This is a genomic window from Planococcus glaciei (genome assembly GCF_900099655.1).
Taxonomy (GTDB): Bacteria; Bacillota; Bacilli; order Bacillales_A; family Planococcaceae; genus Planococcus; species Planococcus glaciei.
Map to the genome: position 1 here is coordinate 56,552 of NZ_FNDC01000004.1, position 57,671 is coordinate 114,222.

Consider the following 57,671-nt stretch of genomic DNA (forward strand, 5'->3'; position numbering starts at 1 on the left):
TTGGAGTCCATTGGTTCTACTTTGACTGAAAACTACGCTTTTCTAAGAAAAGGCATAGCGGAAATGGAAGAAAAGGATTTGCTTCAGGTCACCACATCCTTTTTTGGTGCTGTCCATTCCAGATACGAATGGCTTCTGGATACGCAGGCGCATTTTTATCATCATCGCGGCCAGCTGCACGCTATTCTGGTCCATGTGCTCAAGCGGGAACCGAACGTTCAATTATTCGAATAAGGCCAGGAGTTTATAGAATCGAAAAGAGCTTCCAGGGAGATGTACATCCTCCTGGAAGCTCTTTTTTACACTCTCAATGAACCACGGAATCCTCTGGCCGCATAATAGGAATCTGCGCCGTTGTGGTACAGGAAGACTTGTCCGTAGCGGGAATCGCAGAACAAGGCACCTCCGCGGTCGCGGATGTCAGGAGGCGTCTGGACCCAGCTGGAAGTTTTCAGATCGAAGTCGCCAAGTTTCTGGAAGTTCCGGTATTGCTCTTCTGTCAGCAACTCGATGCCCATGTCCGCTGCCATGCCGACCGCGCTGTTTTCCGGTTTGTTTTTCTTGCGGGATTCAAGCGCTTCCGGGTCAAAGCAAACGCTTCTCCGTCCGTCGGGGCTTTCTTTGGAACAATCACAGAACACATATTCATCGTTCGCTTTGTCATACTCGACAACATCCGGTTCGCCGCCTGTCCGTTCCATTTCATGAAGCGACCACAGTTTATCCGGGTTTGCCTCAAGTTTTTCCTGGATTTTCGGCCATTCCAAAAATTCGTGGCGGTCGATGTGCTTCTCGAAACGTTCCTTCAAGGTGTTGAGCAATTCTTCGCGTTGTTCCGATGCCAAGGTTTTATTTGTACGATCGGTCTTTGTCACTCTAATTCCTCCTCCTTCTTCTTCATGCTCTTAGTATATAAGAAAAGCCGCTTGCTTTGGTTGAAAATCCGGAAATTCTCCTGTTAATCATTCACTTTATATATAGTAGAAACTGAAATTCCTCCTTTCTGCTGTAAAAAGGATTGTGTGCCTCCGCTGCAGAATACTATAGGCAATCACCAAATGAAATATCGCGGATGAAGCTGTGGATTCCAAGTACTGCATAAAACCATTCGGATGAAGAAAGGGGAAATACGATGAAAATCTTGATTCTCGGAGGCACCCGTTTTCTCGGGCGTTTTCTGGCCGAAACAGCCCTTCAAAAAGGGCATGAAGTCACTTTGTTCAACAGAGGGAAATCGGATCCCAACTTGTTTCCGGAAGCAGAAAAATTGACCGGAGACCGGGACGGCCAATTAGAGGCGCTAAAAGGGCGGACGTGGGACGCGGTAATTGATACAAGCGGCTATTTGCCATGGCAGGTCAAAGATTCGGCGGAACTGCTTCGTGATGCAGCGGGCCATTATACCTTTATCTCCAGCGCTTCTGTCTATGCGAAACTCGAAGAACCCGGAATTGATGAAAACCACGCAGTCGGGCAATTGGCGCCGGAAAAAGTGGAAGAACTGAAAGGGATGGATGCGGCGCAGGCGATTGGCGCCCATTACGGCGAATTGAAGGTGTTATGCGAACAGGAAGTGGAACGGGCATTTTCGGAACGCAGTTTAATCATTCGGCCCGGGCTTATTGTCGGGCCCTATGATTTTACGGACCGCTTTACTTATTGGGTCAACCGCATGAAAAAAGGCGGGGAAGTGCTGGCGCCTGGGCGAAGAGACAAGGAAGTGCAGTTTATTGATGTCCGTGATTTGGCGGAATGGATCGTGAAGCTGGTGGAAGATCAAGAAACGGGCACGTTTAACGCGACAGGGCCGGAAGCGAAGCTGACGATGGAACAGTTTTTGGAAGGCTGCAAGTCAGCGGCAGTGAGCGACGCCGAACTGGTCTGGGTGGATGAACACTTTTTGTTGGGGCACGGCGTAGCGGGCTGGTCGGACATGCCGCTGTGGATTCCGGATGAGGAAAACATGGCTGGATTTCTCACCGTCGATAGTGGAAAAGCACTGCAAGCGGGATTAACATTTCGTCCGCTAAGCGACACGGTCCGTGACACACTTGCCTGGGAAGCGGCGCGCACCGTTTCGGAGCGGAAAGCGGGGCTCGATTCACAAAAAGAAAAAGCGGTGCTGGAAGATTGGAAAGAACGGGCGCTTTAAGCTACCTTGAATGATACTCAAGCAAGGGCGATACGATGAAAAGAGCTTCTATGGGATGTTTTTCCTGTGGGTGCTTTTTTCATTTCTATTAATAAATTTAAAGAACTGGAAACTATTTAGGCGGCTTGTGCGTCCTATGAAGTTAAGAAAGCTTTCATTCACCCATGAAGGAAGTCACGAATTCGCCGGAATGAGGGTTTTAAAGGCGACAAAATGGGTAAGCCCTTCTGCGCATTTTGAAGAAATTAGGGACTTTAAACTATCATTCCTGCCATTTGTTTAGTAAAATAGAATTTGTCATTCTTTGTAAGAATCTCTCGCTTGAGGTATCTGGCTTCAAGTTTTTTTAATGTCCTGTCCGAAAGATTCCTGTGAAGACCACTAATGAGAAGGTGTATTATGAAAAATATGAAATCAACTAAAAAAATAACAAACAAGTTTGTGCCTCTTTTCCTGCTGGCAGTAGTCATGATGTGGATGAAGACTTACTTGACCCAAAAAACTCAATTTAAACTGGATGTCGACGGTGTCTTGCAGGAGTTCCTGCTGTTCATCAACCCACTCGGATCCGCGCTGCTATTATTAAGCTTGTCGCTGCTCTTTAAAGGAAAACGGAAATACATATCGCTTCTATTCATTTACGTCGTGATGTCCATATTCCTGTATGCGAATGCGGTGTATTACCGATTCTTTAGTGATTTCCTGACTTTGCCGACTTTGTTCCAAACGCAGAACTTTGGCGATTTGGGCGGCAGCATCGTTACGCTGATCCAGCCGACGGACCTGTTGTTCTTTGTGGATGTCGCGCTGCTGATTTATCTTGTCTTTTCTAAGCATGTACCAAAAGAAACGAAAAACTTCAAAACGAAAGCGGTCATTCCAGCGATTACGATGGCATTGGCAATTTCGTTCTTGAACTTAGGCCTGGCAGAAAGCGACCGTCCGGAATTATTGACGCGCGGCTTTGACCGCAACTACATCGTGAAATATTTGGGAATGTATAATTACGCCCTTTATGACACGGTAGAAACATTGAAATCTTCTTCCCAGCGCGTACTCGCTGACAGCGATGACGGCACGGAAGTGGTCAACTACACGAAATCCAATTATGCGAGCCCGAACGAAGCGTATTTCGGGGCAGCTGAAGGGATGAACGTCGTTTACCTGCACCTGGAATCGTTCCAGACCTTCTTGATGGATTATGAATTGAACGGGGAAGAAGTGACGCCGTTTTTGAATTCATTGATCGGCGAAGAAAACACGATGTACTTCGATAATTTCTTCCACCAGACAGCGCAAGGCAAGACCTCGGATGCCGAGTTCATGCTTGAAAACTCGTTGTTCGGTTTGCCAAAAGGTTCCGCGTTTATCACGAAAGGCCAGAACACTTACCAAGCCGCTCCTGCTTTATTGAAAGACAAAGGCTATACGTCTGCTGTCTTTCATGGCAACAACGGCACGTTCTGGAACCGTTCTGAAATCTATAAATCATTCGGCTATGACCATTTCTTCGATATCGAGTCGTATACGAATTTGACCGACCAAGATATGGCTGAGTACGGCGTGATGGATAAGCCGTTCTTCGAACAGTCGGCGCCTCTTTTGGAGTCATTGCCGGAACCGTTCTATTCGAAATTTATCACAGTCGCTCACCATTTCCCTTACAAAATCGATCCTGCATTGACTACGATCGAAAAAGCGGCAACGGGTGATGCCAGTGTTGATAACTACTTCCAGACAGCTCGCTACGCAGACGAAGCGATTGAGCAGTTTTTCACGCAGCTGGAAGAATCCGGTTTAGCGGACAACACGATGGTCGTCATGTACGGGGACCATTACGGGATTTCCGACAACCACAACGCGGCCATGGGCCAGTTGCTTGGAAAAGAAATCACACCGGTTGAAAACACCAAGCTGCAGCGGGTTCCGTTGTTCATCCACGTACCGGGTATGGAAGGCGGCGTCAATCATACGTATGGCGGCCAAATCGACCTTCTGCCAACGGTGATGCATTTGCTTGGCGTTGACACACAAAACAACGTCCAGTTCGGTACAGACCTATTGTCTCCGGAACACGAAGAACTAGTGACATTCCGCAACGGTGACTTTGCGAGTCCGGAAATTTACGCAGTCGGCGAACAGTTCTACAACCCAGAAACGGGCTTGCCGATTGAAGATGAAAAACAACTGGAAATCGCAGAGAATCTGCAGGAGCACGGCACGTATGAATTGCAGTTGTCTGACCGCGTGGTCAACGGCGACTTGTTGAGATTCTACACACCGCCTGGCTTCGAGCCAATCGATCCAGCAGACTACAACTACCAGGTAGACCCAGCGGTTGTGGAAGGCGAATAAACGAAATAGAGGTGTCCCGGAAACCGGATTTGACGGTTTTCTGGGACACCTCTTTTTTGATATAGAGAAAGGAAGCTGCACTTGAGAATGTGCAGCTTCCTTTTTATTCATTATTTTATTTGATTACAGTTTCGCGATTTCCGGATCGGCGACTTTTACGAGCTGTTTGCCGAGGTTGCTGCCTTCGAATAAACCGAAGAATGCTTCCGGTGTTTTTTCGAAGCCTTCAATGATGGTTTCGTCGTATTTCAGTTTTCCTTCCTGCAGCCATTTGGCAAGATCCACAGAACCGGTTTTAAAGTCGTGCGCGTAATCGCCAAGTGTGAAGCCTTTCATCATGGAGCTGGTTGTGATGAACTTCCATTGGATGCGCGGTCCGATGTCTTCGCCCGGTGTGTTGTAGGACGAGATGGTGCCGCACAGCACGACGCGTGCTTTGTTGTTGAGTTCCCAGATGACGGCATCAGAGACCGGGCCGCCGACGTTGTCGAAGTAAACGTCTACGCCGTCCGGCAAGGCGTTCTTCAAGTCTTCGTTGAAGCTGTCTTTTTTGTAGTTGACCGCTGCATCGAAGCCAAGTTCGTTGATCAAGTAATCCACTTTCTCGTCAGAACCGGCGATGCCGACTGCCCGTGCGCCTTTCAGTTTGGCAATCTGCCCCACAACGGAACCGACTGCTCCAGCTGCGCCAGAAACCACAACGGTTTCGCCTTCTTTCGGTTGGCCGATATCCAGCAGTCCGAAGTAAGCGGTCAAGCCGGTCAGACCGAGGATGCCGAGGCGTGTAGTGATAGGCGCTATTGCCGGATCCACTTTTTGTACGGCATCCGCTTTGGCCGTGTTATACTCCGCCCACGCAAGGTTGGCGGTCACGATGTCGCCTTTTTGGAAGCGTTCGGATTTCGAGTCGATGACTTCAGCCAAGATACCGCCCGTGATGGCTTCGTTCAATTGATAAGGAGCAATATACGATTTAACATCTTTCATGCGGCCGCGCATATACGGGTCAACAGACAGATAAAGTGTTTTTAACAACAGTTCATCGGTTTCGAGTGAAGGGATTTCTTTGTCGACAAATGCAAAATCTTCATTTGTAGGTGTGCCTTCCGGTCGGTTGATCAAATGGATTTCTTTGTATGTGTTTGGTGTCATGAAAATTCCTCCTCTAATTTTGTTCGAAAAGAAGCGTAACATGGTTAGCGAGGCGAATCAAAAATTATAGTCCGGCAAGCTGATATTGTTGCAGATGGCTTACGGGTATGGTATTGAAAAAATTTATTGGAAAAGGCAATACCCAAATTGCCCACGGGCGATTCAGCTATTGCCTTTTCATCAATCATTTTTTTAGAAGTTATTTTTCCATCAGTTCCGGATAAACGGTTTCTGCAACCAATTGCACGGCTTCGCCAATGCGCGGCCCGGGACGTGAGGTGATGTCTGAATCCACGAAGTAGACATCGCCGTCTTCAATGGCTTCGACAGTAGACCAGCTTTCACGGGCTTTGATGTCACCGATGGCGTCTTCCACATAAGAAACGGTCGTCAAAATCACTTCCGGATCGCGTGTAATGACTTCTTCCTCGGAAATGTTCGGCCAGCCTTCCAAATCTTCAAAAACGTTTTCCACTTGAGCGTGGTTCAGGATTTCTTGCTGGAACGTCGATTTTCCGGTTGTGTAAATTTCAGGAGAAGGGCTGATTTCCATATACACGTCTTTTTTCTCTTCCACTGCCGCTAACTTGTCCTGCACATCCTGGATCTGTGTTTGGATGTCTTTGACCAATTCTTCGCCTTTTTCTTCCGCTGCAAGAACCGAAGCGATTTGTTCGATGTCGCCGTATACTTCATCAAACGAAGTGGCGGACTGAATCACGAACACGGGAATATCGGCATCTTCCAACTGGGCAAGTTCAGGTGCCACTTCACCCGTAGAATACGCGAGGACGACGTCAGGCTTCATCTCTAGGATACGTTCAGCATTGAAGGCGACCGAGTCACTGACGCGTTCGACTTTCTTCGCTTCTTCCGGGTAGTTGTCGTAATCGGTTGCGCCGATCAGTTTGTCGCCTTCGCCGAGGGCATAGACAATTTCAGTGTTGCTTGGAATGAGGGAAACGATTGTTTCAGGCGCTTGTTCAAACGTGAGTTCCTGGCCGCGGTCGTCTTTGACCGTATAGGCTTCACTTGCTTTTTCTTCAGCCGGTGCTTTGTCGGCTTCTGTCTTGTCTGCTGCTTCATCCGATTGGCAGGCGCCAAGCAGGGAAGCGAAAAGAATGGTTGGGAGTAAAAGTATCGATTTGGTTTTCACGGTGTAGTCTCCTTTTTCTTTGAAGGTCTGGTTGGATAGGATTTGCTGATGAATGGAATTTCCGCTATGCCGTGCTGTTTGTTGACGTATACGGCCATCGCAAACAATAAGTTGGCAAGCAGGCCGCAATAGTCCATCAGATGCTCCGGTACGTCGCGTTCTAAGCTCACCTTGTGCAAGGCGCGGACGGACTTCTTCGCTTCGCTGCGGCATACGTGCAGGACAGTGGCGGCGTGTGTTCCTTGCGGCAGGACGAAATGGCTGATCTCTTCTTCCACTTCAGCGACGTATTTGTCGTACATTTCGCTCAAAAACGCCAAATCATCTTCCGTCACCGCCAGTTTTCCGCGGACAGAACCGTTTAAATGGTACGCCATTGGCTGCAGGAATCGCAGGTCCTCATAGACCATCGGCACATCTTTGGTTAAAGCAATGGCTTGGCCAATCCGGGTCGTCAATGAATCGGTCCGGATTTCAAAATCCACGGTTGACGCACTTTCTCGCATGAACGGATAACAAACATAACGGATATCTTTTTTCACAATTTCACCTCCAAGACCTGGGTTGTGTAAATATCAGCAGACGTATCGCTTTCAGCAGAACACAAAAAAGCCACCCTAATGTAAGGGTGGCACAAAGACTATTATCAGACCGCAAAAAGCTGCCAATAGAAAAAGTTGCCGTAGATCCCCTTATCTTCCGAAGAGCAAAAATACGTTCAGAAAAAGGTAGGTCTCCTGGCTTGTGCATCATTTTACTCCAAGGGCCTTCCCAATCGACATTCATCGATCAGTGGCATTCCTTGTTTCATACGCACTTACAGTTGCGGAAACAGCTCCGGATTTTCACCGGATTCCCTGTTACGCTGACGAATCAGCACCTTTTTCCTGCATGACTATTTACTTAGCTTTAGTGTAGCATACTGTTTCTTGGAGAGGGAGAGGCAATTTGTTTTCTTTTAATAACGAATTAGCGTTCCTAATAAACTTGGGTTGCTTGAAGTGGACATAGTATATCCTTTATTGTCGCAAAAGTAGAATTTATTGGTTAAAGTTATACAGTAGACTGTAAGGCATATTTATTTTTAATAAAATACAAAATGCAATTCGTTAATACTGGATTGCTTAATATAAGATTAACGAAAAGGGGATTGGACATTGTTAAATGATAAGGATTTATTAAGTATTGAAGTGGCAAGGATGTATTATGAATTTGATAAGACGCAGCAGGAAATTGCTGAGACTTTTTCCATTTCCCGTCCGACCGTTTCCAAGCTTTTAAAATACGCCAAAGAGAAAAAGTACATTCAGATTACGATTGAAAGCCCGGTGGATGCCATCAATTCATTGGAAGAAAGCTTGAAAGAAAAATACGGGTTAAGAGAAGTGAAAATCGCTTATGCGAATCCCCTCCAAGGTTCCGACGCGAATGAGAGAAACATGTTGGGGAAAAAAGTGGCGGCTTATTTGGAGAACATCGTTCAAGACAAAGACCGCATCGGCATAAGCTGGGGGGAAACGCTTTACCACGTATCGCAGGAAATTCAGCCGAAAGCAGTGCAGGGAGTCGAAATTGTCCAGCTAAAAGGCGGCATGAATTTGGTGCAAGCGGATACGCATGATCAGGAAATCATGACGCAATTTGTGAAAAAGTACAATGCCAAAGGGCAATACATTCCGTTGCCTGTAGTTTTTGAAACAGAGTACGCAAAAAATACATTATTGAAGGAAAAACAAACGCAGAAAATCCTTGAGAAGATCAATGAAGTCAACATTGCTCTTTATACCATAGGGACTGTAACAAAAGATTCGCTGCTGTACCGGATGCATTACATTGCAGATGATGAATTTGCTTACTTGGAAGAACACGCGGTATGTGATATTTGTTCAAGATTCATTGATGAAAAGGGAGGTATTTGTTTAGAAGATTTGAATTCCCGGACTTTCGGCATTGATTTGGAACAATTGTCAAAAGTGGAAAACAGCATCTTGATTGCGGGAGGGGATTCGAAGATAAAAGGCATACATACGGCGCTCATTAACCGCATTCCCAATGTCTTGATTACCGACAGCATGACAGCATTAAAACTAATCGAATATTAAAGCGCTTGCACAAATGTAAAAATTCAGTTTTACATTTGTGCTTTTTTGTGTTATTTTTTTATACAATACAAAAAAGAAGGAGCTATCAGAATGTTAAAAAATAAATTGATCGATCATACGTTGTTAAAAGCTGACGCTACTCAACCAATGGTGGAGAAGCTGGCAGCCGAAGCAAAAGAACATGATTTTGCTTCAGTGTGTGTAAATCCTTATTGGGTTCCGTTGTGCGCTAATCTTTTAAAAGGCACAAATGTAAAGGTTTGCACAGTCATTGGTTTTCCGCTCGGAGCGAGCACGACGGCTGTTAAAGTTTTTGAAACACAGAATGCAATCGATAATGGTGCAACAGAAGTGGACATGGTCATCAACATCGGCGAATTGAAAAACAACAACTTGGATTTTGTTCAACAAGACATTGAAGCAGTTGTAAATGCTGCAAAAGGCAAGGCTCTCACAAAAGTGATTATCGAAACCAGCCTTTTAACAAAAGATGAAATTAAAGCGGTTTCAAAATTGGTAACAAATGCAGGTGCGGAATTCATTAAAACGTCTACTGGATTTTCAACGGGCGGTGCGACTGTTGAGGACGTCAAACTGATGGCAGAAACTACAGGCGATAACGTAGAAGTGAAAGCTTCCGGCGGCGTTCGCACAAAAGAAGATTTCGACGCTATGGTAGAGGCCGGGGCGACAAGAATCGGGACCAGTAACGGAATTGCGTTAGTTTAACTTACATTCACAATTGGGAGGAGAAATGTAATGAGCACAATTGAAACAAAATCAGAGAAGGTCTATAAAGGCAATCCCTTAAACTTAATTAAAATGAATTCGAAGCAGCTAGATGATGGGTATTTGGATAAAACACCAATATTTCAATTTATCCTGTTATCGATTTTGTTCCCGCTATGGGGAGCGGCTGCCAGTCTGAACGATATTTTAATTACGCAGTTCAAGCATATTTTCACATTAAGTGACTTTGCCAGTGCGTTTGTCCAAAGTGCTTTCTATGCCGGTTATTTCCTGGTAGCAATTCCCGCGTCTCTAATCATCAAAAAAACTTCATATAAATTAGCTATCTTGATTGGCCTTATCTGTTACATACTTGGTTGTTCATTATTTTTCCCAGCTTCACATGTAGCTACATATTCGGTGTTTTTAATGGCCCTATTTGCTATTGCAATTGGATTAAGCTTCCTTGAAACTTCAGCAAACACATATAGCTCACTCATTGGGCCAAAACGTTTCTCTACATTACGTTTGAATATCAGCCAAACTTTTTATCCCCTCGGTTCCATTTTAGGAATTGTCCTTGGGAAATACTTGGTATTTGGAAACGGACCGACATTGGAAGAGCAGATGAGCGGACTTACGCCAGCAGAACAAACTGTGTTTGCGGCAGAAATGCTGCAAAAAACATTATTGCCGTACAAATACTTGGTCATGATTTTAGTAGTTGCTTTGATCATCTTCTTAATTACAGAATTCCCGAAAAGTAAGCCGGCAAAATCAGCCATCGAAAATGCAAAAATCTCAGAAACGCTTAAGTACTTAGCGAACAACAAAGAATTCATCAAAGGGATTGTAACGCAGTTTTTCTACGTTGGGATGCAGACGGCTGTTTGGTCCTTCACGATTCGTCTGGCCATGCAGTTGAATCCGACAATCAATGAACGTGATGCTTCCACTTTTATGATTTACAGCTTTATCGCCTTTTTCGTTGGTAAATTCATTGCCAACTTATTCATGAGCAAAGTGTCGCCGACTAAAGTATTGCTTGGCTTCTCGGTGCTTGGCTCTCTGGCAGTCTTGTACGTGACTTTTGTGCCAAATATGTCAGCCGTTTATATGGCGATTGTTGTGAGCGGACTATTTGGTCCTTGCTGGGCAACCATCTATTCGAAAACATTGGACGTTGTCAAAGACAAACGCCATACCGAAACTGCAGGTGCGATTATTGTTATGAGTATAATTGGCGGCGCTATTATCCCGTTAATACAAGGCCTTGTTTCAGATATTTCCGGCTCTCTGCAATTTTCGTTCATCGTAGCATTTGTTTGCTTTGCTGTGGTAGTCGTTTATTCAATCGGGCAACTGCGCCATCAGAACGTATAGGAGGAGTTTCACAGAATGTATACTTACTTTTTAAATAAAGAGGATTTTTCATCAACCCAAAAAGCAGTACTGGAAAATGAACACTTTAAAGTAGAGACATTCAAATATCCATCCGGTATTGAAGCCTTAAAGGTTTCAAATTCCAAAGGGCATATGACGATTCTTCCGTATTACGGGCAGATTATTTGGGATGTCGTCTTTAATGGCCAATCGCTGACGATGGAGAATATGTTCAATGAACCGAAAAAAGGCACAGAGATTACGGATACGTATGGCTGCTTCGCTTTCCATTCGGGTTTGTTGGCGAACGGATGCCCTGCGCCGGAAGACAGCCATCCGCTGCATGGTGAATTCCCATGTTCGGATATGGACAGAAGCTACCTGACATTCGATGAACAGTCCATTACAATTCACAGTGAATTTGAGTATGTAAAAGGGTTCGGACACCACTATCTTGCGAAGCCGTCTGTCACTTTAGCCGCAGACGAGACAACTATTGAGATTTCATTGGAAGTCCAGAATCTCTCTAAATATCAAAAAATGCCATTGCAATACATGTGCCACATGAATTATGCATATGCTGAAAATGGCGTCATGACTGAAAATATTCCGAATGATGCTTTCTATTTAAGAACATCGATCCCGGATCATGTAAAACCGAACGAAGACTGGAAGGCATATATGGCCAAGTTGGAAGAAACAAAAGAAATCATTTCAACACTCGATCACCCAGAAATGTATGATCCCGAAATTTGTTTCTTTACAAAAAATCTTGGCGAGTACACAGAGCGGGCAGAATTTGAAATGGCGTATAATGAGGAAAGTAAGTTTTTTATTCACTTTGACACTACTGACTTTCCGTATGCAACACGTTGGCTGCTGAACAATCCGGATCAAAAAGTATCGGCGTTTGCTTTGCCGGGCACTTCTTTGCCCGAAGGCTATTCAGCAGCAGAAAAAGCCGGTTCTTTGGTTCATTTGGAACCCAATGAAAGAAGAGTCTTCACGGTTCGTACGGGCGTCAAATAATAGCAGGAATGGAGTTAAGAAAATGGATATTGCAGTCATCGGCTCAAATATGGTCGACTTAATTACCTATTTAGAACGCATGCCCGAAGAAGGCGAAACATTAGAAGCACCCGAGTTTGAAATGGGCTGCGGAGGCAAAGGAGCCAATCAGGCAGTAGCGGCTGGCCGTCTGGGCTCGGATGTTTTGATGGTCACTAAAGTCGGCAACGATTTATTCGGCCAAAACACAATTGAAAACTTTAAAAAGAACGGCATTCGGACGGATGCTGTGGAAATCGGTACGAAAACCAGTGGTGTTGCACCGATTTTCGTAGACCCGAATGCCAAAAATCGTATTCTAATTATTCAAGGAGCCAATAGCGAGCTGCTCCCGGAAACGGTTGAAAATTATCGTCACCAGATTGAGGAAGCGAAATTGATCATCCTCCAGCTGGAGATTCCATTAGAAACGGTCTACAAAGCAATTGATATGGGTGCGGAACTTGGCATTCCGGTTCTCTTGAACCCGGCACCTGCGAATCCGGCTTTGGATTTGGAATACGTTAAAAAATGTACTTATTTTGCACCGAATGAATCAGAGCTCGGTATTCTGACGGATATGCCGGTGGGAAGTCTTGGAGAAATTAAAGCGGCAGCAGCCTCTTTGATTCAAAAAGGTGTAAAGAATTTAATCGTTACAATGGGCGACAAAGGCGTTCTTTGGATGACTGAAGAAAAAGAAACCGTAATCGAAGGGAAAAAAGTGGATGCCATTGACACGACAGGAGCCGGAGATTCTTTTATCGGCTGCTTCGCGCATTACTTAACAAAAGGGTATGTAATCGAAGAATCCCTTCAAAAAGCGAATTTATACGCAGCTCAAGCAGTGCAGGGGCGCGGCACCCAATTGTCTTATCCGACAAAAGAGGAATTCTTAGCATATTAAGAACTATTCATGAGCAGAAGTAGGATGTTCCAACAAACTAAATCGAAACAAAAAAGCACAGCCTGGATTTTATTATTTCCAGGCTGTGCTTTTTATAAAGATTAATTTTTTTGAATTAAAATAAAGTTCAATCTATGGATAATCAACACATATTTAAAAATTGTACTATCCACCGAAGTGCCGAAGGGGGTACACTATTGTATAGAGAAAAAACTGCTTGATTGAACAAACAGGAGGAACACAATGAGGTATTTTACAAAAGAATGGTACGACGAGATGCAGGTGTCCGGTTATCTGGCTTACCATGAATCGTTAGAGGAATGGGAAGAAGAGCTTGTTTCCTATAGAGAAGAAGGCATTGATTACGAAGAAAACTACCGACGAAACCTGGAAAATATGCGGGAGGACTTGTTGAAATTCCTGCCGGAGTCTTTCCATCCTTATATATATAATGGCACCATCAGCCACGGCTTTCCGCCGCAGGAGTTGCGTGAAATGGCGAAGCAATGGGAACAGGAGCACGAAGCGCGGCTTGAAACAATCAACGAAGATTACAGCAAGCATTACCAATCGATTAAAGATCAATTGCCGGCAGGCGCCGTCCAGTTGATGGAGCAAAGCCTTCACGATGCCACAGTGATTTCGGTTGATAAAGAAACTGAAGAAACCTTGATCATCAAGCTCGATTGCAGCAAGGGATTCCATTACTTCACGGACATTCAGTTGACTTTCACAGGCGTCACCAAAGCGGAGATTCCGGAAAATTTCTCCGGCGCTCGGTGGCTGTATAACGAGATTTATTTGAACGAAAACCGTTTTGAACTTCATGTGCTGTTCGACAGCCCCATGGTTGAAGTGGAAATTGTCGCGCAAGATGTGAAAATCGAAGTAATAGGATAGTAGTTAGTACGGACTTTTGGAGAAAGAAGATGGGGGCATGAAAGCATTTGTTTTGTATGCGGCGGCTATTTTGGGCGGCTTTTTGCTGTATCGATTATCCGAACTATGGTACGGGGCAGAGTGGATTTTTGGTTTATTGACAGTCGGCTGGTTCGGCTTGTTTTTGTTTGTTTGGAAGCGGGTGAAGCCGGGCGGTACAGGGATCATTTTAGTTGCTGCTTTTACATTGGTGGACATCAGCTCCATCTTTTTTCTGCAAAATCTGCCAACTGCGATCTGCAATTTGTTGATCGCGTTGCTGCTTGTTCCGTTCTTCCGGCGTTATCCGGATGTGGTGCTAAGCTCAATGGGCTTGGTGCTGCTCGGCATCCTAATCTGCATTGACACAGGAAGCATCGCTACCACGTGGATGTTGTTCATCGCTACCGGTTCACTGGCGCTAATCGGCTTCCGCATGCGTTTTCGTTGGGTGAAGCACTGTTATACCGTTCTTTTTGCAATCACAGTGCCCGTATTGCTCATAAATTATTCTTTAGAAAATGCGTATTTGGTTGTTGTCGTGGTTCTGGCGGGCGTCGCTGCAGTTGCCGCCGGTTCTTACAAATTTTCAAAGCAGCCGCTCCTTTAATATAAAATCAAACAAGCCGGACTTTCCTGTGAGGGAAGTTCCGGCTTGTTTTTTATTTGATCAGGAAAAAGCTTTTTTCAGTTCCTGTGCGCCTTCAGCGACGGCGGCCCGGGCTTCCGGAACAAAGCTTGAAAAGTTCGCAAAGCCGTGAATCAGGTCTTCGTAGTTTTTGTAATACACTTCAACGCCGTGGTCCCGCAGCTTTTCGGCATAGGCCGCTCCGATGTCCCGGAGCGGATCGTATTGGGCGGTAAGGATGGTCGCCGGGGGCAAGCCTTCTAGCTCATCGGACAGGATCGGCGACAAGTACGGATGGTGCCGGTCGTCCGGGCTGTTCAAATAATGCATTTGGAACCAGCCCATCATGTCGCTCGTCAGCAAATACCCTTCGCCGTTTTCGTGCATCGACGGGGTACCAGCTGCCGAACCTGTTGACGGATACAGCAGGAGCTGATGGACCAGGCGCGGGCCGCTGCGTTCTTTGGCAATCAAACACGTGACCGTTGCCAGGTTTCCGCCCGCGCTGTCGCCGCCGACGGCAATCCGGTCCGGATCGATTTCAAGTTCGTCCGCATAAGCGACAATCCATTCGAGCGATTCGTAGGCATCTTCCACCGCAGCGGGAAATTTATGTTCAGGGGCCAGGCGGTATTCGACGGATACCACCACGCACGAGGCCAAATTGGCGAGTTCTCGGCAAATGGCGTCGTGGCTTTCGATGCTGCCGAGCACCCAGCCGCCTCCGTGGTAAAAAACAAGTGCCGGGAAAGGTGCATTGCCTGTCGGTGTATAAATGCGAATCGGGATATCGCGCCCCGTCAACGGAATTGTCCGGTCTTTCACTTTTTCGACAGGCTCTTTCTGCATGGCCATCAACGCGGAGTTTTCTGAACTGCGCATGACCTCCGGAGTAATCTTTTCAAACGATACAGGCATGGTATTCATTTGCTCTAAAAAGAATTTGATTTTCGGATTTACCGGCATGTCTATTCCTCCCGTTTCCTTTGTGGTGTAGCCCTAAAAAGATTCGCTGCTTATCCAGAATATTCCTGCAACCGAAATAAAAAAGATTTGCATTCATTTCGGTAAGAACGGGTAGAGCTGGAGAAAGGAGTGATCGACATGTTAACTGCGGAATTAATGAAAAGACTGGATGCGAAAGAACAGCGCATCATTGAGATACGCCGCCATCTCCATGAGCATCCGGAGCTTTCTTTTGAAGAGGAAGAAACTGCTGCATACATCGAAGAATTTTATGAAGAGGTGCCGGTGGATTCCGTTGAAACGAATGTTGGCGGACACCGCGGCATTGTTGTAACCATCAAAGGCAGCCAGCCTGGCAAAACAATTGCCATCCGCGCCGATTTTGATGCGCTGCCAATCCAAGAGGAAACGGATCTGCCGTTTGCGTCGAAAAACGAAGGGGTGATGCATGCCTGCGGCCACGACGGCCATACGGCTTATATGCTCGTTCTCGCAGAAACTTTGGCAGAGCTGAAAGACCAATTGGCAGGAACCGTGAAAGTCATCCATCAGCCGGCTGAGGAAATGCCGCCTGGCGGCGCGATTGGCATGATTCAAGCAGGCGTGCTTGAAGGAGTGGATGCGGTTTTTGGCATCCATGTCATGTCGACAATGGAAACCGGCTGCGTCTTTTACAGAAGCGGCAATACACAGACCGGACGAGCCCGCTTCAAACTTCTTGTCCAAGGAAAAGGCGGCCACGGCTCTTCACCGCATATGGCCAATGACGCCATCGTTGCGGCGAGTTCATTTGTCATGAACTGCCAGACCATCATCAGCCGCCGAATGAATCCATTTGATACTGCAGTTGTCACCATCGGTTCGTTTGATGGGAAAGGGCAATTTAACGTCATCAAAGACGCCGTCACTTTGGAAGGCGACGTGCGGACAATGTCGGTGGAGTCCCGGGAGCTGGTCGAAGAAGAAGTGCGCCAGTTTGCCAAAGGGCTCGATGCGTCGTTCGGCGTGGAAACCACATTGGAGTATGCGAACGACTATCCGGTGCTTTACAACGATCCGGAAGCGACGGAGCGAGTCCGGGAAGCGCTCCTGCAGGCAGCTATTCCTGAAGTGGAGGCCGTCACAGAAGCCGCGCCGCAGCCGCCGTCCGAGGATTTTGCTTATTATCTGCAGGAAAAGCCGGGCTGCTTCTTTTATGTCGGTGCAAAACCGGAGGGCAAGCAGTGGTATCCGCACCACCACCCCAAATTTGAAATTGACGAGAAGAGCTTGTTGATCAGCGCGAAAGCGATGGCTGCTGTGGTGGGGGCTTATTGTGGTAAGGGCGAATCGTGAAGATATTAGTAAACGGGATTATCATCCGCGCTTGTGGGTAAACAATAATTAATTCATTTTAAACAGGAGGCGAATTGAATTGGCTAGAAAAGGTACAGCAGGGCGCATGCCCGAAAAACAACTAGGCGCGACCGAATCCGGAATCGATAAAGCAATCAATAAAACAAAACAAGCTTTCGACAAAGACAATGACGCAACTGACTACGAAGACGTCAAAGGCGAAGACGAAATGGAAGCGGCGAAAGAGTATTCGAAGAAGGCTGCGCATAATCCACCTGAAAGAGAGACCGATGGAAACGTTTAATAGAGTTAATGCGAGGAAGCCCGGTGAACGCACCGGGCTTTTTTGATTTGTTTGCGAAAAATCGATTTTTGCGAATAAATGCTGAGAAGTGCGAACGAAACTTAGAGAACGCCACCAAGACTTTAGGAGAAATTTGTAAGAATTACGGATGAATGTTATTCAAGCTCGAGAAGCTACTATAAGAAAAGAGCGCTTCAACAAGAAGAAAAGCAGTTGGCAGTTTAGCTAACTGCTTTTCATTTTTCTTGATAAATTTATTTAACTTTTCAGACAACTTGTGTCAGTGGAATGGTTTTTTCTCGACATTCCATGTCATTGTTAGCGTTTACATTTCGTTATATAGTTTTAACAAATGTAAGGCCTACATTACGAACCCAACGAAACGGAGTGATTTCATGTTAACTGGAGAACAGTATCTTGAGAGTTTGCGGGACGGACGAGTGGTTTACTTGAATGGAGAAAAAATTGACGATGTGACGACTCATCCAGCTTACCGAAATTCAGCCCTGTCATATGCACGAATGTACGATGCATTGCATGATCCTGCTAAACAAGATGTGCTGACAGCGATCAATGAACATGGTGACCGCACACATAAGTTCTTTAAGACTCCACGTACAGCAGAAGACCTGGTCGGAGCCCGTGACGCCATCGTTGAATGGTCGAAACTGAATTTCGGTTTTATGGGAAGAACGCCGGATTACAAAGCTTCTTTCCTGGGACACCTTGAAGCCTATTCGGATTATTATGTAGGCTATGAGGAAAATGCCAAAGCCTGGTACAAGAAAGCTGCCAGGGACTTGCCGTTCGTCAATCATACGGTCATCAATCCACAAATGGACCGCTCCAAATCACTCCATGAAAACAAAGAAGTGTTCGTTCGTGCTGTGGAAGAACGCGACGACGGAATTATTGTAAGCGGTGCCAAAATGGTTGGGACGGCGGCTGCTTTAACCAACTACAACTTTGTCGCTAACTACGGACCTAAGGAATTAGGCGGCGGGGACATTAGCCACGCACTAATCTTCCTGGTACCGATGAATGCACCGGGATTGAAGATGATCAGCCGCCAATCCTATGAGCTGCAGGCTAAAACGAATGGCACGCCGTTCGATTATCCATTATCCAGCCGTTTTGATGAAAACGACGCGGTAATCGTATTGGACAATGTCTTCGTTCCATGGGAAAACATACTGGCCTATAACAATGTGGAAGTATCGAATAACTTTGTAGCAGAAACTCATTTCGTCAACCGTTTTAGTTTCCATGGCTGTGCACGATTAGGAGTGAAACTGGATTTCATGGCGGGCCTCCTGATGAAAGCAACGGAAGCTTCAGGAACACATCAGTTCCGCGGCGTACAGGCAAATATCGGAGAAGTCGTAGCGATGCGCAATATGATCTGGAGTCTATCAGATTCGATGGCGATGAATCCGGATATCGGACGCAACGGTGTCGCTATTCCAAACGGTGTCGCAGCCAATGCATACCGGGTGCTTGCTCCCGAAGTATGGACCAAGGTCAAAAAGATATTCGAGCAAGTGGTTGCAGGCGGGTTGATTCAATTGCCATCAAGTGCTGCAGATTTCCTGAATCCCGAAATCCGTCCTTATTTGGATCAATACTATAAAGGGACAAATACCACTGCGGAAGACCGTGTCAAACTTTTGAAGATGGTTTGGGATTCAATCGGCAGTGAATTCGGTGGCCGCCACGAATTATACGAAGTGAACTATGCCGGAAATCATGAAAACATCCGTGTGGAAGCGATGTATCATTCAATCGGTTCAGGCAACGCAGAATCGTTTAAGGCTTTGGTAGACGAAGCCATGAGTGACTATGACTTGAACGGTTGGACGAATGCCGTGTGGAAAGAGAAAATTCCTACAATATAAGGAGGGCTTTGAATGGATAGTCGTGAATTCCGTAACGCAATGGGTAAATTCGCCACCGGGGTAACGGTGATTTCAACAGATGTGGAAGGAACGTACCACGGAATGACAGCAAACGGGTTCATGTCGATTTCCCTGGACCCGGCACTGGTCGCCATTTCAATCGGCGAACGGGCGCAGACGCTTCAATTGATCAAAGCAAGCGGCCGTTTCGGCGTCAGTATCTTAGCAAAAAATCAAGTTCATGTCTCCAAACAATTTGCCGGACAAATTCCAAGCGATGAAGCCTTCCGATTTGATGTGACAAACGGCTTTCCGTTAGTCGGCGATTCTCTCGTCCAAATTGTCTGTGAAGTAGAGCAGGAAATCTTAGCAGGAGATCACACCATCTTCATCGGGAAAGTAGAAAAAATGATTGTGAAAGACGGAGAGCCGTTATTGTTCTCTTGCGGAAAATATGCAGAACTGGATCCGCAATACGCGGTCCTTTAAACAAAAGGGAGGAAATTAAAATGACAAGCGAATTAACAAACCAGCACGAGGAACCGATTTTTGATGTCGCGCAAATTGCCCACGTGGAAGTCCTGTCGCCGACGCCAAAAGAAACGATAGCATTTTATACCGATATGCTTGGTATGGAGATTGTGGACCAAATTGAACACCGCACTTACTTACGCGCCTATGAAGACAATTACAAATATTCTTTGATCGTGACAGAAGCGGAAGAAGCAGGGCTTGGCCATGTTGCCTGGCGAACGACGTCTCCACAGGCGCTGCAACGCCGGGTCAAAGCACTGGAAGAAAGTGGTCGCGGAGAAGGTTGGTCAAACGATGAATATGGGCACGGTCCGGCTTATCAGTTCACGACTCCGGATGGCCATAAGATGGAGATTTTGTGGGAAGTTGAGTACTATGAGTGCCATGTCGACAAACGTTCAAAATTGTTGTCAAGAAGCCAAAAACGGCCAGCACATGGTGTTCCGGTCCGCCGTTTGGACCACATCAATATAATGTCGAGCAATCCGGCTGCAGATACCGATTTCCTAGTGAAGACACTGGGGTTCAAAGTCCGTGAACAAATTGTCGACAACGATTATGTTGTCGGCACATGGAACAGCGTTTCGAACTTAGTGCACGAAATCGCAATCATGCAAGAACCAACTGGTGCCAAGGGGAAACTGCATCACGTCTGCTACTGGTACGGTGTACCTCAAAATTTATATGATGCAGCGGATTTATTGAAAGACCACGGCTATTTCATCGAAATCCCGCCTAATAAACACGGGGTCAGCCAGGCGTTCTGCATGTATGCATACGAGCCAGGCGGCAACCGCGCCGAATTGTTTGGAGATGCCGGCTATTTGATTCTCGACCCGGACTGGAAAACATTGACTTGGCAAATGGAAGATGTTCCCGGCAACGGCGATGCTTGGGTAGGGGCAGCTTTCCCGGATTCGTTCTGGACTTACGGCACACCGGCACCAGCAGCGGTTCCATTAAAAGCAGTCGCTGAATAATAGGAGGTTCCCATGGAGAAAATCAAAGTTGCCATACTAGGATCAGGAAATATTGGAACGGACTTAATGTATAAAATTCTGAAGACCGACAGATCGATGGAGCTGGCTTTAATGGCCGGTATCGATCCGGAGTCGGAAGGCTTGAAACGGGCGGCTGAACTTGAAATCCCGACAACTGCCAAGGGCATCGATGGCGTTCTGGAAAACCGGGATATCCGGATTGTGTTTGACGCGACAAGCGCCAAAGCGCATTTGGCACATGCTCCCCGTTTGAAGGAAGCAGGCATTATCGCAGTTGACTTGACGCCGGCAGCAGTCGGCCCGTATGTAGTCCCGGCCATTAACCTTGGCGACCATCTCGAACTGGATAATGTCAATATGATTTCCTGCAGCGGACAGGCAACAACGCCTCTCGTATATGCGGTAAACCGGATAGCCCCTGTAAAATACAGCGAAATCATCGCGACGATTTCCAGTAACTCAGTCGGTCCTGGAACCCGGCAAAACTTGGACGAATTCACGATGACCACGGCAAATGCCTGCCAAGGGATTGGCGGAGCGGAAACGGCCCGTGCGATTCCCGTCATCAACTCTGCAGAGCCGCCGATTATGATGAACAACACCGTTTATGCAGTTTTAAAAGAAGAAGCCGATGAAGCGGCCGTCCTGGAGTCGATCCATGAAGTCGTGGCAGAAGTGCAGCGCTACGTGCCAGGCTACCGCCTGAAAGGCGCTCCATATATCGATGTCCGCCATACTCCTTGGGGAGATTTGCCGACTGTGATCATTTTAAATGAAGTGGAAGGGGCAGGCGATTTCTTCCCGGCCTATGCTGGCAATCTAGATATTATGACAGCAGCTGCGCAGCAGGTCGGCGAACAATTCGCCAGCCATCTACTGAAGAAAGGAGGGGTGATTGCATGAAGACGCCTATTGTAACAGATACCACATTGCGGGACGGATCCCATGCAGTCAGCCATTCCTTTACTCCGGAATTTGTCGGGGAAGTGGTAAGCCGCTTGGCGGAAGCAAACGTTCCGGTGATTGAAGTCAGCCATGGCTCCGGCCTCGGCGGTTCGACCATCCAGCAGGGATTCTCGGTACATGACGAATGGTCGCTGATTGAACGAGCGGTGGCCAATAAAAAAGATTCCAAAATCGCCTCGCTTTTCGTGCCGGGAATCGGGACACGGCCGGAAATCTTGAAAGCTGCTGAATACGGTGTCGATGTTCTGCGTATAGCTGTGCATTGTACGGAAGCGGATGTGTCTCAGCAGTATTTTGAACAAGCGAAAAAAAGCGGCCTCGGCACTGTTGGGTTCCTGATGATGAGCCATACCCAACCGGCTGAAGTGCTGGCAAAACAGGCAAAACTGATGGAAAGCTATGGTGCAGACTGTGTTTATGTCGTCGATTCCGCAGGGGCGCTGGTTCCGGAAAGTGTCCGGGAGCGCGTAGCAAGCTTAAAAGAAGCCTTGTCAATCAATGTCGGTTTCCATGCCCATAATAATTTGGGGCTTGCCATTGGCAATACGGTTGCTGCTTTGGAAGCAGGGGCTGATCAAGTTGATGGGACGCTCCGTGGACTTGGCGCAGGCGTCGGCAATGCACCAACTGAAGTGCTTGTAGCCGTATTGAATAAAATGAAGATCGATACGGGCATCAACTTGACGATTTTGATGGATACAGCAGAAGATCTGGTGGCACCGGTATTCAAATATCCCAATGTTATCGACCGTGATAATTTGGCTTCCGGCTATGCCGGTGTTTACAATAGCTTCTTGCTTCATGTCCGGGAAGCGGCAGAGAAATTCAATCTGAATCCGGTGGCGATTATCGAAGAATTGGGGCGCCGCCACGCAGTTGCTGGACAGGAAGACTGGATTTTGGATGTAGCTCTCGAATTGCAGCAAAAAGAACTGGCTCAAAAAGAACTCGTAAAATAAACAGGAATGCCGTTGATGATTTTTCGTTGACGGCTTTTTCTCTAGAAGAAAGGATTGCTGACATGGTTGTGATTCAACAGCTTGCAAATGAACTACTCGAAGCGGAACGGACTAAAAAGCCGATTGCGCCATTAACGGAACGTTTTCCAGCTATCACTTTATCAGACGCCTACCAGATTCAATTGCAATACGTCGAACAGAAAAAAGCGACAGGTGCAAGGATTGTCGGCAAGAAAATCGGAGCGACGAGCAAAGCGATCCAGTCGATGTTCGGGGTGGACCAACCTGATTATGGGCATTTGTTCGATACGATGATGTATACGGATGGTGATACAGTACCGCTTGAAGAACTTTTGCAGCCGAAAGTGGAATGCGAAATCGCTTTCGTGCTGAAGAAAGATATAAAAGGGCCGAACATCACACCGCTTGATGTAATTGAAGCGACGGACTACATAGTGCCCGCCATTGAAATTATCGACAGCCGCATTGAAGACTGGAAAATCCGTTTTGAAGACACCGTTTCAGATAACGGTTCCTCCGCTCTGGTAGTGATGGGCACGAAACCGACGAAACTGGAAGGGCTGGATCTTAGCAGTTTGGGGATGAACGTTTATCAAAACGGCAAGTACCTCGAATCAGCCACTGGTGCAGCAGTTCTCGGCAATCCCATCACCGCTATCGCTTGGCTGGCAAATGCCTTGTCGGCTTATGACGTATCGCTTTTAGCTGGCGAAATCGTTTTGACAGGCGCTTTTACCGCTGCGCTTCCGATACAGGACGGCGATACATTTACCGCTGAATTTGCCCATATCGGATCAGTTTCAGCAAGTTTTTCAAATGGGAGGAACGCTTAATGAAAACAGCATCAATTGATCATATAGTTGAAGATTTATTTCAGGCTGAGAAAAATGTACGGACCTTACCGCAATTTGCACAGGACGTTCCGGAATTTAATGAAGAACGGGCTTACGATGTTCAGGAACTATTGATCGAAAAGAAATGCCGGGAAGAAGGAACGGCGGTTTCCGGCTGGAAACTCGGATTGACCAGCAAAGCCAAACAGCAGATGATGGGCGTCCACGAACCTTCATATGGTGTCCTATTAAAGAACATGAGCCTGAATGAAGGCGAGACGCATTCCATCGACGGCTTTATCCACGGCAAACTGGAGCCGGAACTTGCTTTTGTCTTTAAAGAAGACGTAATGGGCGACTATATAACGGCCGCACAAATCATTCAATCAACCGCTTATGTGCTGCCGTCGTTTGAAGTGATTGACAGCCGCTTTGAAGCGTTTAAATTCACACTGCTTGATGCGGTAGCGGACAATTCGTCTTCGTGCCGCTATATTTTGGGCAATCAAATCCTATCACCAGAAGCAGTGGACATGCGGCTCGGCGGAGTTGTGTTCCGGAAAAATGGGGAAGTGGCGGCAACCAGCACACTCGCTGCCGTCATGGGCAACCCGGCGAGCGCCATCGCCTGGATGGCCAATAAAATTGCCAAACGCGGACAGTATATCCAAAAAGGCCAGGTTGTATTGAGCGGTGCCATCACACAAGCCATTCACATTGAACCAGGAGATCATTTCTCAGCATCGTTCGACGGATTTGGAACGATACATGCCAGTTTCAAGACAGGAGAGTGAGTAGAATGCCATTTATCCAAATCACGATTGCTGAAGGACGCGGTCCTGAAAAAGTGGAACAGCTGATTTCGGAAGTGACGGCCACTGTGTCTAAAACGCTCGATGCGCCTAAGGAAAACGTTCGAGTATTGATCACGGAAGTGCCGAAGACCCATTGGGGAATTGCAGGCCAATCGATTTCAAAAAGAAAAGAGGAATCCAAATGACTTCAGTAGAAACTAAAGTAAGAGAAGTTCAGCATTTCATCAACGGAAACTATGAAGCTTCTTCAGATCAGCAAACTTTTGAAGTGAAAAATCCGGCGACGCAGGAAGTGATCGCGGTTGTCTCAGAAGCGACAGAGCAAGACGTGGAAAAAGTATGCCAAGCTGCACGGGAAGCATTTGAAAACGGCCCTTGGCGGACGATGACGGTAGCGGAACGCTGCGCAAAAATCCGCCGCATGGCAGAAATTATTTTAGAACGGAAAGAAGAAATCGCCCGCCTGGAAGCAGCGGACGTTGGCAAACCATATAGCCATGCTGTTGCTGGAGAAGTTCCACGTGCTGCGCAAAATTTGAAATTCTTCGCGGACTTCATGGAACAGCAAGGCGGAGAAACGTATCCGATGGAAGACGCCTATATCAACTACACACGCTATGAAGCGGTAGGTGTTGCAGGATTGATCACGCCGTGGAATGCGCCATTCATGCTGACAACTTGGAAGCTTGGCCCATGCTTGGCGGCTGGGAACACAGCCGTCATCAAGCCCGCAGAAATGACGCCGCTTTCGGTTTCATTGCTCGGTGAAATTGCAAAAGAAGCTGGAATCCCGGACGGTGTTGTCAATATCATTCACGGCAAAGGCAGTGTCGTGGGAACAGCGATTACGAAGAATACGGATGTTGATTTGATTTCTTTCACCGGCTCTACAGCCACTGGAAAAGCCATTATGCGAAACGGCGCGGATACACTGAAAAAATTTGCCTTTGAACTCGGCGGCAAAGCGGCTAATATTATATTTGAAGACGCAGATTTAGAAAAAGCCATTCCAGTTTCAATCCAGGCGGCTTTCTTGAATTCCGGACAAGTCTGCCTGGCAGGCTCCCGAATCTTAGTTCAGCGTTCCATTTTAGATACATTCATTGAAAAATATAAAGCTGCAGCTGAAGCGCTGGTTGTAGGCGATCCGCAGGCAGCGGAAACGAAAATGGGACCGCTTGTCAGTGAAGAGCATTTCAAAAAAGTGAAATCTTATTTGGAGATTGCCAAAGAAGAAGGGGCAACTCTAATTACGGGAGGCAGCACACCAGAGTTGGCTCCTCATTTAAAAGATGGTTATTATCTGCAGCCGACGGTATACTTGCACGAAGATCCGAAAGCGCGAATTTGCCAGGAAGAGATTTTTGGCCCGGTCGTCACAATCATTCCTTTTGATACAGAAGAAGAAGCGTTGCAGATTGCCAACGATACGCAATATGGCTTGAACGGTGTGGTCTGGACGGAAAACTTGAAACGGGCGCACCGCATCTCACATGGCGTGCGTGCGGGCACGATTTGGGTCAACTGCTGGTTTGTCCGTGATTTGCGTGCACCTTTTGGCGGTTTCAAAAAGAGCGGAATCGGACGGGAAGGCGGCCACCATAGCCTTGAATTTTTCTCGGAAGCGAAAAACATCTGCATTGCCTTGAACTGAAGGGTGGAGAAATAGAATGGGACAAAGACTGTCTTCGAACAGGGAAACCTGGAATGACTCAAAAGATGGCCAATCTCAAAAAAACAGAAAAGAACGCTCGATTGAATTTCCGCGAGCGTCTTTTTTGGCATGGCAGCAGCAATTGATCAACATGCTGGGTTTGGAAAAAGTGAAAAAGAATTTCTTTCAGTTTGGCTGGTCGCAAGGAAGAGATGTGGCTTTAACTGTTGATGCTAGAGAGGACCTGGATCTGATTTCCCAGATGCTCTATGGAGCCGAAATCCATGGAGCATTGGGTCAAGCGCATGTCACGATTGACGTCAAGAAGATTGAAGTCGTTGAAAACGAAGTGGTCTCTGTTTTGTTCAAAGGCAGATGGAAAGAGTCTTTTGAGGCAGCTAATTACAAAAAAGAAGGGACAACCACGTTTAAACCAGGTTGTTACACTTTATGCGGATTTGCGAGCGGCTATATTTCTACGTTAATCGGCAAGCAAGTATTTTTCAAAGAGCATGCTTGTGAAGCATGCGGAGATGACTTCTGCCAATGGGAAGGAAAACTTCTTGAAGAATGGCAGCCAAGCGATTACGAAGGTTTTATCGGTGATGAATTGGAGGAGAACCGGATCTCTTTTTCAAAATTGGAAGAAGAACGCAACCGGCTTCAGACGGTCATTAATATCCATAACGAACTGACAGAAGAATTAATCCGTTCAAACCGCCTGGAGAATATTCTAGGTGTTTTAAAAAGGTACATTTCAGAACCGATCATTATTGAAAATCAGAAAGGCCAAATCACCGATTTTGAAAATATCAGCTTGGAAGAAGCGATCGAATTACAAGCTCCTTTTCATGCACGGCTGAATGAATGGCCAATCCAAAAAACAGAATTTCTCGAATTTGAACATTATGGCCGGTTAACGGCACCCATATATATCCAAAATCAAATTTTGGGTTATTGCTCGTTTATTTACGGGCAAAGCGAGCAGGTGCCCGAAGAAATTGATCGGATGATTCTCGGCAGGCTGACATCCATGAGTACACTCGTTTATTTAAACAATAAGAACATCATGGAAGCCAATGCCCGGACAAAAGGAATTCTTTTTGAGAAAATGCTCACGGATGGTTTCGAATCGAAAGAGCAGATTGTCCGTGAATTGAATCTTTTGAACATTGATGTGTCCGGCAAATACCATATCGCTTATTTGGCGCTCGGCTACAATGAATTCAACGAAGAAGACAACTTGTCGACGTTCACTAATATTTATCAAGAAGTCGTTCAATTCTTTCAGGAGCGCAGTTATGAAGTTCTGCAGGTTCAACGGGCAAACGGGATTTTGTGCTTTATCCCGGAAGAAGCTGAACACGAATTGATGCATAATGGACCAATGATTTTCTATGAGCGCATCAAACGGTCTTATCCAAATCTACATTGCCATGTCGGCGTTAGTTCAACTTGTAACGATCTTAGCTTAGTACATGATCAAATGAAAGAAGCGATGACAGCTGCCCGGTTTACCACTGAACAGCAGCCGACGATGTATTTCAAGGAGCTGGGGATTCTCGGCATTCTTGTCCATTCTCAGGAAGAAAAAGCGATCCGTAAAATAGCGGAAATGGAGTTAGGTGCTTTGTATGGGACATCTGAACAGCAGAAAGAATACATGCTCACCCTCTATGAATTTTTGATGAACGGTGGAAATTTGGAGCTGACTTCTGCAAATTTAAAGTTATCAGTGAGTGGTCTACGCTATCGCATCAACCGAATCAGCGAAATCGCCAAAGTTGATTTGCGTGATTCCCAGAAGCAGTTTGATCTGCAGCTGGCGTTAAAAGCTTTAAAGGTGATTGGGGAGTTTTAAGCAGGGGTCCGGCAGCAGTTGCCGGGCTTTTTTGTTGTTCTTTTTCAGGAAAGCTGCGTTCCGCGAATAAAACCCTGAGAATGAGAATAAATTCCCAGGAACGCAACTAAATCAGCTTTTCACTTTTCGCTGGTGAAAAGTTGGCATCTTTAATCTTTTCTATCGTTATTTTAGGCATTCAGCATTATAGTCCGTTTCCTTCCCACTCCATCCGGCTATAATGGAACCAAGAGGTGAACGTTCATGAAGTTAAGCAATCTGGACAAATACGTACCTGCCAAGCTGTATAAACGCGGCGTGGATTATTTTGAACAGAATTACGTGAAAGACTTGAGGGAAGATGGTCCGAACCGCTGGCATGCGATTGTGTCGGGTACTGGCGATTATCATGTGTCAATGCTTTTAAGTAAAGAGGATGCGATTTTGTCCTCTTTCTGCACCTGCCCTTTTGAATCGGATTCTTTGTGCAAACATGAAGTGGCTGTTTGCCTGGCGATCCAGGAGCATAAAAAAGAATACGTTCCTGCTCCCGTGGATGTTCTGTCCCGATTAAAGGAAATGAAAAAAGCGGAACTGCTGGAAGTTCTGGAAGACTTACTGCAGCAACAGCCGGCTGTGAATCTATATTTAGCGGAAAAATTCTCAGAGACAGCCGAAATGGATGAAGCGAAGGCCCGCCGGATGATCCGCAAATCGGCAAATCGTGCAAGCAGAAGTGGGTTTATCGAATGGGACCGGACGGATCAGGCAATCGAAGGGGCGCTGGAAGTCCAGGACTATTTGGATACACTCGACCTGGCACAGGACGGCGAAAGGATTATTCTCCTCAGTTTAATCATTGTCCACGAATGCAGCAAAATGCTTGAGAAAGCGGATGACTAGTCGGGAATAATCGGAACGGTAATAGGCGAAAGCCTAGGGAAGATTGGAGAAGTAATGGAGCAGTGGCCGGAAAGCTTGAATCGCGTGGTTTTTGACCGGATACTGGACTTGTTTTATCCTGCCATTCTTTTTCATCTGAAGCAGGACATGACCGATGTACCGGCGTCACTTGTAGGGTCCTTGATGGAGTGGAGCGACCGAGGGAATTATGGCACTGAAATCTATAGTTTTATTGAAAAGGTAATTAGCAGTGAAGCGCTGCAAAACAAGTCCCATCGGTACGAAGCCGAACAATTCCGCTTGTTTCAGCTAATGATTTTGCAGCAGCGAGGAGACCAAGCAGCGGTGGAATCGTTTTATCAAACGCACCGCGCTTATCCGTATATACGGAAAGCGGAAGTCGAGCAGGCGATGGAAGCGGGTGAGTTTGAACAAGCCATCCGCTTGTGCAAAGAATCAGAGCTAATAGATTCAGATTTAGCTGGCTTGGTGCTGGACTGGAAAAAGAAACGTTTTGAAGCGTATGCCTTGGCCGGCTGGAAAAAACATCAAATCGCTCTTGCCTATGAACTCGCTGCTGCCGGAGAAAAGGATTATTATCATGCGTTGAAAAAACTGGTGGAGGCTGACGAATGGCAGAAAACAGTCGCATCTTTGCTGAAGAGTTTGAAGAAGCTGAGATGGAACACAGATCTTTATGTGACCATCCTTGTCGAAGAAAAGATGACTGAAGAACTGCTGGAATATTGTCGCTCGCATCTTCATACTATCGAAACGCTGTACCCTCATTTAATAAAAGAATATCCACTGGAAGTGAATGAGCTTTTCACTTCTTACATTTATCAGTTGGTAGCACCCACTTCCGACCGCAAGAAATATCAGGAAGCATGCAGAAAAATCAAGATTTATAAAAAAGCATTAGGAAAAGAAGCGGCTGCCGTATTGATTGATGAACTTAAATTTATGTACCCGAAACGCAAAGCGCTGCTTGATGAATTGTCGAAGATTTCGTATTAATAATGCAAGAGGAAGAAGCTGCATGGGGACAAGATGAAAGATGGCATCTTAAAAAAGCAGTTGATGGATAACTAACAGGTGGAAACTTTATAGTTTCCACCTGTTTTTTTATTGTCGCATTTTACAGCCGTTTGAATGCCGTATATCCTCTCAAATCTTTATCGCCGTTTCTACGGCTTTCTATCGAAGTTTTTTCTTCCCTTATCGACGTTTCAGCGATTCCTATCGATGTTTTGAACGTTTCTATCGATGTTATCAAGCTTTCTATCGAAGTTTTGCAATTCCCACCTCAACCGTGTTTCTTCTATATAAAAGACTAACCATACCCTTGTCCAAACACCTGCGACAAAGTTAACTTTCCTTCTCGTTGAATGCGCTTCCATTTGTCCTCTATGATAAGAGTAAGAAGAAAACAGAAACTGCGCTTAGCAGAAAGGATGGAAGACATGAATCAATCAGCAATGAAAGTTTCCGTACAGAAATTTGGCAACTTCCTGAGTTCGATGGTGCTGCCGAACATCGGCGCGTTTATCGCTTGGGGATTAATTACGGCCTTGTTCATCCCGACCGGCTTTTTCCCGAACGAAGAACTCGGCAAAATGGTCGGACCGATGGTTACATACATGCTGCCGCTCTTGATAGGGTATACAGGGGGCCGCTTAATTTATGATCAGCGGGGCGGCGTCGTCGGGACTATCGCCACGATGGGCGTCATTATCGGAGCTCCGGATACACCGATGTTCCTGGGCGCCATGATCATGGGGCCGCTTGGGGCATTCGTCATCAAGAAATTTGACGGATTGATCGAAGGTAAGGTCCGCACCGGTTTTGAAATGCTGGTCAACAACTTCTCTGCCGGAATTCTCGGCGGCGTCTTGGCCATCCTGGCATTCCTGGGAGTCGGACCGGCTGTAAAAGCATTTACTGAAGTTCTGGTATCAGGCGTTGACTGGTTATTGGAAGCGGGCCTATTGCCGCTGACAAGCATTTTGATTGAACCGGCGAAAATCCTGTTCTTGAACAACGCCATCAACCACGGCGTGTTGTCGCCGATCGGCTTGGAGCAAGTCCAGCAAGCTGGAAAATCCATTCTGTTCTTACTCGAAGCAAACCCAGGACCGGGTCTGGGTGTCCTGCTTGCGTTCATGCTGTTCGGCAAAGGCATGGCAAAACAATCGGCACCGGGTGCAGCCATCATTCATTTCTTCGGCGGGATCCACGAAATTTATTTCCCGTATGTCTTAATGAAACCGATGTTGCTGCTGTCCGTTATTGCGGGCGGTATGAGTGGAGTGTTCACGCTTGTTTTGATGGGCGGGGGCTTAGTAGCACCGGCATCACCGGGAAGCATCCTGGCAATTGCAGCAGTTACGCCGCCTGAAGGCATGGCGTATGTAGCCAACTTTGCAGCTGTGCTTGTAGCGACAACCGTGTCTTTCCTGATTTCTGCTGTGATCTTGAAATCCAGCAAGCAGACAGATGAAGACATCAACGAAGCAACAAAGAAAATGGAACAAATGAAAGGCAAGAAAAGTTCGGTTGCAGGAAACTTAACGGGCACGGCGGCAACTGCAACAGGCGTACTGCCAAGCAATGTCGAAAAAATTGTCTTTGCCTGCGACGCCGGAATGGGGTCGAGCGCGATGGGAGCATCGCTTCTGCGCAAGAAAGTGAAAGAAGCGGGACTTGATGTCAAAGTGACGAACACAGCCATCAGCACGATTCCTGCAGATTCCGAGATCGTCATTACGCAGGAAGAATTAACGCCGCGTGCACAAAGCAAAGTGCCGAATGCTTACCACATTTCAGTGGATAATTTCTTATCCAGTCCCGAATACGACCGGTTGATCGACAGCCTGAAAAACGGTGTGACCGGCGAACAGGCGGAACTGGTTGAAGAAAGTGAAGCACTGACAGTCGATCAAACCGAGCCGGCTGCAGACGACCAGCTTTTACTGGAAGAGAACATCTTCATCGGACAGAATTTCCGCAGCAAAGAAGAAGCGATCCGCTTTGCGGGAGAAGCGCTTGTCAATGCCGGCTACGTGGAAGAGTCGTATGTCGACGAAATGATGAAGCGCGAAGAAATCACAACGACGTATATGGGCAACAACGTGGCCATTCCGCACGGCACCGAAGAAGCGAAAAAATCGGTCATCAAATCAGGCTTTACTGTTGTTCAAGTTCCAAATGGAGTAGACTTTAATGGAGAAAGCGCAAAACTGATTTTCGGCATCGCCGGCAAAGACGGCACACATTTGGACATCCTGTCCGGCATCGCAGTGATTTGCGCGGAGCAGGACAATGTGGACCAGCTGGCAGAAGCGAAATCCGCTAAAGAAATACTCGAAATCATCAACAGCAACTAAACAATCGGAACTTAAAGGTAGGGGAATTCCTGCCTTTTTGTTCTATTTTGCATTTCTCGCTCTTGAAAAAGGAAAACTTACAAGTGAAATGAGTGAGTGGGATGTTTATCACGTTTAGGGAAAAATCCATCATCGAATTGATTGTCCGAACTTCCGGAAAGCATACCGTGCATTCCTTATCGACCTATTTGAATGTCAGTGCCCGAACGATCCAGCGGGATTTGAAGTCTGTTGAAAAGCTGCTGCAGCAATTCGACTTGGCCGTGAAGCGCACGGCGAGCGAAGGCTTGTTTATTGACGGCAACAACGAACAGATTTACCGGCTCGTGCAAAGCTTGATCAGCGTCAACCCGACCGATGAAACACCGGAAGAGCGCAAACTGAGTCTGCTGATCACGCTGCTGCACGAAGGCCCTTCTTTTAAAATGCAGGTGCTTGCCGGTCAACTGGGCATCAGCACCGCAACTTTGACGTCCTATTTGGATGACTTGACCGATTGGCTGCATAAATTCTCCGTTCGGCTGACCCGGAGAAAAGGGGTCGGCGTGGAAATAGAAGGCGAAGAAGGCCATAAACGGCATGCGCTGGCCAGTTACTTCCTTGTTTATTTCTACGAAGAACTGGTTGAAAGTTTGTATTTCCTCCAACAAGGGAAAAACCTGGAAGAGAAAATACTCGGTTATTTTTCACCGCAGTACTTGGCGCTCGTGGATCAATTGGTGAACCATAGGATCAACAAAGAACAAACCCGCTTGGCTGACAGTGATTATATCGGGCTGGTTGTCCATATCTGTTTGACGCTTCAGCGGACCCACCAGCATTATTTATTGGGCCATGCTGCAGCAAGCGAATCCACTGCGGAGCAGCAAGTGATCGCGGCAGTTGGCGCTGAATTGAACGGCAAACTGGGCATCCGGTTGACTGCCGAAGACATTCAGTTTCTCGCGGTGATTTTAAAAGGCTCCAAAGTACAGGCGGCTAACATGGTGTATTATGACAGCGTGCTGCTCGGCAAACTGATCCAAAATCTCATTGCCGATGTATCGGCGCAGCTCCATGTTGACCTGACCGACGACTTTTCGCTTTACCAGGGCTTGCTCGCGCATATGGGGCCTTCGATTTTCCGGCTGAAGCAAAACCTGGAGTCGTTCAATCCGCTGACCGAAGAAATCAAACGCAAATACCCGGTGTTGTTCATGGCCGTCAAACAAGGGCTGGAAAACGAGTTCAAGGACTTGGAATTTCCGGCAAATGAAATCGCCTATATTGTGCTGCATTTTGGTTCGGCATTATTAATGAATGAAGAAAAAGTGCAGATTGATGCGGTAGTCGTTTGCCCGACCGGCATCGGTACATCGAAAATGCTGGCAAGCCGCATCCAAAAAGAACTGGCTGAAATCAATTCGGTGGAGATCCTGTCCATCAATGATTTCCAATCGGCCCATTTCCAGGACTACGATTTGGTCATTTCCACAATCCGCTTGCCGGTCACCGACGTCGATTACATCATGGTGAGCCCATTGCTCAGCGACAAGGACATCGCTTCCATTGAAAGCTACCTGCAGCACAATATTGAGAAAATCACCCGCAAAAAACAGTATTTGGGTGAGGAAAATGCCGAAGAACCGCTGCTTAAGAAAAACCGGCCAAACGTCCAAAATCTCCTGCGGGAAATAAAAGATGTCCAGACAAGCATGGAAGCGATCCTGGCGAACTTCAAAGTGTTCCGGGGGCAAGGAGCATCCGGGCATAACCAGGTGTTGATGGATGTGCTCACGCAAGCCGAAAGGGACGGGCTGGTAGGGGATGCAGAAGCGGCGATGCGTGAGCTCACAGCCCGTGAAGCAAAAGGTGGGCTTGGCATTCCCGACACCACGATGGCCCTGTTCCATTGCCGCGATGAAACGGTGAGGGAGCTGTTGTTTCAAGTGGTGCATTTGGATACGCCGTGCACGGTGAAAGGGATGGACGGGGAACCCGTAGCGATGCGCAATCTGCTGCTTATGCTCGCCCCGCTGGATATGACCGCCAGGGAACAGGAAATCCTCAGCCTCATCAGTTCGACGCTGATCGAAAGCGATGCTGCAATGATGATTTTTTCTTCCTCGAACGAGAATATGATCCGCAGCAAACTGGAAGATGTGTTTTTTGAGTACCTACAAAATAACTTGATAAAGGAATGATGACGTTGAAACAAGCCGTTCATTTTGGAGCAGGAAATATTGGCAGAGGATTTATCGGAGCATTGTTTTCCAAATCCGATTACCACGTGACATTTGTGGATGTGGCTGACCAGATCATTGATAAATTAAACGAAGAGAAAACCTACCAAGTCAACTTGGCACAAGCCGAGCCGGAAAGCATCACGATTGAACATGTATCAGGCGTCAACAATATGAAAGACGAAGCAGGGGTTATCGAGGCGATTGGGCAAGCGACGTATTTGACGACCGCGATCGGCCCGAACATCCTGCCGCGGATTGCGCCGTTAATTGCAAAAGCCATTACGGAACGTCTGCAGACGACCGACGAAAAGCTGTATGTCATCGCCTGTGAAAACCAGATCGGTGCAACGGATATTTTGAAAAAGCATATTTTCGACAACCTGGAGGAAGAAACGAAAAACAAGCTGGACGGCAACGTCTTTTTCTTCAACTCGGCAGTCGACCGGATTGTGCCGATCCAGGACAGCAGTTCCCTTGATGTGCTGGTCGAGCCATACTACGAATGGGTCGTGGAAACGAGTGAAACGATTCCGCCGGTTGAAGGCATGACGATTGTCGAAGACCTTGCTCCGTTTATCGAGCGCAAGCTCTTTACAGTGAATACAGGACACGCCGTCATTGCCTACCTCGGCTATTTGGCCGGCAAACAGACGATTGACCAGACCTTGGCCGATAGTAAGATCGAAGACCAAGTGCGGGAAACGCTGAAAGAAACCGGCGCTTACCTTGTAAAAGAATACGGACTCGATGAAGACGAGCATTTGGCGTATATCAATAAAAACATCGAGCGCTTCAAGAACGCTTATTTAAACGACGGCGTCACACGAGTAGGACGGGCACCGATCCGCAAGCTCGGACCGGATGATCGCCTGGTGCGCCCGGCAACGCAGGCGCAAAAAGCCGGCTTGCCATACACCTATCTCGCCAAAGCAATTGCCGCGGCGCTCGCATTCGACAACCCGGAAGACGAAGACGCAGTGAAAATCCAAGCTGTGATCCAGGGAAACGGACCGGCGTTTGTACTTAATGAAATCAGCGGCTTGGACGCAGACAGCGAGATCACGCAAGAAGTGGTTCGGCAGTATGAAGTGTTGAAAGCGTAAGTGAATAAGATAATGTGGAAAAACCTCTCAAGATGATTCTTGAGAGGTTATTTTGAGTTTTAGGAGCAAGTAAGATTATTTTTCTTTCAAAACCCCAGCAGCCACTAAATTAGTCAAAGCTCCTTTGTTTTTGAAACGGAAATAGCCGCTCAACCGATTCAAGTCCTTTTGCGTCAAGAGGGAGTGGTCTGTCGCCAACTCGTATTGATCTTCTATCTTGGCAAGCAACGTCTTAGCGAATTCGAGTTGCTTATCAGTTAACAATTTGTCTTCTTTATTCTCAACTTTTGCTGGGACAGGTTTAGATTCTTCGATGACTTGGATCGTCTGGTTGATTTCAGCAGTATATTTTCCTTCTTTAATCCAAGAGATATCTTCTTTATTTAAGGCAAACCATTCACCTTCCAGCCGCTTGTCTGCAAAATGTTTGTGAAACGTTGCTTCGGTTTGATGGTGATTGCCCGTTTTAATGAGATAGATTAACTTGTTTTCGAAGGGCAATTTTACTCCGAAAATATTCATTCTTTTTTCCACGTTTTTGGTCTTTCCGATTTTGAATGTTCCGTTCATGTGTTCCTGGACGAAATATACATAGCCGGGAGCTTTCCCTGGTACTTCAGGTGATTCGAGGACTTTAGCAAGTTCAAATTGATTTGGCTCAAAAAGATAAATTTTATTCGACTGGATATTCGGCAGTGTATTTTCAACAGCTGGAGAATTCGACAAGAGTTTATTGAAAAGATTTTTAATCATAATTGGTTTTCCTCCTTTAAAAAAATTTCGAAAACTATGATATTTAGATTATAACTCAATTGGTAATATGTTACTATTTGATTATATGCACTAATACCTAATGTTCATATTAAGGGAAGTAGTTTAGTGGAGAAAAAGAGCGTTTTTTTAAAGCGGTTCATCTTCTATTAAAAATTATCTTAAGGAGATTTCTGATGCCAAAACTATCCGAGAATCTAAAATTGCTTAGAGAAAAGAATAAACTGACGCAGCAAATCGTTGCACAGCATTTGAAAATCACAAAAGCCATTTACAGCAAATTTGAAACCGGCGGTGCAGAACCCCATTTAAAGCTGCTCGTAAAGATGGCTGATTTGTACAACGTCTCACTCGATGAACTAGCTGGCCGCCAATTCACGCCTAATGGCAAAGTGATTGATCAACTCATCATTAAAAGGGAAATGACGAAAGAAATTAACAGCATGGTCAAACAAATAGCCAATGAGTTTATTCAAAGCAAAGAAGCGGACATCGTGAAGAGAGTGAAACAGAAGTTCAATTTGAGTTAAGTAGAATAGCAGAAAATGCAGAACCCGCTCCAGCTTAATTGCCGGAACGGGTTTTTGTTTGTTTTATGCAACAGGCCAGTGAAGTGAAAGTTCTCATATTAAGTAATCTATGACGCAGGCTTTCTTCTTTTCAATGATTTATACCAAGGCTCACCGATGAAGAATAGTGGAAACAGCATAAGCCCCCAAAGCGCATTCTCTTCCAATTGTCCAAATGCCGCTATGAGCAATACAACGAGAATTCCTAGAGAAAATAACATGTTTTTAATCATCGAGTTCACTCCCTTCATTTATCTTAACAATAACTGGGAAATGCCGCATCTTCTTTCGGTGTTTTTTCTCCTTCCTCCTTCATTTGAAAGCCTGAAAGTAGAGTCCCGCGAATAATTCCCTATTTCACTTCTTCCCGTACCCCAGCTCCCTGCATTCGCCTTTTATCCGCGTTTATCCAATTTTTTATCTGTGTTATTTTTCTCCTTAACCGTGTTTCGCCTATTTCTATCATTGTTTCCAGGTTTCCTATCCATGTTTCCTAACCTGCAGCATGCCCCTTACTACCCGAAGTTTCTCCATGATTACGCTCTGCCAATTAAGGGTAATCTCTTCCTTAAGAGGAACTGCAAAGCAGTCCGACAAAACCACACCAAAAGGAGAATGATGATGGAAATTTTAAAACGGTTTAGAGACATTATGGCGAGCAATATGAACGCGTTATTGGATCAGGCAGAGGATCCGGAGAAGATGATCGACCAGTATTTGAGAGACCTCAACAGCGACCTTGGAAAAGTGAAGTCGGAAACCGCGGCAATCATGGCGGCTGAAAAGCGGGAACGCCGCGAATTGGCAGAGCTGCAACAGGAAATTGAAGACATGCAGCGCTATGCAGTGAAGGCGCTTGAAGCACAAAATGAAGACGATGCGCGGAAATTCCTGCAGCGCAAAGCGGAACTGACGGAACGGGAAAAAACGATGCAGACAGCTGTCGAAATGGCTGCGACCAATACGACGCAGATGCGCCAGATGCACGACAAATTGGAGTCGGATATTTCGGAACTGGAATCTCGCCGCACAGAGCTGAAAGGAAAAGCATCTATGGCAAAAGCGCAGAACCGCATGAACGAGATGACGTCTTCGATGAACAGCACGGGCGAACGGATTTCCGCGTTTGATAAGATGGAGCAGCGGATCAACCAGGAGCTGGACCAGGCGATGTCGATGCAGGAACTCAATAAAGGTTCAGGCACGGATATTAAAGACTTAGCGGCAAAATACGAAACCGATAAGAAAGTGGACGACGAATTGGAATCGTTAAAGGCCGGAATCAATGTGGACGATGAGCTGGAAGCGCTGAAATCCCAGATGAACAAAGGCGAATAATGGCTGCCGTGAGAAACGTTGTTTCCCGCAGAATGAGGGGAGGAAGCCGGATTGGTTGTTCAATATAAATGTCCGAACTGCGGATCTGACATGGCGTTCGATGCAGAATCAGGAACGCTTTCCTGCCCGAATTGCGGGCGGCAAGACCGCATTGAAACGTTTCCGGAGGAGAACATCGAACAGACAGTTTCACCGGAGGAATCCGAAGCAAAGGAATACCATTGTGAAAACTGCGGCGCGGTGATTGTGACCGCGGCCGAGACGACAGCAACGCATTGCAGCTTCTGCGGTGCGCCGGTTGTGCTGTCGGAGCGGCTGACCGGTGAATTCGCCCCGGCGAAAGTCATTCCATTCAAAATCAGCAAGGAAGAAGCGGTGGCGGCTTTCCGGAAATGGACGCGAAACGGCCGGCTGACGCCGAGAGGCTTTATGAACGGCGACCGCATCAAGAAAATGACGGGCATGTATGTGCCGTTTTGGCTTTATGACATTGACGGCACGGCTGAAGTGGCAGCCATCGGTACACGCATACATCAATACCAGCGGGGCGATACCATTTATACAGAGACAGATTTTTACGATGTCTACCGCGGCATCGACCTCAGTTATCTCAAAGTGCCGGCTGATGCATCGGAAAAAATGGACGATGAGTTGATGGATAAGCTCGAGCCATACGATTACCAGGAACTGATGGATTTCAGGATGCCGTATCTTGCCGGTTATCTGGCGGAAAAATACGATTACGACGACGACGCCTTGTTCTCTCGGGTTGAATCCAAAATTGTGCCGTATATCGATTCCTATATCAGCGGCACCATTTCGGGCTATTCAACTGTCAGTTATACGAACAAGCAGATTCAGGCGAATAAACAAAAGGCTTACTATACGTTATTCCCTGTGTGGATGGTATATTATGACTTTGAAAACAAGGAACACACCTTTGCGATGAATGGCCAGACTGGGAAAGTGGTCGGCAAACCGCCAATCAGCGGGGGCAAGGTCTTCGCCTGGTTTGCCGGCATCGCCGCCGGCACATTCGCAGTGTTGAAAGGCATTGCGTATGTCATGGGAGGTGTTCTTTGGTGAGCAGACAAATAAGCAGAGCGATGTTCATGTTTATCGTGTTGTTTTTCATCTCCCTATGGAGTGGAGCAGCCGTATTTGCAGAGACCGATCAGCATGTATACGACAATGCCGGGTTGCTGAGTGAAAGTGAAATCGGGGAACTCGAAGCCCTTGCGGCGGAACACAGCCGGAAACACGACGCAGATTTTTTGTTTTTGACGACGCCCACAACGGATGGACAGCCAATTACTACATATATGGGCGATTTTTTTGATACATGGAAAGCGGAAAACAACCAGGAAAATGCGGTGCTGCTGACAATTGATATCGGCAGCCGGGAAGTGTACCTTGCCGGTTTCGGCACTGCTGAAACTTCACTCGACAACCAGCGGGTCGAACTGGTGCTCGACCGGATCATGCCGTATATGAGCGCCGGGGAATACGGCGGAGCCTTCCATGAAACGGTCACCACATCGAGCCGTTACATGGAATACCGGCCAGGCGTCAATCCGGAAAATATTTTTCTGCAGACCTGGTTCCAGGCAGCGCTTGCTTTGCTGCTTGGCGGTGTAGTAGTCGGTTCGATGATTTTCAATGCAGGCGGGCGGGTGACGACGACATCCCGCACCTATGTAGACAGCCAAAATACGCAGGTTCGAAGCCGGCGCGACCAATTCCGCAACAAAACCGTTTCAAGGCGCAGAGTGCCTAAAAGCAATGGCGGAGGCGGTGGCGGATTTGGCGGCGGAGGCATGACCGGCGGGGGAAGTTCGTACAGCGGAGGCGGACGCAACTTCTAAGAGCGAATCGAATAAAAGGAAGGAATGAACAATATGGGGCTTTTCGGCAATCAGTTCTCAGACGTAGTGGAATGGGATGAATTCAGGGAAGACATGATTTTTTGGAAATGGCACAACGACGAAATCAAAAAAGGCAGCCGGCTGATTATCCGGCCCGGACAAGACGCCATTTTCATCAATAACGGCAAAATCGAAGGGATTTTTGAAGACGACGGCGATTACGACATCGAATCAGAAATCGTGCCATTCCTGTCGACCTTAAAAGGATTCCGCTTCGGCTTTAACAGCGGCATGCGCGTTGAAGTGCTGTTTGTTAACACGAAAGAATTCACGGTCCGGTGGGGGACGCAAAACCCCATCAATATTCCGGCGCCTCAATTGCCGGGCGGCATGCCGATCCGTGCAAACGGCACATTCCAGTTTAAAGTGAATGATTTTACGGCGTTGATTGATAAAATTGCAGGAATCCGCGACAGCTACCTGGTCGATGATGTAAAAATCCGGATTACGGCGATACTCGATCAGCTGCTCATGAAGTGGATCACCAAAGAAGGCAAAGATATGTTCAACCTGCAGGCGAATGCCCACGAGATCGGCAAAGGCATCTCGGATGACCTCAATATGGAATTGATGGACGATGGCATGAAAATCACCGGCTTCCAGGTCATGAGCTTCAACTATCCGAAGGAAATCCAGGACATGATCAACAAAAATGCATCCCACGGCATGGTAGGCGATGTGTCGAAATACCAGCAGATTTCAGTGGCGGATGCCATGGCCAAAGGCAATTCTTCCGGTTCCGGCTCTGCAGCGGACATGGCCGGCATGATGGTCGGGATGAATATCGCCAAAGACATGATGGATACCATGAAAGAATCAAAATCCGGCGGCGGACAAACGGCTGGAGGCGGCAGTGCCCAGGGGCCGAACTTCTGCCCGAACTGCGGCCAGAAAAATGAAGGCGCGAAATTTTGTCCGAATTGCGGGCAGAAATTAGCGTAGGCAAATAAAAGGAAATTTCTCCGGCGTTCGAGAATAAAACTAATAGGAAACAAATTCTCAAACACTGGAAAAGAGGAATTCTATTGGACCATTTACTGGCAGCAATGAAAATACTGGGCGATGACACGATTCAACGCACACAGCTGAAGCATCGCATCAATTTGGTCGAAGCGTTTGGCATTCAAGACGGAATGTCGGTCATTGAAGTCGGCTGCGGCCAAGGAGATACGACGGTTGCACTGGCAGACCGGGTCGGTGAAAGCGGACGGGTGCTGGCGATTGATATTGCGCCGCCGGATTACGGTGCGCCCATCACGCTCGGTGAAGCGGCGTCTTCCATTGCGGCATCCCCGCTTGGTTCGAGGGTAGAGTTTCAGCTGGAAACCGATTTGCTCGATTTGCCGGACGGCCGGTTTGATGTTGCGGTTTTATCGCATTGTTCCTGGTATTTCCGGGATCCGGAGCAGCTGCTGCGGATCTTGAAAAAGCTGCGCCGGATGGCCACCCGCATTTGCATCGCGGAATGGGACGTGAATTATACACAGCTCTCCCAGCGCAGCCATTTTACAGCGGCGGCTATTTTGGCATTGTACGGTGAGTTTGTTGAAAATGACGGCAATATCCAGCATTTATTTGATTCGCAGCAATTGCAAAATTTGCTGGAAGAAGCAGGCTGGAATGTGGTCGAAACCGCGACGGTCGCGGCATCTTATTTGCAGGACGGGGCTTGGGAAGCGGATTATGCCTGGTCGGTCCAGCAAGAGTTTTCAAAAGCGCCGGAGCGCATCCGTTCGCTTGTCGGCAGTTTTTATTCCTTATTGGAGAAAGAGGGAATTACCAGTCTCGATAGCATCGTCATATTAGCGGAATAAAAGCCCAATATGGATTTAAGCCGATTGAAAGCAGACAGGCTGCTTTCAATCGGCTTTTTATATTTCCGTTTTAATGCGCCATCATTTCATGGGCAATCGTATGGCCATCCAGATCGGACGGATAGTAAGTCGGCCAGTTCACCACTTCATCGAGCAAGGCCGCGCGGTTGTCGCCCCAATACAAATGGTAATGGTCCGCGTCGGTCGGAGAGATGCCGTGGTCGCTGAATTGGATAAACTGCGGCATGCCGCCGCTGCCTTCTGCCAATGTAAAGATAAAACGGACGCCCCGGTTGCCGGCTTCGTATGTAAGAATTTCAAAGCCGTCGTATGTATAAGTGCCAGACAGTTCTTTTCCGTTTTGGAAAAAACTCACTTGGTCTTCAGTGATTACGATTCGCTCCACGTCTGTCTTATAGCCTTCGGTGTAGTAGGTTTTGTATTCTTCGGCTGTCATGTCGTCTGAATGCAGCGCTTTGTCTTCGAACACTTCATCGAGTTCGCCGTTTTCAAGAAGCGGATAGACGGATTGCCAATCGCCTGCCCAGTCAGAGAGGGGGCGGTCCTCTACTTGGCTGTCTTCAAAAAAGCCGTCGTAGATTTTTTGTGATTCTTCGTCGTGTGCATGGCTGTGTTCATGGTCATGATCGTGATCGCTTTCCGTTTCTTTTGTTTCTGCTTGTGCGGTGCTTGAAGCGGTCGTTTCTTGTTCAGCCTCGGATAGATCTGCAGATTGGCATCCGGCTGCGAACAGAGTAGTAAGGGCCAGAATTCCAACACCTTTGGTCAATGAATTTTTCATGAATACACTCCTTTTCTATAAACCGTAATGATTACAATTTATGATTATACATATCAAAAGCGAGAATGTGAATAAAAAGATTATTCTGAATTTATAAACGCCGTAATTATCCAATCCACGGATATAACTTTTACTTTTTCGCTCTTAAAGGAAACACGAGAAAAGTAAAACCGGGACGTAAAAAAGTTCTTTTCACCTAGTGATTAAAACTTGCGCAGCAGTCAGTTAATGCCCTATAATTTGATACATTGTGTCCGAATTTCATAAACTCGGAGAGAATCATGAACGGAGTTTTGGCGTTATGCCGCCAGCATTTTCAATTAGAAATGGAGAAGAATAAGTATGGACAAAGTTTACAGCACGGTGATCATTTTTCTGGGATCGCTTTTGCTTGGAGTAGCATTCAATATGTTTTTATTGCCGCATGAAATTTTATCAGGAGGAATCACGGGGATAGCGATGATTCTAAGTTTGATGCTGCCGGTCAATGCCGGAATTTGGTTGATTCTATTGAATATCCCGGTTTTGGTATTGGGCTGGATGAAGCTTGGAAAAGTTTTCATTCTCAACAGCATTTTCTCGGTAGCTGTGACATCGATTTCGATGCTTTATATCCCGGTTATGAAAGTGACGGAAGATGCTTTGTTGTCATCGGTATTCGGCGGGGTCCTTGTTGGTGTCGGGGTCGGATTCATCATCCGCTTCTACGGTTCAACAGGCGGCTTTGACGTAATCGGTTTGCTTTTGACGATGAAACGCGACATTCCACTCGGCTTTTTAGTATTTGGATTGAATAGCTTGGTTGTCTTCGTATCGGGCTTTATTTTCACATGGGAACTTGCGATGTACACAATGGCTTCCATTTATATCACAGGTCTTGTGGTTGACCGCATCCATACCCGCCACATCAAGCTGAGTTTGATGGTGGTGACCAGCAAAGGCGATGCCGTCAAAAAGCAATTGCTTGAACATCTTTACCGCGGCATCACGGTGACCGATGGGGAAGGCGCGTATTCGGGGAACAAAGTGAAGGTGCTTTACTCCGTCATTTCGCGTTACGAGCTCGCGTATGTCCGTCCGCTCATCAAGGAAATTGATCCAAACGCTTTCGTCAGCATCAGCGAGACGATGGAAGTCATGGGCAACTTCCGCAAAGACGATAATTTCAAAAAAGTGCCTGGCACCTCTCAAATGATGTGAGCCAAGTCTTAAGACCCCTTCGAAGCTGAAAATCGGAGGGGTTTTTCATACGTAAAATTATTATCAGAATAATCAAAATAAGTATACCCAATTTGGGTAATTAGGTTTATGATGAAGGTAGAAGGAGGAGGATTTGAGATGGATCCAACATTTGGTCTTGTACCGATGCTCGTGCTTGCAGCCATTGCAGTCGTGCTGATCATGACCTATTTCATCTTCCACCACTGGGCAAAATGAACAGCACTAAAAAGCCGCATCCGCATGCGGCTTTTTAATTTGGTCGTGGCAGAATGGCTTTATCGTGCTGATTTTGAGGAGCGCGGATAAATGCTGAGAAGCGCGAATAAAATCTCAGCAACGCAGATAAATTCTGAGCAACGCAGATAAACTCCGAGCAACGCAGAAAAACTTCAAGCAGCGCAGATATAACCCGGAACTGCGCTTGCTAGCGTAGAAATCCACACATAAAAAAAGCCCGCGGAAAGTTTCCGCGGGCATCAACTTATTCGCTTTTATACAAACAAATGACCGAACAAGACCAGAATCGGCAAGGTAATCACCGTACGCAAAATGAAGATAACAACCAGTTCCCAGAACTTGAGCGGGATGTTCGAACGCAAGATCAACAGCCCGATTTCAGACATGTAGATGATTTGGGTCAACGATACCCCTGCCAGAACAAAACGGGTCAATTCGCTTTCAATGCCGCTGCCGAGAACTGCCGGCAGGAACATATCCGCAAAACCGACGAGGAAGGTCGGAGCCGCTTCGGCTGCTTCGGGAAGGCCCAGCAACGTCAGCACAGGAATCAACGGATAAGAGACGATTTTAAACAGCGGTGTGTATTCCGCTACGACCAATGCCAATGTTCCGAGCGCCATGACCAATGGGATTAACGCCAGCCAGATATCCAACACGGTTTCCACACCAATCTTGGCGAGCTTTGAAGGGCTTGCAGCGCTATCCGCTTTGCGGCGGGCTTCAGCCAATCCCCATTTTACGAGAGATACGCCGTCTGGGATAGTGTCGTCAACTTGTTTGCCGACCGGCGCATAATAGTCGTCCTTTTTGCGGGACAGCGGCGGGATGCGGGGCATGATGACCGCTGCAACCAGGCAAGCGACCGAAACGGCCAGATAGAACGGCAAAAACAAATGGCCGATGCCGACCACATTGGCAACAACTAAACTGAATGCAACGGATGCAATCGAAAAAGTGGTGGCAATGACGGAAGCTTCACGCTCTGTATAATAGCCTTCGTCGTATTGCTTCATTGTGACCAGGACACCGACTGGCGCAGCTCCCATCCAGGATGCCATTGCATCAATCGAGGAACGGCCAGGCAAGGTAAATACAGGGCGCATGAATTTATTGACCAAAACGCCGACAAACTCCATCAGCCCGAATTCAACGAGCAAAGGCAACAGAATGCCGGCAAATAAAAACCAAGTCAACAAGACAGGCGCCAAATCATATAGGACGACTCCGCCTGTATTGCGGGAAGCAATCGCTTCAGGACCGATTTCAAAATAAGCCATGATGCCGAATGCGAAAGCAATGATGCGCACCGCGAGGCCGAATGGGCCATTGATAAACGTTGCACGCAGAAACGGCGATTTTTTGACGAACGCCGGTTTGATAGCAGTGGCGGCCAGACTGGCAATGGCTGAAAAGCCCAGAAGGAAGAGGATGAATCCGGGAATTGCAGAACTAAAAGTTGATAACAGGAAAGAGGCTAGAATACCGACGCCGATTGTCACTTCTCCGTTATACGAAATCGGGCATAAAAACAGCAGCGCCCCGCTCAGGGATGGAATGAGAAATTTCCAAGTTGCCGCTGGAGAAACGGTTTTTTTGTTTTGTTGAAGCATGGCCATAGATGAATCCTCCTTGGGCTTAATAAAATAAGATGTATACAGTATACATATAATGTTTATAAATATACAAGAGCCGAAAAGCAATAAAGCAGTTGCTCTTGCATTTCCTTCTCATGAAATATCCGAAACTAATATGCATCATGTCATAAGAACCAAAACCTCCATCAGGAAAATAAGATTTGTATAAAATATGACGGGAGTTTTTTTAGCGGGAAACTGTTTGGAAATCCTTTAGCATCAAGCTATAGAACAGACTGTCTAACTGAAAACTTATAAAGTCTAAACGTATTCGATAGCTCTATTTTCGATTGGAATAACAAAAATTCTTAGAAAGTGTCTATAAGTTCTGCTAGTATTGATAAAGACAGATATTTTAAAATATATTTATGAAAAATGCATAACACATTTTCTAAATCCTTTTAACCTTCTATATGACGATCCGGATCCTTTCATCAGCTTATGGCTGATGAAAGGATTATTATTTATATTTGCCGAGATAAGAAGCCGGCACAATCGCATAGAGCGAATCAATGGAGGAAAATTTAATAATGAAATATTTATTTGATAAAGCCGAAAACAATTTGTATAATAATTAATAAACAATTAATTTATTGAATATTTATACATGTCGACAAAGATGTTTTAAAGAGAGGAATGTATGCACATGCAAGTCAGCGAACAAAAAAGTGGAGTTTTGCAGCAATCAGCCCTTGAATATATAAAAGCTACCCACCGAAAAATCAAAGACCGCAACCCGGGGGAGTCTGAATTTTTGCAGGCAACTTGGGAAGTTTTTGATTCCCTGCAGCCCGTTTTCGAACAGCATCCTGAATATGTGGAGGAAGGCATCCTCGAGCGCATTTCAGAACCGGAACGTTTTATTACGTTTCGGGTGACTTGGGAAGACGATAACGGCATTGTGCATGTTAACCGGGGTTACCGCGTACAGTTCAATAGCACGCTTGGGCCGTTTAAAGGGGGGCTCCGCTTCCATCCATCACTGACTGGCAGCGTCGTCAAATTCCTCGGCTTTGAACAGATTTTCAAGAACGCCTTGACCGGTTTGCCAATCGGCGGAGGCAAAGGCGGATCGGATTTTGACCCGAAAGGAAAGTCCGACCGTGAAATCATGCGTTTTTGCCAGAGCTTCATGACGGAACTCAGCCGCCACATTGGCCCGGATATTGACGTCCCGGCAGGTGATATCGGCGTCGGCAAGCGGGAAATCGGGTATTTGTTCGGACAGTACAAGCGAATTCGCAACGCTTTTGAAGCAGGCGTCTTTACCGGCAAAAACCCGGACAACGGCGGCAGCTTGATCCGCAAAGAAGCAACGGGCTACGGCACCGTTTATTTTGTGGAAGAAATGCTGAAAGAGCAGGGGCTGTCGTTTGCCGGCAGCACCGTTATCGTTTCGGGTTCAGGGAATGTCTCGATTTACGCGATGGAAAAAGCGACTGAATTCGGCGCCAAAGTAATTGCCTGCAGCGACTCAGAAGGATATATCTATGATCCCGATGGTATTGATGTCGAAACCGTTAAGCAATTGAAAGAAGTGGAAAGAAAAAGAATCTATCATTATTTGGAGCATCATCCCAATGCCCGATTTGGAAATGATAAATCTGAGATTTGGACCATTCCGTGCGACATCGCCTTGCCGTGCGCCACACAGAACGAAATCGGCCGCGAAAGCGCCGAAGCTTTGGTAGACAACGGCATCAAAGCGCTTGGCGAAGGGGCCAACATGCCATGCGACGATGAAGCGGTGCGTGTATTGACGCACAACCAAGTGCTGTTTGCGCCGGCGAAAGCGGCCAATGCAGGCGGCGTTGCCGTGTCGGCGATGGAAATGTCGCAGAACAGCATGCGCTATTCGTGGACAGCGGAAGAAGTCGATGCGAAATTGCATCAAGTCATGAAAACCATTTATAAAAACTGCATGGAAACTGCGGGGAAATACGGTTCTCCAGGAAACTTGATCGTCGGCGCCAATATTGCCGGCTTCAAGAAAGTGGCAGACGCCATGCTGGACCATGGATTAAGCTGACATACAAGCTAGATAAGCTCAAAAGCGCTCAGACGAAACGGTCTGAGCGTTTTTTTGTTTGTTGTATTGCTCCTTTACGCAATTCAAATACTTCTTAACATTTCCTCAACAATAACTTCACATTCGACCCGTACACTTAATGAATACCGAGCAAGAAAATTCGAGGGGGAATTGACATGAAGAAATGGACAGCAACCGCAGGTGTACTGGCGATGACGGCGATGCTCACAGCGTGCAGCGGGGAAGAAGCGGCAAATAATGCAGAAGCGGAAGGCACTGGTGCGGGCATTTCCGGTTCACTTGATTTCTATACGTCTCAACCCGATGCGGATGCGCAGGCATTGGTCAACGCGTTCACGGAAAAGAATCCCGATGTGGAAGTCAGCATTTTCCGTTCAGGCACAGAAGAAGTGGTATCGAAAATCCAGGCGGAAGACCAGGCAGGAGATATTCAGGCTGATGTCTTGCTGGTGGCGGATTCTGTGACATTCGAGAATTTCAAAAAAGAAGAGCTGCTGCTTCCATATAAGTCACCGGAAGCGGAAGCCATCGATGAAGCCTATGTGGATCCCGATGGCACTTATACCGGAACAAAAGTGATGGCGACCGGACTGATCGTCAATACGAATGAAGTAAAAGATTTGCCGGACAGCTGGTCTGTGTTGACGGAAAAAGCGGCGAAAGGCAAAGCGGTGATGCCAAGCCCGTTGTATTCCGGAGCAGCCGCTTACAACTTGGGCGTGGTCACGAAGCAGGACGGCATGGGCTGGGAATTCTATGAAGACATGCGTGCCAATGACATCACCATTACGCAAGGAAACGGCGCCGTGCTGGAAGGCGTTGCGATGGGGGAACAGCAGTACGGCATGATTGTTGATTATTTAGCAGCGCAAGCGAAGAGCGACGGATCTCCTGTGGAATTGGTGTATCCGAAAGAAGGCGTACCGGTCATTACTGAGCCGGTAGGCATTCTGGCAAATACCGATAACGAAGAAGCGGCCCAGGCATTTGTTGATTTTGTGCTGTCGGAAGAAGGGCAGGAACTGGCGTCAGATCAGGGCTATACGCCGATTCGGGAAGGCATTGAAGCGCCGGAAGGCTTAAAATCATTGGACGAAATAAAGGTATTGGAGGCTGATTCGGCGGAACTGCTCCAAACGCGAGATGACGACAAAGCAAAATTCGGGGAAATCTTCGGTCAATGACCGATTTTCCTGGAGTAAGGAGTTAACAACATGATGGTAAAACAGCAGGCAATCGGAGAGAGGAAAAAGGGGCTGCCTTCTTTCTCTCTCTTTTTTCAAAACAAAAACTTCTATAAAGGCATCGGCCTGCTTGCGGTATTTCTGCTTTTCCTGCTGCCGGTGCTCCGGCTCGTCTGGCTCAGTTTCGTTAATAAAAGCGGGCTGACGCTGCACTATTACCAACAGGTGCTGCAGGAAGCAGCGACTTGGGTGACAGTCCAGAATACGCTGATTGTTGTACTGGGATCTACGCTGCTGGCGCTTGCGTTGGGCGTTTCCTTTTCCTGGATTGTCGCTTACGTCGAAGTGAGCGGAAAACGGGCGATGCAGCTGTTCATTTTTCTGCCCTTTATCATTCCTTCCTATATCACGACACTGGCATGGACACAGTTTTTCAGTGGATCAGGTCCGGTAGCGGCGTTATTGGCGATGCTGCCCGGAAATTTAGAGGTGCCGAATTTGTACAGCATCGGCGGTATCATCCTGCTCCTTGGCTTGTCGCATTACCCGCTTGTGTACCTTTTCACAGTGAATGTCTTCCGGAAGATTCCGCGTGATTTGGAAGAAGCGGCAGCGACGTCCGGCTTGTCGAAAAAACAGGCATTCCGGAAAGTGGTGCTCCCGCTGGCTCTTCCTGGCATCGCAAGCGGAGGCTTGATTGCCTTTTTATCGAATCTTGACAATTTCGGGATACCTGCGTTTTTAGGCACCCCGTCAAATATCCGGGTGCTCAGCACTTATATTTATGAGCAGGTCGTGGGTTTTGGTCCGGAAGCATTCTCGCGGGCAGCCGTATTATCGGTCCTGTTAGGGGTTATTGCACTTTTCGGCACGCTGCTGCAATGGTTTTTGCTGCGGCGGAGCCGCGTCACGGAGACAGCGCGCAGTGATTCGGAGCCGCGCATTTTCCTGAAGCCTGCCAAAAGAAGAGTGCTGGAAGTTTCGCTCTGGGCGTTTTTGCTGGTAACGAGCGTGATGCCGCTGATGGCAATGGCTGCATTGTCGCTGATTTCTGCATACGGCGTGCCGTTTACATTGGAGAATTTGTCTTTGAAAAACTATGAGCATGTATTTTTAATTGATGCAAAACCGGCGGCTGCATTAGCGAACAGCCTTAAGCTCGCGCTGGTTACAATGGCCATTTGCTTGATTCTGGGCACAATGCTCGCCTATCTCCGGTTTAAATACCCGGATTGGAGCACAAAAACAGCGGAATTGTTCATCACAATTCCGTATGCGCTGCCTGGAACCGTATTCGCACTTTGCATGATTTTCATGTGGATGGAACCGGTGCCTGGCTGGAATCCGGGAATTTACGGGACCGTACTGATTCTTTTTATCGCCTACACCACCCGGTTTCTCGTGCTGCAGATCCGCGGCAGCCACACGGCATTCCTGCAAATCGATCCATCGATGGAAGAGGCGGCTAGAATAGCGGGCGCAAGGGGCTGGACGAAGTGGCGCAGGATTTTATTGCCCTTATTGTTTCCGGGCATACTCGGCGGCGCCTTGCTGGTCTTTTTGATGGCTTTGACGGAACTCACCGTGTCGAGCCTGCTGTGGTCTTCCGGCTCTGAAACGGTTGGCGTCGTCATTTTCAGCTACGAACAGGCCGGCTATTCGACTTATTCGACTGCGTTCTCAACGATTCTTGTGCTGGGCATTCTGCTCGGCGGCGCCTTGTATATGGGGCTTGGCAAGCTATGGGACAGAAAGGTGCTGAAAGCAAAATGATTGATGTTCAAGATGTTTCAAAAAAATACGGAGATTTTACAGCGCTGCATACCGTGGATCTGAAAATAAAAAAAGGAGAATTTATTGCCGTGCTGGGTCCGTCCGGCTGCGGCAAGACGACGCTTTTGAAATTGCTCGCGGGCTTCATGGGGCCGACAGAAGGCAGCATCGCCATGGACGGCATGCAAGTGGCAACAGCGAAAAAAGTTGTCCCGCCGGAAAAGCGCAACATCGGCATGGTGTTCCAGTCGTTTGCCTTGTGGCCGCATATGAGCGTCGCTGACCATGTCAAATTTCCGCTCGAATACCATCCGAACCGGAAAAAAGGAAGCAAGGCGGAACTCGAAAGCCGGGTTCAGGAAGTGCTCGGCCTTGTCGGGCTGGAAACATTTGCGAAACGCTATCCGTCAGAACTTTCCGGTGGCCAGAAACAGCGGGTAGCACTGGCGCGTGCGATTGCACCGCTGCCGAACCTGCTGCTGATGGATGAACCGTTCAGCGCACTGGATGTTGAATTGCGGATGGAGATGCGGAAAGAAATACAGAAATTGCACAAGGAAACGGGCGCTTCCATCGTTTTTGTGACGCATGACCAAAGCGAGGCATTGGCGATTGCAGATAAAATTGTGGTGATGAATGCCGGCCGGATTGAACAAATCGCTCCTCCGGAAGTAATTTATACGCGTCCGGAAACGCCATTTGTCGCTTCGTTTGTCGGCAAATGCAACCTGGTCGAAGGGCAGTGGAAAACGGAAGGGTTTGTGCCGGATGGGGATGCCAAAAGCGTCTGGCCGGATCTTGGCGTGGCCCGCAGCTTTAAAGCAAATGGCATCTGCCCGGTACGGCCGGAGCAATTGCAATTAGCTTTGGCAGGAAACGCAGGGCTTCAAGGCCAGGTTTCGTTTGTTCAATACCAAGGAAATGAAATTCATTATACGGTCGAAGTGGATGGGACAATGTGGACGGTTCATGAGCCGGTTTACGCTCCAAGGTTCCATGTGGGGGATGCTGTTTCCGTTTCCTTAAAGACGGCAGTCCTGCAGGAGAGAGAATTGACTGCGGTTCTGAAGTGAAAGCGTGATTGAATCTTGATGAGCGCATATAAAAGTTACTAAACGCAAATAAAAAATTGGAGAAGCCGTCTTCTTCTTAGCAATTTTGCTTGCGAAAAGCAACCAATCCAGGGATTTGGCCGTTATCTTGAAGACGAAAAGTGTTCGGAACTTGCTGAACGCACACAAATTCCGACAAGCGCGCATAAAACAAAAAACTCGGAAACCGCCAACCGGTTTCCGAGTTTTTCTGCATCTTTTTTCGTTGTCTGGGAGCGTTTTGTTAATTTTGCACTTATGCTGCAACTGCCGCTTTTCGGTCCTGTGCTTCATGCAGTTTCACCATAATGAAACGTGCGATGGGCTGGATGACCAGGCTTTCTGCGGCAAGTACGATGGCAAAGTTGCGCGGCCAGTACTGCAGCCAATTGCTGAAGAGTTCCGAGTGGAAACCATTGCCGACAACATCGCCGATCAAAGTCATCGCCGCGGACATCCCGAGAACAGTAAAGACGATGCGGAACATGATTTTTGAGTTGAAGCTGTCCGAAGGCTTTGTGAATTTAGCGGTCAGGGATTCGGCAATACGGCCGAAAATAGTAGGTTCAATGATCATGACAATGATCCACATGATTGGCAGCATTTTTAAGATGGAAAAAGCAATCTCCCCATTAAAATCTCCGGCAAAATAGACGGTGCTGAACGTGGTCATAAATAAAACCGTTAAAGTAGAGATGATGGTGCCATATAATAGGCCCTCTTTGCCATTGCGCGGCAATCTTTTTTCTTGATGCATGTTATTCTTCCTTTCCAAAAGCTTTTCTTGACCTTGGCATTCCATTAAATGATGTACGAAGAAAGCGAGGGACGCAGTTATAAAGGCAAGTTTATCAGGCAGATCAATAGAGGATGTCCATTGATGGTCTGTATGAAACATTTCGATAGTCTCTACTCCAGCTCGCTGTACATATTGGATAAGCTGTTTTGCAGTTATGCTTAATTTAAATTGGTGCTCCGCTCAGTCTGTTTTCAACCTTAACAAAGTTTTTGGCTTTTTCGTAAGTGTCTATTGTGTGTCTTTTTTGTTTTAAAATTCCTTAATTTTCCTTTTGCATCAGAAGCTGGAATAGTTTAGGGGCTCTACCAATAGGGAAAGAATATAGAATGTAGAAGCAGTTAAGCCTTTTGGAACTATTTTTAGGAGGAGATTACGATGGCAAACCATACAACGTCTAACCAAGAAGCAATCGAAAAAGTCAAAGAGCTGATAAAAGACATCGAAGTGGCAATGTTCACCACCATTTCGAATGGCAAAGCGGTGTCGCGTCCGATGCAGACGCAGGAAACCGAGTTTGACGGAGACCTTTGGTTCATGACGATGAAAGACACGTCGAAATACCAGGAAATCCTGGAGAACCCTAGTGTGAACTTGGCTTATTCAGGCAAGTCCTATGTTTCCATCAGCGGAACGGCGGAATTCAGCGAAGACCTTGAAAAGAAAAAAGAATACTGGAATCCAGTATTCGGCAAATTGCTTGAAACGACGTATGATGACCCGAATGTCGTGTTGATCAAAGTGACGCCGGAGACCGCGGAATATTGGGAATCCGGAACCACGCTAAAAACTGTGAAAAAATTTGCGAAAAAGCTGACGACCAAAGAAACCATGGGCGAAGACGATGAATTGAACGATACCGTTGAATTCGAACGCCATTACGGCAGCGACAGCTGAATAGAAACAGAGTAGGGGCCAGCCGCAAAGGCTGGCCTTTTGCTTGGAGAAAAGGTTTATCTTTACCGGGAATTCGCTTAGAGTAAAAGAAAGAAGCATTTTGCAGAGGATGAGAATTGTGAAGTTTTTTGCCACCCATGAAGAACAGATTGCCATACTGCAAGAACGCGGGCTGGTTGTAGCAGACGAAGCGGCGGCGAAACGCATTTTGTCGCGCGAGAACTACTACGCGCTGATCGATGGCTATAAAGAGCCGTTTCTCGAGAAGGACGAGCGGCTGAACCCGTATCAAATTGAGCAATATACCGTAGGGACGGAGTTCAGCCATATTTATGCGCTGTACCGCTTTGACCGGGAGCTGCGGATGCTGCTGCTCAATGAACTGCTGAAATTCGAAAAGAACATAAAGTCGAAGATTGCGTACCGCTTCTCTGAAAAGTTCCGGGAACAGGACAGCTTTTTGGAGCCGGTGCATTACAGTCCTGACTCCCAGCATTTTCACGAACGGGACCGCATCATTTCGACGCTCGCCAACTTGATCAAAAGCCATAAAAAGCGCGACCGGGTACGCTATCCCGCCATCCGCGACTTTTTCGACAAACACCGGAACGTGCCGCTGTGGGTGCTCGCCAATTTTCTGTCGCTCGGGCAGATCACCAACTTTTATACCGTAATCGACGAAGAATTGAGGGAGCGCATTGCCCGTGACTTTGCGGAGGAGTACAGCGAAGAATACAGCGGCATCCGATTGAAAGCGAAGGAAATTGACGCCATCTTGAAAGTGGCTTTTCCGTACCGCAACAAATCGGCGCACGAAGAAGTGCTGTACCGTTATCGGTTGCCGCATCCGGTGGAACTCGGCGGACTGGAACAAAGCCTAGGAATGGCGAAAGGAAGTTTGAGCAATGGAACGGTTTGTTCCATGGTGACCTTGCTGAAACTGGTGCTCGCAAAAGATGAGTACGATGTATTTTCAATAGAACTCGAAAGGCTGCTCGGTGAACTTGAAAGCGCCATTATGGAGACGGCTTATGAAAAAATCATGAAGGATATGGGCTATAAAGAATAAAAGCAAAACGCCGCTTCCAACAAGGAAGGCGGCGTTTTCAGATGAATTTTTTCAACCCTTTATAAATCTCGACAATGTCATCCAGCTTTATGCGCACCAAGCCGCTCGATGAAGGGCAGACATATTCGATGGTGCCTGGCACTACTGGGTCTTCCTGGACGCCCCACTGGATAGCGCGTTTTTTGCTGTATTCCTGATAGACGCCTTTGCCGACAAAACAGACAGCTTTTGGCTGGTACATTTTGATTTTTCGCTGCAAAATAGCAGCGCCTTCTGCATACTCCTTTTTGGAAATTTCAGCTGCTTCTTTTGTTGGACGGTCAACAATATTCGTCAACCCGTATCCAAGTTCAAGCAGTTCATTGTTTTCATCTGGAGCATATTTTCGGGGCGTCAGTCCGGCTTCATAAAGGATTTTCCAAAACCGGTTGGTCGGGTTGGCGTAATGGAAGCCGGTTTCGGAAGAGCGGATGCTCGGGTTAAAGCCGACAAACAGGACTTTCAAATCTTTTTGCAAATGATCGGGGATGGGTTCCAGGTGCAACAGAATTCAGCTCCTTTGATATAAAAAGCAAACCCCTAAAAGGGGTTTGCCGGCCGTTCAATTTATTTGGTGTTGGTGAAACCGCCGTCGATGCGGATCACTTCGCCGTTGATGTATTCCGCTTTAGACGTTAGCAGGAACGTGACAAGCTCTGCCACTTCGTCGGCTGTACCCAAGCGTCTTTGCGGAATGCCGCCTGTCGCATTGGCTTTCATTTCCGGATTCGCTTCGTAGAACGCTTTGACCATTGGTGTTTCGGTTGGCCCTGGCGCAATCGCATTGACGCGAAGCCCGTCTTTGGCGTATTCCGCGACCATGCTCTTTGTCAAACCGACAATGCCGTGTTTCGTTGCAGAATACGTAACAACCGAATCCTGCCCGATGACGCCGGCGCTTGATGCCGTGTTCACGATCGAGCCGCCGCCGTTTTTCAGCATTACTTCAGCAACGTAGCGCACGCCGTACAAAGCGCCCATCAAGTTGATGCCGACAATCTGCTCGATTTCGCTGATGTCTGTATCGAGGAAGAATTTCCCGCTTCCGGAAATTCCGGCATTGTTGAAGAAATAGTCGATGCTTCCAAAGTGCTCAACGGTTTGGTCAACATATTTTTTTACTTCTTCGGCTTTTGAAACATCCGCTTTGATGAAAATGGCATCCGGCCCAAGTTCTTTCACCATCTCGACGGTTTCGTTTCCGCCTTTTTCACTGACGTCCACGACTGCGATGTTGACGCCTTCTTTTGCTAAGCGGACGGCTGTTGCTTGCCCTAAGCCGCTTCCGCCTCCTGTAATAATTGCTGTTTTGCTCATCAAAAATCAACCTCCATTCAATAAATAAAAAACTACCTTTTAATTGTATTCCTCAAATATCTTGAATTAAAACAATCTGCCTGAAAAGCAGAAACGCGGGCAATTCCGAAAGAAACGAACAATCAAGCATTTCTGATAAGAAATGGCAATGTGAAAGCCGATCTAGAAGAGAGGCATATGAAAAAGGCCTCCGCAATTAGCGAAGGCCCTAAGATGAATCAGCTTTGTTTGATCTGGTCTCCCAGTTTTTCTTTGCTCATCATAAAGGCGACGACCAGTGCAAGTGCCGCTGGAACAATGGCCCATAGGAATGTGCTGGCAATCGAAGAAGAAAGAGCTTCGGTCAATGTATCCGCAATTTCTGCCGGAATGTTTGAACGGGCTTCCGGCGATAAGAGCGCACGTGAATCGCCAGTGAAAGAGGAAGCACCTTCTCCGAAGCTATCAGCCAGATTGCGGGTGAATGCATGGCTCTGGATAATCCCGAAAACCGTAATGCCGATCGTCATTCCGAACGTACGAAGGAAACTTACGGTAGATGTAGCGGCACCGCGTTTCCGCACCGAGAACGGATGAATCGCGGCTGATGGCAGCACCGAGAACGAGGCCCCGATGCCAAGGCCGGCAAGAATCATAAACGCAACAACCAAAAAGCGCGATGTATCAATCGACAGCGTTGCAAGCAGTACCATTCCGACAGTCAATAGCGCAAGCGTCGGAATTAGGAAAGAGCGGTAAGCGAACTTCGCCATCAAAGCTCCGCCGATCGAAGCACTGACAACCGAACCGACCATCATCGGCAACAAGACAAGCCCGGAGTTTGTTGCATTGCCGCCCTGTACGCCTTGAATATAAAACGGAATGTAGACGGAAGCCGTAATAAAGGCCGCGCCGCTGAAAATGGAAATCAGGCCGCTCGTGGCAAACAAACGCTCTTTGAACATGCCAAAGTCGATTACCGGTTCTTCTGCACGGCGTTCTGCAATGACAAAAGCGATCGCCAGGATGGCAAAACCGCCGAACAAGCTAAAGCTTTGCGGCGATGCCCAGGCAAACTCTTTGCCGCCAAGTTCAACTGCGAACATGAGGCATACAACAGCGCCGACGAGCGTAAAGGCTCCAATCCAGTCGATCCGTTGTTTTGCGTGTTCAACCGATTCTTTATAGAAGAAAGCGACCATTGCAAAGGCAATGAGCCCGAGCGGAATGTTAATGTAGAACACCCAAGTCCAGCCGATGTACTCAGTGATATACGCACCGAGCAGTGGGCCGAACACACTTGAAATCCCGAAAACGGCACCGAACATGCCGCTCATTTTGCCGCGCTGTTCAATCGGCACGACGTCAAACATGATGGTAAAGGCAATCGGCATCAATGCCCCGCCGCCGATTCCTTGAATCGCCCGGTAAATGATCAATTCATTGATGGTATCTGCAGTTCCGCATAATATGGAACCGATCATAAACACCACTAAACCAAAGATGAAAAAGTTTTTGCGTCCGTACATATCGGACAATTTGCCGAAAATCGGCATACCCGCCATTTGGGCTACCAGGTAAGCGGAAGTGACCCAGACAAATTTATCGACGCCGCCAAGCTCCCCGACAATCGATGGCAACGCGGTCGTGACAATGGTATTGTCCATCGAAGCGACCAGAATCGCGAGCAGCAAACCGCCAATGACCACTTTGATATTGCTTTGCCCTTTGTTTTTCATAAAAATCCTCCATCCATTTTCTTCAATAAACTGTATAAGCTTTTTATATCATAGTCCTCTAAAATCGAAATTCCAAATTTGGAAGCTCGGATTTTTAGTGAAATTTTAAATTTATTCAAGAGAGATTGTCTTTTAATTGGTTTGTTTAATTTCC

The 57,671-nt window shown here is 47.1% G+C and carries 53 protein-coding genes and 1 riboswitch (1 of these 54 cut by a window edge); of the genes, 40 read left to right on the top strand and 13 right to left on the bottom strand.

The annotated features are described in order from the left end of the window. Positions 1-234, top strand: partial view of a DinB family protein gene (locus tag BLQ32_RS06985; protein WP_074509671.1) — the end only. It extends 240 nt beyond the left edge of the window; the window shows 234 of its 474 coding nt (coding positions 241-474); its start codon lies off the left edge, out of view; the stop codon is at positions 232-234. A 65-nt stretch (positions 235-299) separates the two neighbouring features. Here the strand turns inward: BLQ32_RS06985 and BLQ32_RS06990 are convergent, their stop codons facing one another. Further along, entirely contained in the window at positions 300-875 is a 576-nt protein-coding gene (locus BLQ32_RS06990) for a DUF4256 domain-containing protein (protein WP_074509673.1), read from the bottom strand. Positions 876-1,132: 257 nt separating this feature from the next. Between BLQ32_RS06990 and BLQ32_RS06995 the strand changes: the two genes are divergently transcribed. Next, complete coding sequence (locus tag BLQ32_RS06995) at positions 1,133-2,152, top strand: SDR family oxidoreductase (RefSeq protein ID WP_074509675.1); 1,020 nt, start codon at positions 1,133-1,135, stop codon at positions 2,150-2,152. 399 nt (positions 2,153-2,551) lie between these two features. Continuing rightward, positions 2,552-4,507 (top strand): lipoteichoic acid synthase, encoded by a 1,956-nt coding sequence (gene ltaS, locus BLQ32_RS07005; protein WP_074509679.1) that lies wholly within the window; start codon positions 2,552-2,554, stop codon positions 4,505-4,507. 123 nt (positions 4,508-4,630) lie between these two features. Here the strand turns inward: ltaS and BLQ32_RS07010 are convergent, their stop codons facing one another. The 3 genes from BLQ32_RS07010 to BLQ32_RS07020 form a co-directional block, all read right to left on the bottom strand. Continuing rightward, positions 4,631-5,659, bottom strand: coding sequence for an NADP-dependent oxidoreductase (locus tag BLQ32_RS07010; protein ID WP_074509680.1), 1,029 nt, complete (start codon positions 5,657-5,659; stop codon positions 4,631-4,633). Between the two features lie 199 nt (positions 5,660-5,858). Then, positions 5,859-6,815: an ABC transporter substrate-binding protein gene (locus BLQ32_RS07015; protein WP_244890328.1), complete on the bottom strand. Its 957-nt coding sequence runs from the start codon at positions 6,813-6,815 to the stop codon at positions 5,859-5,861. Continuing rightward, positions 6,812-7,357, bottom strand: coding sequence for a hypothetical protein (locus BLQ32_RS07020; RefSeq protein ID WP_074509682.1), 546 nt, complete (start codon positions 7,355-7,357; stop codon positions 6,812-6,814). The genes BLQ32_RS07015 and BLQ32_RS07020 overlap by 4 nt, the downstream gene beginning before the upstream one ends. 168 nt (positions 7,358-7,525) lie before the next feature. Beyond that, positions 7,526-7,714: riboswitch (cobalamin riboswitch) on the bottom strand. 258 nt (positions 7,715-7,972) lie between these two features. Here BLQ32_RS07020 and BLQ32_RS07025 point away from each other — a divergent pair. The 7 genes from BLQ32_RS07025 to BLQ32_RS07055 all read left to right on the top strand — a co-directional run bounded on the left by BLQ32_RS07025 (position 7,973) and on the right by BLQ32_RS07055 (position 14,511). After that, the gene (locus BLQ32_RS07025) at positions 7,973-8,917 is read left to right on the top strand and encodes a sugar-binding transcriptional regulator (protein WP_074509684.1); all 945 of its coding nucleotides are present in this window, start codon (positions 7,973-7,975) and stop codon (positions 8,915-8,917) included. Positions 8,918-9,007: 90 nt separating this feature from the next. Then, positions 9,008-9,646: a deoxyribose-phosphate aldolase gene (deoC, locus tag BLQ32_RS07030; protein ID WP_074509685.1), complete on the top strand. Its 639-nt coding sequence runs from the start codon at positions 9,008-9,010 to the stop codon at positions 9,644-9,646. Positions 9,647-9,676: 30 nt separating this feature from the next. Then, positions 9,677-11,029, top strand: a complete 1,353-nt coding sequence (gene fucP, locus BLQ32_RS07035) for an L-fucose:H+ symporter permease (RefSeq protein WP_074509687.1) — start codon at positions 9,677-9,679, stop codon at positions 11,027-11,029. Positions 11,030-11,044: 15 nt separating this feature from the next. Further along, complete coding sequence (locus BLQ32_RS07040) at positions 11,045-12,058, top strand: aldose 1-epimerase family protein (RefSeq protein WP_074509689.1); 1,014 nt, start codon at positions 11,045-11,047, stop codon at positions 12,056-12,058. A 22-nt stretch (positions 12,059-12,080) separates the two neighbouring features. Beyond that, entirely contained in the window at positions 12,081-12,983 is a 903-nt protein-coding gene (rbsK, locus tag BLQ32_RS07045) for a ribokinase (protein WP_074509691.1), read from the top strand. Between the two features lie 243 nt (positions 12,984-13,226). Further along, positions 13,227-13,883 carry a DUF4085 family protein gene (locus tag BLQ32_RS07050; protein ID WP_074509693.1) on the top strand — a complete coding sequence of 219 codons (657 nt, stop codon included), beginning with the start codon at positions 13,227-13,229 and terminating at the stop codon, positions 13,881-13,883. A gap of 37 nt (positions 13,884-13,920) precedes the next feature. Next, entirely contained in the window at positions 13,921-14,511 is a 591-nt protein-coding gene (locus BLQ32_RS07055; RefSeq protein ID WP_074509694.1) for a hypothetical protein, read from the top strand. A 60-nt stretch (positions 14,512-14,571) separates the two neighbouring features. Here BLQ32_RS07055 and BLQ32_RS07060 read toward each other — a convergent pair whose 3' ends face one another. Continuing rightward, positions 14,572-15,495, bottom strand: coding sequence for an alpha/beta hydrolase (locus BLQ32_RS07060; RefSeq protein WP_074509696.1), 924 nt, complete (start codon positions 15,493-15,495; stop codon positions 14,572-14,574). A gap of 138 nt (positions 15,496-15,633) precedes the next feature. Between BLQ32_RS07060 and BLQ32_RS07065 the strand changes: the two genes are divergently transcribed. The 17 genes from BLQ32_RS07065 to BLQ32_RS07145 all read left to right on the top strand — a co-directional run bounded on the left by BLQ32_RS07065 (position 15,634) and on the right by BLQ32_RS07145 (position 35,269). Further along, a complete protein-coding gene (locus tag BLQ32_RS07065) occupies positions 15,634-16,830 on the top strand; it encodes a M20 family metallopeptidase (protein ID WP_074509697.1) in 1,197 nt (398 codons plus the stop codon). Between the two features lie 79 nt (positions 16,831-16,909). Further along, positions 16,910-17,134, top strand: a complete 225-nt coding sequence (locus tag BLQ32_RS07070; RefSeq protein ID WP_053166338.1) for a hypothetical protein — start codon at positions 16,910-16,912, stop codon at positions 17,132-17,134. Between the two features lie 395 nt (positions 17,135-17,529). Then, a complete protein-coding gene (locus BLQ32_RS07075; protein WP_074509699.1) occupies positions 17,530-19,029 on the top strand; it encodes a 4-hydroxyphenylacetate 3-hydroxylase family protein in 1,500 nt (499 codons plus the stop codon). Between the two features lie 12 nt (positions 19,030-19,041). Beyond that, on the top strand, positions 19,042-19,518 hold the full coding sequence (locus tag BLQ32_RS07080) for a flavin reductase family protein (protein ID WP_036802611.1): 477 nt from the start codon (positions 19,042-19,044) through the stop codon (positions 19,516-19,518). A 20-nt stretch (positions 19,519-19,538) separates the two neighbouring features. Next, positions 19,539-20,543: a catechol 2,3-dioxygenase gene (locus BLQ32_RS07085; RefSeq protein ID WP_074509701.1), complete on the top strand. Its 1,005-nt coding sequence runs from the start codon at positions 19,539-19,541 to the stop codon at positions 20,541-20,543. A gap of 12 nt (positions 20,544-20,555) precedes the next feature. After that, entirely contained in the window at positions 20,556-21,467 is a 912-nt protein-coding gene (locus tag BLQ32_RS07090) for an acetaldehyde dehydrogenase (acetylating) (RefSeq protein ID WP_053166334.1), read from the top strand. Next, the gene (gene dmpG / locus BLQ32_RS07095) at positions 21,464-22,489 is read left to right on the top strand and encodes a 4-hydroxy-2-oxovalerate aldolase (protein WP_036802616.1); all 1,026 of its coding nucleotides are present in this window, start codon (positions 21,464-21,466) and stop codon (positions 22,487-22,489) included. Before BLQ32_RS07090 ends, dmpG begins: the two co-directional genes overlap by 4 nt. A 62-nt stretch (positions 22,490-22,551) precedes the next feature. Then, complete coding sequence (locus BLQ32_RS07100) at positions 22,552-23,343, top strand: 2-keto-4-pentenoate hydratase (protein WP_053166332.1); 792 nt, start codon at positions 22,552-22,554, stop codon at positions 23,341-23,343. Beyond that, positions 23,343-24,137, top strand: coding sequence for a 2-keto-4-pentenoate hydratase (locus BLQ32_RS07105; protein WP_074509702.1), 795 nt, complete (start codon positions 23,343-23,345; stop codon positions 24,135-24,137). The genes BLQ32_RS07100 and BLQ32_RS07105 overlap by 1 nt, the downstream gene beginning before the upstream one ends. Before the next feature lie 5 nt (positions 24,138-24,142). Next, on the top strand, positions 24,143-24,343 hold the full coding sequence (locus tag BLQ32_RS07110) for a 4-oxalocrotonate tautomerase (RefSeq protein ID WP_036802620.1): 201 nt from the start codon (positions 24,143-24,145) through the stop codon (positions 24,341-24,343). Next, positions 24,340-25,812: an aldehyde dehydrogenase gene (locus tag BLQ32_RS07115; RefSeq protein ID WP_036802622.1), complete on the top strand. Its 1,473-nt coding sequence runs from the start codon at positions 24,340-24,342 to the stop codon at positions 25,810-25,812. The genes BLQ32_RS07110 and BLQ32_RS07115 overlap by 4 nt, the downstream gene beginning before the upstream one ends. Positions 25,813-25,828: 16 nt before the next feature. Further along, positions 25,829-27,673 carry a helix-turn-helix domain-containing protein gene (locus tag BLQ32_RS07120; RefSeq protein ID WP_074509704.1) on the top strand — a complete coding sequence of 615 codons (1,845 nt, stop codon included), beginning with the start codon at positions 25,829-25,831 and terminating at the stop codon, positions 27,671-27,673. 243 nt (positions 27,674-27,916) lie between these two features. Further along, positions 27,917-28,555, top strand: a complete 639-nt coding sequence (locus BLQ32_RS07125; protein WP_074509706.1) for an SWIM zinc finger family protein — start codon at positions 27,917-27,919, stop codon at positions 28,553-28,555. Between the two features lie 54 nt (positions 28,556-28,609). Then, positions 28,610-29,572 (top strand): hypothetical protein, encoded by a 963-nt coding sequence (locus BLQ32_RS07130; RefSeq protein WP_074509708.1) that lies wholly within the window; start codon positions 28,610-28,612, stop codon positions 29,570-29,572. Positions 29,573-30,018: 446 nt separating this feature from the next. Beyond that, positions 30,019-31,941 (top strand): PTS mannitol transporter subunit IICBA, encoded by a 1,923-nt coding sequence (locus BLQ32_RS07135; protein ID WP_074509710.1) that lies wholly within the window; start codon positions 30,019-30,021, stop codon positions 31,939-31,941. Positions 31,942-32,042: 101 nt separating this feature from the next. Then, on the top strand, positions 32,043-34,124 hold the full coding sequence (locus BLQ32_RS07140; RefSeq protein ID WP_074509712.1) for a BglG family transcription antiterminator: 2,082 nt from the start codon (positions 32,043-32,045) through the stop codon (positions 34,122-34,124). Positions 34,125-34,129: 5 nt separating this feature from the next. Beyond that, complete coding sequence (locus BLQ32_RS07145; RefSeq protein WP_074509900.1) at positions 34,130-35,269, top strand: mannitol-1-phosphate 5-dehydrogenase; 1,140 nt, start codon at positions 34,130-34,132, stop codon at positions 35,267-35,269. A 75-nt stretch (positions 35,270-35,344) separates the two neighbouring features. Here BLQ32_RS07145 and BLQ32_RS07150 read toward each other — a convergent pair whose 3' ends face one another. Next, positions 35,345-36,022 (bottom strand): GIY-YIG nuclease family protein, encoded by a 678-nt coding sequence (locus BLQ32_RS07150; RefSeq protein WP_074509714.1) that lies wholly within the window; start codon positions 36,020-36,022, stop codon positions 35,345-35,347. Positions 36,023-36,216: 194 nt separating this feature from the next. Between BLQ32_RS07150 and BLQ32_RS07155 the strand changes: the two genes are divergently transcribed. Beyond that, positions 36,217-36,570, top strand: a complete 354-nt coding sequence (locus tag BLQ32_RS07155; protein ID WP_074509715.1) for a helix-turn-helix domain-containing protein — start codon at positions 36,217-36,219, stop codon at positions 36,568-36,570. 107 nt (positions 36,571-36,677) lie between these two features. Here BLQ32_RS07155 and BLQ32_RS19815 read toward each other — a convergent pair whose 3' ends face one another. Continuing rightward, positions 36,678-36,842 carry a hypothetical protein gene (locus BLQ32_RS19815; RefSeq protein ID WP_175557083.1) on the bottom strand — a complete coding sequence of 55 codons (165 nt, stop codon included), beginning with the start codon at positions 36,840-36,842 and terminating at the stop codon, positions 36,678-36,680. Between the two features lie 388 nt (positions 36,843-37,230). Between BLQ32_RS19815 and BLQ32_RS07160 the strand changes: the two genes are divergently transcribed. The 5 genes from BLQ32_RS07160 to BLQ32_RS07180 all read left to right on the top strand — a co-directional run bounded on the left by BLQ32_RS07160 (position 37,231) and on the right by BLQ32_RS07180 (position 41,686). Further along, on the top strand, positions 37,231-37,947 hold the full coding sequence (locus BLQ32_RS07160) for a PspA/IM30 family protein (protein WP_036804129.1): 717 nt from the start codon (positions 37,231-37,233) through the stop codon (positions 37,945-37,947). A 51-nt stretch (positions 37,948-37,998) separates the two neighbouring features. Further along, a complete protein-coding gene (locus tag BLQ32_RS07165) occupies positions 37,999-39,033 on the top strand; it encodes a TFIIB-type zinc ribbon-containing protein (RefSeq protein WP_074509717.1) in 1,035 nt (344 codons plus the stop codon). Then, positions 39,030-39,812: a TPM domain-containing protein gene (locus tag BLQ32_RS07170; protein WP_244890329.1), complete on the top strand. Its 783-nt coding sequence runs from the start codon at positions 39,030-39,032 to the stop codon at positions 39,810-39,812. Before BLQ32_RS07165 ends, BLQ32_RS07170 begins: the two co-directional genes overlap by 4 nt. A gap of 33 nt (positions 39,813-39,845) precedes the next feature. Then, positions 39,846-40,814: an SPFH domain-containing protein gene (locus BLQ32_RS07175; protein WP_036804136.1), complete on the top strand. Its 969-nt coding sequence runs from the start codon at positions 39,846-39,848 to the stop codon at positions 40,812-40,814. Between the two features lie 83 nt (positions 40,815-40,897). Then, a complete protein-coding gene (locus BLQ32_RS07180) occupies positions 40,898-41,686 on the top strand; it encodes a methyltransferase domain-containing protein (protein ID WP_244890330.1) in 789 nt (262 codons plus the stop codon). Positions 41,687-41,756: 70 nt separating this feature from the next. On the opposite strand, the gene BLQ32_RS07185 is transcribed toward BLQ32_RS07180, so the two are convergent. Continuing rightward, entirely contained in the window at positions 41,757-42,488 is a 732-nt protein-coding gene (locus BLQ32_RS07185; RefSeq protein ID WP_074509721.1) for a metal-binding protein ZinT, read from the bottom strand. Between the two features lie 342 nt (positions 42,489-42,830). On the opposite strand from BLQ32_RS07185, the gene BLQ32_RS07190 reads away from it, so the two are divergent. Continuing rightward, positions 42,831-43,688 carry a YitT family protein gene (locus tag BLQ32_RS07190; protein WP_074509723.1) on the top strand — a complete coding sequence of 286 codons (858 nt, stop codon included), beginning with the start codon at positions 42,831-42,833 and terminating at the stop codon, positions 43,686-43,688. A gap of 512 nt (positions 43,689-44,200) precedes the next feature. Here the strand turns inward: BLQ32_RS07190 and BLQ32_RS07195 are convergent. After that, positions 44,201-45,565 (bottom strand): YjiH family protein, encoded by a 1,365-nt coding sequence (locus tag BLQ32_RS07195; RefSeq protein ID WP_074509724.1) that lies wholly within the window; start codon positions 45,563-45,565, stop codon positions 44,201-44,203. A 658-nt stretch (positions 45,566-46,223) separates the two neighbouring features. Between BLQ32_RS07195 and gdhA the strand changes: the two genes are divergently transcribed. The 4 genes from gdhA to BLQ32_RS07215 all read left to right on the top strand — a co-directional run bounded on the left by gdhA (position 46,224) and on the right by BLQ32_RS07215 (position 51,663). Next, entirely contained in the window at positions 46,224-47,612 is a 1,389-nt protein-coding gene (gdhA, locus tag BLQ32_RS07200) for an NADP-specific glutamate dehydrogenase (protein WP_235783834.1), read from the top strand. A gap of 176 nt (positions 47,613-47,788) precedes the next feature. Next, positions 47,789-48,817 carry an ABC transporter substrate-binding protein gene (locus BLQ32_RS07205; protein ID WP_074509726.1) on the top strand — a complete coding sequence of 343 codons (1,029 nt, stop codon included), beginning with the start codon at positions 47,789-47,791 and terminating at the stop codon, positions 48,815-48,817. Positions 48,818-48,847: 30 nt separating this feature from the next. Further along, complete coding sequence (locus BLQ32_RS07210) at positions 48,848-50,590, top strand: ABC transporter permease (protein WP_074509727.1); 1,743 nt, start codon at positions 48,848-48,850, stop codon at positions 50,588-50,590. After that, a complete protein-coding gene (locus BLQ32_RS07215) occupies positions 50,587-51,663 on the top strand; it encodes an ABC transporter ATP-binding protein (protein ID WP_074509729.1) in 1,077 nt (358 codons plus the stop codon). The genes BLQ32_RS07210 and BLQ32_RS07215 overlap by 4 nt, the downstream gene beginning before the upstream one ends. 274 nt (positions 51,664-51,937) lie before the next feature. Here BLQ32_RS07215 and BLQ32_RS07220 read toward each other — a convergent pair whose 3' ends face one another. Further along, a complete protein-coding gene (locus BLQ32_RS07220) occupies positions 51,938-52,438 on the bottom strand; it encodes a DUF2798 domain-containing protein (RefSeq protein WP_053166313.1) in 501 nt (166 codons plus the stop codon). A 417-nt stretch (positions 52,439-52,855) separates the two neighbouring features. Here BLQ32_RS07220 and BLQ32_RS07225 point away from each other — a divergent pair, with 417 nt between their 5' ends. Further along, positions 52,856-53,374 carry a pyridoxamine 5'-phosphate oxidase family protein gene (locus BLQ32_RS07225; protein ID WP_074509731.1) on the top strand — a complete coding sequence of 173 codons (519 nt, stop codon included), beginning with the start codon at positions 52,856-52,858 and terminating at the stop codon, positions 53,372-53,374. Positions 53,375-53,483: 109 nt separating this feature from the next. Continuing rightward, positions 53,484-54,443: an Abi family protein gene (locus BLQ32_RS07230; protein ID WP_074509733.1), complete on the top strand. Its 960-nt coding sequence runs from the start codon at positions 53,484-53,486 to the stop codon at positions 54,441-54,443. 37 nt (positions 54,444-54,480) lie between these two features. On the opposite strand, the gene mug is transcribed toward BLQ32_RS07230, so the two are convergent. The 3 genes from mug to BLQ32_RS07245 form a co-directional block, all read right to left on the bottom strand. Then, positions 54,481-54,981, bottom strand: a complete 501-nt coding sequence (gene mug / locus BLQ32_RS07235) for a G/U mismatch-specific DNA glycosylase (RefSeq protein WP_074509903.1) — start codon at positions 54,979-54,981, stop codon at positions 54,481-54,483. A 68-nt stretch (positions 54,982-55,049) separates the two neighbouring features. Next, on the bottom strand, positions 55,050-55,799 hold the full coding sequence (locus BLQ32_RS07240) for an SDR family NAD(P)-dependent oxidoreductase (RefSeq protein WP_074509734.1): 750 nt from the start codon (positions 55,797-55,799) through the stop codon (positions 55,050-55,052). A 218-nt stretch (positions 55,800-56,017) separates the two neighbouring features. Further along, complete coding sequence (locus BLQ32_RS07245; protein WP_053166307.1) at positions 56,018-57,517, bottom strand: MDR family MFS transporter; 1,500 nt, start codon at positions 57,515-57,517, stop codon at positions 56,018-56,020. Positions 57,518-57,671: the final 154 nt, after the last annotated feature.

Bases quoted from the DNA above. Each gene is read 5' to 3' on its own strand.
- BLQ32_RS06995 (WP_074509675.1), top strand. From the start codon at position 1,133: ATGAAAATCTTGATTCTCGGAGGCACCCGTTTTCTCGGGCGTTTTCTG.
- ltaS (WP_074509679.1), top strand. From the start codon at position 2,552: ATGAAAAATATGAAATCAACTAAAAAAATAACAAACAAGTTTGTGCCT.
- BLQ32_RS07010 (WP_074509680.1), bottom strand. From the start codon at position 5,659: ATGACACCAAACACATACAAAGAAATCCATTTGATCAACCGACCGGAA.
- deoC (WP_074509685.1), top strand. From the start codon at position 9,008: ATGTTAAAAAATAAATTGATCGATCATACGTTGTTAAAAGCTGACGCT.
- fucP (WP_074509687.1), top strand. From the start codon at position 9,677: ATGAGCACAATTGAAACAAAATCAGAGAAGGTCTATAAAGGCAATCCC.
- BLQ32_RS07040 (WP_074509689.1), top strand. From the start codon at position 11,045: ATGTATACTTACTTTTTAAATAAAGAGGATTTTTCATCAACCCAAAAA.
- rbsK (WP_074509691.1), top strand. From the start codon at position 12,081: ATGGATATTGCAGTCATCGGCTCAAATATGGTCGACTTAATTACCTAT.
- BLQ32_RS07050 (WP_074509693.1), top strand. From the start codon at position 13,227: ATGAGGTATTTTACAAAAGAATGGTACGACGAGATGCAGGTGTCCGGT.
- BLQ32_RS07055 (WP_074509694.1), top strand. From the start codon at position 13,921: ATGAAAGCATTTGTTTTGTATGCGGCGGCTATTTTGGGCGGCTTTTTG.
- BLQ32_RS07060 (WP_074509696.1), bottom strand. From the start codon at position 15,495: ATGCCGGTAAATCCGAAAATCAAATTCTTTTTAGAGCAAATGAATACC.
- BLQ32_RS07065 (WP_074509697.1), top strand. From the start codon at position 15,634: ATGTTAACTGCGGAATTAATGAAAAGACTGGATGCGAAAGAACAGCGC.
- BLQ32_RS07075 (WP_074509699.1), top strand. From the start codon at position 17,530: ATGTTAACTGGAGAACAGTATCTTGAGAGTTTGCGGGACGGACGAGTG.
- BLQ32_RS07080 (WP_036802611.1), top strand. From the start codon at position 19,042: ATGGATAGTCGTGAATTCCGTAACGCAATGGGTAAATTCGCCACCGGG.
- BLQ32_RS07085 (WP_074509701.1), top strand. From the start codon at position 19,539: ATGACAAGCGAATTAACAAACCAGCACGAGGAACCGATTTTTGATGTC.
- BLQ32_RS07090 (WP_053166334.1), top strand. From the start codon at position 20,556: ATGGAGAAAATCAAAGTTGCCATACTAGGATCAGGAAATATTGGAACG.
- dmpG (WP_036802616.1), top strand. From the start codon at position 21,464: ATGAAGACGCCTATTGTAACAGATACCACATTGCGGGACGGATCCCAT.
- BLQ32_RS07100 (WP_053166332.1), top strand. From the start codon at position 22,552: ATGGTTGTGATTCAACAGCTTGCAAATGAACTACTCGAAGCGGAACGG.
- BLQ32_RS07105 (WP_074509702.1), top strand. From the start codon at position 23,343: ATGAAAACAGCATCAATTGATCATATAGTTGAAGATTTATTTCAGGCT.
- BLQ32_RS07110 (WP_036802620.1), top strand. From the start codon at position 24,143: ATGCCATTTATCCAAATCACGATTGCTGAAGGACGCGGTCCTGAAAAA.
- BLQ32_RS07115 (WP_036802622.1), top strand. From the start codon at position 24,340: ATGACTTCAGTAGAAACTAAAGTAAGAGAAGTTCAGCATTTCATCAAC.
- BLQ32_RS07120 (WP_074509704.1), top strand. From the start codon at position 25,829: ATGGGACAAAGACTGTCTTCGAACAGGGAAACCTGGAATGACTCAAAA.
- BLQ32_RS07125 (WP_074509706.1), top strand. From the start codon at position 27,917: ATGAAGTTAAGCAATCTGGACAAATACGTACCTGCCAAGCTGTATAAA.
- BLQ32_RS07130 (WP_074509708.1), top strand. From the start codon at position 28,610: ATGGAGCAGTGGCCGGAAAGCTTGAATCGCGTGGTTTTTGACCGGATA.
- BLQ32_RS07135 (WP_074509710.1), top strand. From the start codon at position 30,019: ATGAATCAATCAGCAATGAAAGTTTCCGTACAGAAATTTGGCAACTTC.
- BLQ32_RS07140 (WP_074509712.1), top strand. From the start codon at position 32,043: ATGTTTATCACGTTTAGGGAAAAATCCATCATCGAATTGATTGTCCGA.
- BLQ32_RS07150 (WP_074509714.1), bottom strand. From the start codon at position 36,022: ATGATTAAAAATCTTTTCAATAAACTCTTGTCGAATTCTCCAGCTGTT.
- BLQ32_RS07155 (WP_074509715.1), top strand. From the start codon at position 36,217: ATGCCAAAACTATCCGAGAATCTAAAATTGCTTAGAGAAAAGAATAAA.
- BLQ32_RS19815 (WP_175557083.1), bottom strand. From the start codon at position 36,842: ATGATTAAAAACATGTTATTTTCTCTAGGAATTCTCGTTGTATTGCTC.
- BLQ32_RS07160 (WP_036804129.1), top strand. From the start codon at position 37,231: ATGGAAATTTTAAAACGGTTTAGAGACATTATGGCGAGCAATATGAAC.
- BLQ32_RS07175 (WP_036804136.1), top strand. From the start codon at position 39,846: ATGGGGCTTTTCGGCAATCAGTTCTCAGACGTAGTGGAATGGGATGAA.
- BLQ32_RS07185 (WP_074509721.1), bottom strand. From the start codon at position 42,488: ATGAAAAATTCATTGACCAAAGGTGTTGGAATTCTGGCCCTTACTACT.
- BLQ32_RS07190 (WP_074509723.1), top strand. From the start codon at position 42,831: ATGGACAAAGTTTACAGCACGGTGATCATTTTTCTGGGATCGCTTTTG.
- BLQ32_RS07195 (WP_074509724.1), bottom strand. From the start codon at position 45,565: ATGGCCATGCTTCAACAAAACAAAAAAACCGTTTCTCCAGCGGCAACT.
- gdhA (WP_235783834.1), top strand. From the start codon at position 46,224: ATGCACATGCAAGTCAGCGAACAAAAAAGTGGAGTTTTGCAGCAATCA.
- BLQ32_RS07205 (WP_074509726.1), top strand. From the start codon at position 47,789: ATGAAGAAATGGACAGCAACCGCAGGTGTACTGGCGATGACGGCGATG.
- BLQ32_RS07210 (WP_074509727.1), top strand. From the start codon at position 48,848: ATGATGGTAAAACAGCAGGCAATCGGAGAGAGGAAAAAGGGGCTGCCT.
- BLQ32_RS07215 (WP_074509729.1), top strand. From the start codon at position 50,587: ATGATTGATGTTCAAGATGTTTCAAAAAAATACGGAGATTTTACAGCG.
- BLQ32_RS07220 (WP_053166313.1), bottom strand. From the start codon at position 52,438: ATGCATCAAGAAAAAAGATTGCCGCGCAATGGCAAAGAGGGCCTATTA.
- BLQ32_RS07225 (WP_074509731.1), top strand. From the start codon at position 52,856: ATGGCAAACCATACAACGTCTAACCAAGAAGCAATCGAAAAAGTCAAA.
- BLQ32_RS07230 (WP_074509733.1), top strand. From the start codon at position 53,484: ATGAGAATTGTGAAGTTTTTTGCCACCCATGAAGAACAGATTGCCATA.
- BLQ32_RS07240 (WP_074509734.1), bottom strand. From the start codon at position 55,799: ATGAGCAAAACAGCAATTATTACAGGAGGCGGAAGCGGCTTAGGGCAA.
- BLQ32_RS07245 (WP_053166307.1), bottom strand. From the start codon at position 57,517: ATGAAAAACAAAGGGCAAAGCAATATCAAAGTGGTCATTGGCGGTTTG.